The organism is Rhizobium sp. WW_1, assembly GCF_003610155.1.
GTDB lineage: Bacteria > Pseudomonadota > Alphaproteobacteria > Rhizobiales > Rhizobiaceae > Rhizobium > Rhizobium tropici_A.
Map to the genome: position 1 here is coordinate 1 of NZ_RAIN01000019.1, position 56,461 is coordinate 56,461.

General features: G+C 61.6%; 53 protein-coding genes, 1 tRNA gene and 1 pseudogene. 24 read left to right on the top strand and 31 right to left on the bottom strand.

Translation table 11 applies throughout. The annotated features are described in order from the left end of the window. Window positions 1-645 precede the first annotated feature (645 nt). The 4 genes from BJ928_RS32245 (at window position 646) to blaOXA (ending at window position 3,584) form a co-directional block, all read left to right on the top strand. The gene (locus BJ928_RS32245; RefSeq protein ID WP_047635814.1) at window positions 646-1,542 is read left to right on the top strand and encodes a sterol desaturase family protein; all 897 of its coding nucleotides are present in this window, start codon (window positions 646-648) and stop codon (window positions 1,540-1,542) included. An 81-nt stretch (window positions 1,543-1,623) separates the two neighbouring features. Next, entirely contained in the window at window positions 1,624-2,010 is a 387-nt protein-coding gene (locus BJ928_RS32250; RefSeq protein WP_047635813.1) for a hypothetical protein, read from the top strand. Between the two features lie 26 nt (window positions 2,011-2,036). After that, complete coding sequence (locus BJ928_RS32255) at window positions 2,037-2,774, top strand: SIMPL domain-containing protein (RefSeq protein WP_183079483.1); 738 nt, start codon at window positions 2,037-2,039, stop codon at window positions 2,772-2,774. A gap of 9 nt (window positions 2,775-2,783) precedes the next feature. Beyond that, window positions 2,784-3,584, top strand: a complete 801-nt coding sequence (blaOXA, locus tag BJ928_RS32260; RefSeq protein WP_052227935.1) for a class D beta-lactamase — start codon at window positions 2,784-2,786, stop codon at window positions 3,582-3,584. A 32-nt stretch (window positions 3,585-3,616) separates the two neighbouring features. On the opposite strand, the gene BJ928_RS32265 is transcribed toward blaOXA, so the two are convergent. From BJ928_RS32265 to BJ928_RS32305, 9 genes are all read right to left on the bottom strand, one after another. Further along, a complete protein-coding gene (locus BJ928_RS32265; protein WP_047635811.1) occupies window positions 3,617-3,889 on the bottom strand; it encodes a hypothetical protein in 273 nt (90 codons plus the stop codon). Next, a complete protein-coding gene (locus BJ928_RS32270; protein WP_047635810.1) occupies window positions 3,886-7,014 on the bottom strand; it encodes an efflux RND transporter permease subunit in 3,129 nt (1,042 codons plus the stop codon). The genes BJ928_RS32265 and BJ928_RS32270 overlap by 4 nt, the downstream gene beginning before the upstream one ends. Window positions 7,015-7,023: 9 nt before the next feature. Next, a complete protein-coding gene (locus tag BJ928_RS32275; RefSeq protein WP_047635809.1) occupies window positions 7,024-8,166 on the bottom strand; it encodes an efflux RND transporter periplasmic adaptor subunit in 1,143 nt (380 codons plus the stop codon). 137 nt (window positions 8,167-8,303) lie between these two features. Then, window positions 8,304-8,933, bottom strand: a complete 630-nt coding sequence (locus tag BJ928_RS32280; protein WP_047635808.1) for an outer membrane beta-barrel protein — start codon at window positions 8,931-8,933, stop codon at window positions 8,304-8,306. Window positions 8,934-9,209: 276 nt separating this feature from the next. Further along, a complete protein-coding gene (locus tag BJ928_RS32285) occupies window positions 9,210-10,547 on the bottom strand; it encodes a HAMP domain-containing sensor histidine kinase (RefSeq protein ID WP_047635807.1) in 1,338 nt (445 codons plus the stop codon). Continuing rightward, window positions 10,544-11,218, bottom strand: coding sequence for a response regulator transcription factor (locus BJ928_RS32290; RefSeq protein ID WP_047635806.1), 675 nt, complete (start codon window positions 11,216-11,218; stop codon window positions 10,544-10,546). Before BJ928_RS32290 ends, BJ928_RS32285 begins: the two co-directional genes overlap by 4 nt. 112 nt (window positions 11,219-11,330) lie before the next feature. Next, window positions 11,331-12,533, bottom strand: coding sequence for a hypothetical protein (locus tag BJ928_RS32295; protein ID WP_047635805.1), 1,203 nt, complete (start codon window positions 12,531-12,533; stop codon window positions 11,331-11,333). 125 nt (window positions 12,534-12,658) lie between these two features. Then, the gene (locus BJ928_RS32300) at window positions 12,659-14,038 is read right to left on the bottom strand and encodes a HAMP domain-containing sensor histidine kinase (protein WP_052227934.1); all 1,380 of its coding nucleotides are present in this window, start codon (window positions 14,036-14,038) and stop codon (window positions 12,659-12,661) included. Further along, complete coding sequence (locus BJ928_RS32305) at window positions 14,035-14,709, bottom strand: response regulator transcription factor (protein WP_047635804.1); 675 nt, start codon at window positions 14,707-14,709, stop codon at window positions 14,035-14,037. Before BJ928_RS32305 ends, BJ928_RS32300 begins: the two co-directional genes overlap by 4 nt. Before the next feature lie 236 nt (window positions 14,710-14,945). Between BJ928_RS32305 and BJ928_RS32310 the strand changes: the two genes are divergently transcribed. Then, window positions 14,946-15,491, top strand: a complete 546-nt coding sequence (locus BJ928_RS32310; RefSeq protein WP_245432652.1) for a methyltransferase domain-containing protein — start codon at window positions 14,946-14,948, stop codon at window positions 15,489-15,491. A 25-nt stretch (window positions 15,492-15,516) separates the two neighbouring features. On the opposite strand, the gene BJ928_RS32315 is transcribed toward BJ928_RS32310, so the two are convergent. The 6 genes from BJ928_RS32315 to BJ928_RS32340 all read right to left on the bottom strand — a co-directional run bounded on the left by BJ928_RS32315 (window position 15,517) and on the right by BJ928_RS32340 (window position 21,567). After that, a complete protein-coding gene (locus BJ928_RS32315) occupies window positions 15,517-16,581 on the bottom strand; it encodes an ABC transporter ATP-binding protein (protein WP_047635803.1) in 1,065 nt (354 codons plus the stop codon). Next, a complete protein-coding gene (locus tag BJ928_RS32320; protein ID WP_047635802.1) occupies window positions 16,578-17,507 on the bottom strand; it encodes a PfkB family carbohydrate kinase in 930 nt (309 codons plus the stop codon). Before BJ928_RS32320 ends, BJ928_RS32315 begins: the two co-directional genes overlap by 4 nt. Beyond that, on the bottom strand, window positions 17,508-18,530 hold the full coding sequence (locus BJ928_RS32325; RefSeq protein WP_047635801.1) for an SIS domain-containing protein: 1,023 nt from the start codon (window positions 18,528-18,530) through the stop codon (window positions 17,508-17,510). It abuts the gene before it with no gap. Beyond that, window positions 18,527-19,372, bottom strand: coding sequence for a carbohydrate ABC transporter permease (locus BJ928_RS32330; protein WP_047635800.1), 846 nt, complete (start codon window positions 19,370-19,372; stop codon window positions 18,527-18,529). The genes BJ928_RS32325 and BJ928_RS32330 overlap by 4 nt, the downstream gene beginning before the upstream one ends. Next, entirely contained in the window at window positions 19,372-20,256 is an 885-nt protein-coding gene (locus tag BJ928_RS32335; protein WP_047635799.1) for a sugar ABC transporter permease, read from the bottom strand. Before BJ928_RS32335 ends, BJ928_RS32330 begins: the two co-directional genes overlap by 1 nt. A 72-nt stretch (window positions 20,257-20,328) precedes the next feature. Further along, entirely contained in the window at window positions 20,329-21,567 is a 1,239-nt protein-coding gene (locus BJ928_RS32340; RefSeq protein WP_047635798.1) for an extracellular solute-binding protein, read from the bottom strand. Window positions 21,568-21,796: 229 nt separating this feature from the next. Between BJ928_RS32340 and BJ928_RS32345 the strand changes: the two genes are divergently transcribed. After that, window positions 21,797-22,999, top strand: coding sequence for an ROK family transcriptional regulator (locus BJ928_RS32345; RefSeq protein WP_047635797.1), 1,203 nt, complete (start codon window positions 21,797-21,799; stop codon window positions 22,997-22,999). Here the strand turns inward: BJ928_RS32345 and BJ928_RS32350 are convergent. Beyond that, entirely contained in the window at window positions 22,996-23,337 is a 342-nt protein-coding gene (locus BJ928_RS32350) for a DUF6665 family protein (protein ID WP_047635796.1), read from the bottom strand. The genes BJ928_RS32345 and BJ928_RS32350 overlap by 4 nt on opposite strands. 256 nt (window positions 23,338-23,593) lie before the next feature. On the opposite strand from BJ928_RS32350, the gene BJ928_RS32355 reads away from it, so the two are divergent. Beyond that, the gene (locus BJ928_RS32355) at window positions 23,594-24,127 is read left to right on the top strand and encodes a methylated-DNA--[protein]-cysteine S-methyltransferase (RefSeq protein ID WP_047635795.1); all 534 of its coding nucleotides are present in this window, start codon (window positions 23,594-23,596) and stop codon (window positions 24,125-24,127) included. Window positions 24,128-24,221: 94 nt separating this feature from the next. Here the strand turns inward: BJ928_RS32355 and BJ928_RS32360 are convergent, their stop codons facing one another. From BJ928_RS32360 to BJ928_RS32380, 5 genes are all read right to left on the bottom strand, one after another. Beyond that, window positions 24,222-26,225, bottom strand: coding sequence for an aldo/keto reductase (locus BJ928_RS32360; protein WP_047635794.1), 2,004 nt, complete (start codon window positions 26,223-26,225; stop codon window positions 24,222-24,224). A gap of 55 nt (window positions 26,226-26,280) precedes the next feature. Continuing rightward, window positions 26,281-27,369, bottom strand: a complete 1,089-nt coding sequence (gene ugpC, locus BJ928_RS32365; RefSeq protein WP_047635793.1) for a sn-glycerol-3-phosphate ABC transporter ATP-binding protein UgpC — start codon at window positions 27,367-27,369, stop codon at window positions 26,281-26,283. A gap of 15 nt (window positions 27,370-27,384) precedes the next feature. After that, window positions 27,385-28,221, bottom strand: coding sequence for a carbohydrate ABC transporter permease (locus BJ928_RS32370; RefSeq protein ID WP_047635792.1), 837 nt, complete (start codon window positions 28,219-28,221; stop codon window positions 27,385-27,387). Then, entirely contained in the window at window positions 28,218-29,078 is an 861-nt protein-coding gene (locus BJ928_RS32375; protein ID WP_047635791.1) for a sugar ABC transporter permease, read from the bottom strand. The genes BJ928_RS32370 and BJ928_RS32375 overlap by 4 nt, the downstream gene beginning before the upstream one ends. Window positions 29,079-29,253: 175 nt before the next feature. Further along, window positions 29,254-30,528, bottom strand: coding sequence for a sugar ABC transporter substrate-binding protein (locus BJ928_RS32380; RefSeq protein ID WP_047635790.1), 1,275 nt, complete (start codon window positions 30,526-30,528; stop codon window positions 29,254-29,256). An 86-nt stretch (window positions 30,529-30,614) separates the two neighbouring features. Here BJ928_RS32380 and BJ928_RS32385 point away from each other — a divergent pair, with 86 nt between their 5' ends. Both BJ928_RS32385 and BJ928_RS32390 read left to right on the top strand, forming a co-directional pair. Next, the gene (locus BJ928_RS32385; RefSeq protein WP_052227932.1) at window positions 30,615-31,565 is read left to right on the top strand and encodes a helix-turn-helix domain-containing protein; all 951 of its coding nucleotides are present in this window, start codon (window positions 30,615-30,617) and stop codon (window positions 31,563-31,565) included. Between the two features lie 63 nt (window positions 31,566-31,628). Beyond that, entirely contained in the window at window positions 31,629-32,399 is a 771-nt protein-coding gene (locus BJ928_RS32390; RefSeq protein WP_047635788.1) for a TIM barrel protein, read from the top strand. Between the two features lie 120 nt (window positions 32,400-32,519). On the opposite strand, the gene copD is transcribed toward BJ928_RS32390, so the two are convergent. Next, complete coding sequence (copD, locus tag BJ928_RS32395) at window positions 32,520-33,404, bottom strand: copper homeostasis membrane protein CopD (protein WP_047635787.1); 885 nt, start codon at window positions 33,402-33,404, stop codon at window positions 32,520-32,522. A 418-nt stretch (window positions 33,405-33,822) separates the two neighbouring features. Between copD and BJ928_RS32400 the strand changes: the two genes are divergently transcribed. Further along, window positions 33,823-34,569 carry a metallophosphoesterase gene (locus BJ928_RS32400; protein ID WP_052227931.1) on the top strand — a complete coding sequence of 249 codons (747 nt, stop codon included), beginning with the start codon at window positions 33,823-33,825 and terminating at the stop codon, window positions 34,567-34,569. A 7-nt stretch (window positions 34,570-34,576) separates the two neighbouring features. On the opposite strand, the gene BJ928_RS32405 is transcribed toward BJ928_RS32400, so the two are convergent. Beyond that, complete coding sequence (locus BJ928_RS32405; RefSeq protein ID WP_047635785.1) at window positions 34,577-36,058, bottom strand: NAD-dependent succinate-semialdehyde dehydrogenase; 1,482 nt, start codon at window positions 36,056-36,058, stop codon at window positions 34,577-34,579. A 73-nt stretch (window positions 36,059-36,131) separates the two neighbouring features. Beyond that, the gene (locus tag BJ928_RS32410) at window positions 36,132-37,403 is read right to left on the bottom strand and encodes a 4-aminobutyrate--2-oxoglutarate transaminase (protein ID WP_047635784.1); all 1,272 of its coding nucleotides are present in this window, start codon (window positions 37,401-37,403) and stop codon (window positions 36,132-36,134) included. 225 nt (window positions 37,404-37,628) lie between these two features. Between BJ928_RS32410 and BJ928_RS32415 the strand changes: the two genes are divergently transcribed. The 3 genes from BJ928_RS32415 to BJ928_RS32425 all read left to right on the top strand — a co-directional run bounded on the left by BJ928_RS32415 (window position 37,629) and on the right by BJ928_RS32425 (window position 41,079). Continuing rightward, window positions 37,629-38,459 (top strand): MerR family transcriptional regulator, encoded by an 831-nt coding sequence (locus BJ928_RS32415; protein WP_047635783.1) that lies wholly within the window; start codon window positions 37,629-37,631, stop codon window positions 38,457-38,459. Between the two features lie 81 nt (window positions 38,460-38,540). Beyond that, the gene (locus BJ928_RS32420) at window positions 38,541-39,167 is read left to right on the top strand and encodes a ribonuclease D (RefSeq protein ID WP_047635782.1); all 627 of its coding nucleotides are present in this window, start codon (window positions 38,541-38,543) and stop codon (window positions 39,165-39,167) included. Between the two features lie 238 nt (window positions 39,168-39,405). After that, on the top strand, window positions 39,406-41,079 hold the full coding sequence (locus tag BJ928_RS32425; protein WP_047635781.1) for a hypothetical protein: 1,674 nt from the start codon (window positions 39,406-39,408) through the stop codon (window positions 41,077-41,079). Window positions 41,080-41,183: 104 nt separating this feature from the next. On the opposite strand, the gene rpsA is transcribed toward BJ928_RS32425, so the two are convergent. The 4 genes and pseudogenes from rpsA to aroA all read right to left on the bottom strand — a co-directional run bounded on the left by rpsA (window position 41,184) and on the right by aroA (window position 45,790). Continuing rightward, window positions 41,184-42,887 carry a 30S ribosomal protein S1 gene (rpsA, locus tag BJ928_RS32430; protein ID WP_004127690.1) on the bottom strand — a complete coding sequence of 568 codons (1,704 nt, stop codon included), beginning with the start codon at window positions 42,885-42,887 and terminating at the stop codon, window positions 41,184-41,186. Between the two features lie 181 nt (window positions 42,888-43,068). Next, a complete protein-coding gene (cmk, locus tag BJ928_RS32435) occupies window positions 43,069-43,701 on the bottom strand; it encodes a (d)CMP kinase (RefSeq protein ID WP_047635780.1) in 633 nt (210 codons plus the stop codon). 28 nt (window positions 43,702-43,729) lie between these two features. Continuing rightward, window positions 43,730-44,365, bottom strand: coding sequence for an FMN-binding negative transcriptional regulator (locus tag BJ928_RS32440; protein ID WP_047635779.1), 636 nt, complete (start codon window positions 44,363-44,365; stop codon window positions 43,730-43,732). A gap of 76 nt (window positions 44,366-44,441) precedes the next feature. After that, a pseudogene (aroA, locus tag BJ928_RS32445) lies at window positions 44,442-45,790 on the bottom strand (3-phosphoshikimate 1-carboxyvinyltransferase). A 274-nt stretch (window positions 45,791-46,064) separates the two neighbouring features. Here aroA and BJ928_RS32450 point away from each other — a divergent pair. The 5 genes from BJ928_RS32450 to BJ928_RS32470 all read left to right on the top strand — a co-directional run bounded on the left by BJ928_RS32450 (window position 46,065) and on the right by BJ928_RS32470 (window position 48,915). Beyond that, window positions 46,065-46,445 carry a TIGR02300 family protein gene (locus BJ928_RS32450; RefSeq protein ID WP_047635824.1) on the top strand — a complete coding sequence of 127 codons (381 nt, stop codon included), beginning with the start codon at window positions 46,065-46,067 and terminating at the stop codon, window positions 46,443-46,445. A 152-nt stretch (window positions 46,446-46,597) separates the two neighbouring features. Continuing rightward, a tRNA-Ala gene (locus BJ928_RS32455) sits at window positions 46,598-46,673 on the top strand. Between the two features lie 313 nt (window positions 46,674-46,986). Beyond that, a complete protein-coding gene (locus tag BJ928_RS32460) occupies window positions 46,987-47,226 on the top strand; it encodes a GIY-YIG nuclease family protein (protein ID WP_047635823.1) in 240 nt (79 codons plus the stop codon). Between the two features lie 103 nt (window positions 47,227-47,329). After that, window positions 47,330-48,052 carry a YoaK family protein gene (locus BJ928_RS32465; protein ID WP_047635778.1) on the top strand — a complete coding sequence of 241 codons (723 nt, stop codon included), beginning with the start codon at window positions 47,330-47,332 and terminating at the stop codon, window positions 48,050-48,052. 71 nt (window positions 48,053-48,123) lie between these two features. Further along, window positions 48,124-48,915, top strand: coding sequence for a YdcF family protein (locus BJ928_RS32470; RefSeq protein ID WP_047635777.1), 792 nt, complete (start codon window positions 48,124-48,126; stop codon window positions 48,913-48,915). A 79-nt stretch (window positions 48,916-48,994) separates the two neighbouring features. On the opposite strand, the gene BJ928_RS32475 is transcribed toward BJ928_RS32470, so the two are convergent. Beyond that, entirely contained in the window at window positions 48,995-49,474 is a 480-nt protein-coding gene (locus BJ928_RS32475; protein WP_047635776.1) for a hypothetical protein, read from the bottom strand. A gap of 138 nt (window positions 49,475-49,612) precedes the next feature. Here BJ928_RS32475 and BJ928_RS32480 point away from each other — a divergent pair, with 138 nt between their 5' ends. Beyond that, window positions 49,613-50,248 carry a trimeric intracellular cation channel family protein gene (locus BJ928_RS32480; protein ID WP_047635775.1) on the top strand — a complete coding sequence of 212 codons (636 nt, stop codon included), beginning with the start codon at window positions 49,613-49,615 and terminating at the stop codon, window positions 50,246-50,248. Between the two features lie 59 nt (window positions 50,249-50,307). Here the strand turns inward: BJ928_RS32480 and irrA are convergent, their stop codons facing one another. After that, complete coding sequence (gene irrA, locus BJ928_RS32485; protein WP_047635774.1) at window positions 50,308-50,727, bottom strand: iron response transcriptional regulator IrrA; 420 nt, start codon at window positions 50,725-50,727, stop codon at window positions 50,308-50,310. A gap of 297 nt (window positions 50,728-51,024) precedes the next feature. On the opposite strand from irrA, the gene fabA reads away from it, so the two are divergent. The 4 genes from fabA to BJ928_RS32505 all read left to right on the top strand — a co-directional run bounded on the left by fabA (window position 51,025) and on the right by BJ928_RS32505 (window position 54,280). Beyond that, complete coding sequence (gene fabA / locus BJ928_RS32490; RefSeq protein WP_047635773.1) at window positions 51,025-51,540, top strand: 3-hydroxyacyl-[acyl-carrier-protein] dehydratase FabA; 516 nt, start codon at window positions 51,025-51,027, stop codon at window positions 51,538-51,540. Window positions 51,541-51,593: 53 nt separating this feature from the next. Then, window positions 51,594-52,817 carry a beta-ketoacyl-ACP synthase I gene (gene fabB / locus BJ928_RS32495; protein WP_047635772.1) on the top strand — a complete coding sequence of 408 codons (1,224 nt, stop codon included), beginning with the start codon at window positions 51,594-51,596 and terminating at the stop codon, window positions 52,815-52,817. A gap of 4 nt (window positions 52,818-52,821) precedes the next feature. Continuing rightward, entirely contained in the window at window positions 52,822-53,628 is an 807-nt protein-coding gene (gene fabI, locus BJ928_RS32500) for an enoyl-ACP reductase FabI (RefSeq protein WP_047635771.1), read from the top strand. Window positions 53,629-53,704: 76 nt separating this feature from the next. Then, window positions 53,705-54,280, top strand: coding sequence for a GNAT family N-acetyltransferase (locus BJ928_RS32505; protein WP_047635770.1), 576 nt, complete (start codon window positions 53,705-53,707; stop codon window positions 54,278-54,280). A 28-nt stretch (window positions 54,281-54,308) separates the two neighbouring features. On the opposite strand, the gene BJ928_RS32510 is transcribed toward BJ928_RS32505, so the two are convergent. Beyond that, a complete protein-coding gene (locus tag BJ928_RS32510; protein ID WP_047635769.1) occupies window positions 54,309-54,935 on the bottom strand; it encodes a DUF1287 domain-containing protein in 627 nt (208 codons plus the stop codon). A gap of 275 nt (window positions 54,936-55,210) precedes the next feature. Here BJ928_RS32510 and BJ928_RS32515 point away from each other — a divergent pair, with 275 nt between their 5' ends. Continuing rightward, window positions 55,211-56,437 carry an acyltransferase gene (locus tag BJ928_RS32515; RefSeq protein ID WP_052227930.1) on the top strand — a complete coding sequence of 409 codons (1,227 nt, stop codon included), beginning with the start codon at window positions 55,211-55,213 and terminating at the stop codon, window positions 56,435-56,437. Window positions 56,438-56,461 lie beyond the last annotated feature (24 nt).

Consider the following 56,461-nt stretch of genomic DNA (forward strand, 5'->3'; position numbering starts at 1 on the left):
GGTTCAAATCCTGCCCCCGCAACCAAGTCTACCTCCCATAAATACAGCCTGATCGCCCGCGCGAAAACTTCATCCTCGATCGCGATGATAGCTCAATAATCCCAAAGCCCAAGACTCCCGCCTATGGACAACCATCCATGGTAACAAAACACCCATCCGAGCCGCAGCTTACGTGTGTTTGGTTCGGAGACTTTGGCGTTTCCTGCCCCGCGGTCATCGTGGGCTGTCCGCATCACGCGCTTCCCTGAAATAACGCAATGCTCCCGCAATCCACTCTGTCGACCATCCGGGCCATCTCGGAAACCAAAGGCGGATGGTTATGCAGTTTTCCTTTCTCGTGGCCTGCATCATGGCGGCCGGCGGCGCTTGTCTTTCCACGGCCGAACTCGGCCCGGAGCGGGACAATCGGCACGCCATTCTTGTTCAAGACAGATATGACCCATGCACCGACGGTCGCGTCAGTGATGGCCGCCCGCGAAGTTGCGAGGAACTGCGGCGAGCCTTGCGGCATGATCGCTGGCGCGGCTGGCCGAATGAGGAATACAGCCACGCCCGGCGACCCTCTATCAATCCGTGCACGGACGGTCGTTTCAGCGATGGCCGGCCTCGGTCTTGCCGGGAGCTCTTGGACTGGCTGGACTCGCAATGAAGACGATCCTCTCGCTGTCGTCCTGGCCTCTTATATTCTTCTCGGGCCTGCTTCTCACTTGCTTCGCCTTCGCGAGCGAACGGCCCATGCTCGGCTTCGCGCTCGTCTATGCTGGCGAGGTGTTGCTGCTGTTGCTGCTCGAGCGCCATATTCCCTATGAGCGGCGCTGGCTGCTCCCCGATGGCGAGACGGCAAACAGTATCGCCCATACGCTGCTGACCAAGGGGCTGGTGCAGCTGCTTGCGCTGCTCGGAGCGATTTTCCCGATGCTGGCGGCGATGGTGCTGCAGCCGCTTGCCGGCGCCCGGTTCGATCTGTGGCCGGCGGCATTGCCCATGTTCTTGCAGGTGGCGATGGCCGTGGTCATCGCGGAACTCGGTCTCTACTGGTCGCACCGGATCGCGCACGAGCGGCTGTTCTTCTGGCGCTTCCACGCGCTGCATCACAGCGTCGTCAGGCTCTGGGTCATCAACACGGGCCGGTTCCATATTGCCGATTCGCTGTTCAAGGTGGCACTCAGCCAGATCCCGCTTTATCTCATGGGCGCGCCACTACAGGTTTTCTGGTGGCTTGGCGCCGTCACGGCATTCATGGGCATCCTCACCCATTGCAACGTCGATATGCGAACCGGCGTCTTCGACTACATCTTCAGCACGCCGCGCCTGCATCGCTGGCATCACTCCAAGGATATTCGCGAGGGCAATACGAACTACGGCGAGAACGTCGTGGTCTTCGACCTGCTATTCGGCACCTACTTCAATCCAGACCGGCCGTCCTCGACCGATATCGGCATTCGCGGTGAGATCGCCAAGGGGTTTCTCGGGCAGTTGGCGCAGCCTTTCAGCAAGGAAGGCGTCCGCCAAATCCTTGGCCGTTCAACAAAAAATGGCTGATGCCGCAAAGCGCAATGCTGCCGTAATCCATGAAACGTACCTCTGCCTGCGATCTTCCTCCAGTTGCAAAGGACGCGCCTGATGTCAGCCACCCGCATGAAGCGGCTCCCTGTCGGGATTGCCGTGCTCACAGTCCTGTTGATCCTGTCGGCCTGCGCCTCGCAGATCATGAAGAGCTATATTGGAGCGCCGATCAGCAGCGTGATGCTCGATTACGGTCCGCCTGATAATGTCTATGACCTGCGCCCGGGCGAGCGCGCCTATCAATGGCGCAAGCAGAAAACGCAAGTTGTGCCTGGCCAATCCAGCGGCGAGATCAAGGAAACGCGCCGCGGCAAGCGCTACGAGGTCACGGAGACGCCCGGCTATGTCGAACACACGGAATGCTTCTACACCTTCTATACCAGAAGCTCCGGTTCCGATTGGTTCGTGACCAGCTTCCGCCAGCCCTCGCTCGAATGCGAATGATCTCTCCAATTGTGGGATTCCAGCCGATGAAACGCAGTCTAATGATGATGATTGCAGCCGCAGGCCTGTCTTTCGCGGCGGCCATTCCCTCGCATGCCCAGGAGAAATTGGGCCAGGGCGCCGGCCTTATTCGTGTCGTTGGCGAGGGACAGACCATCCGCAGCCCGGATCTTGCCGTTGTGCGTCTGACTGTATTGCGTCAGGCAGCCGAGGCGAGCCCGGCGGTTTCGGCCTCCACCGAGGCGACCCGCAAGCTTATCGATGCGTTGGTTGCCATGGGGATCGACAGAGACGACATGCAAAGCGCGGATTTCCAGATTTCGCCCCGTTTCGACTACACGGCCAAGCCGGATGGCACGCCGCCATCCTCCACCATTATCGGCTATGATGCCCGGAACACGCTGATGGTGCGTGTCCGCAAGGTCGCCGAGGTCGGCAAGGTCCTCGACGTCGCCTTGAAGAATGGCGTCAACGAGGGCGGCTCCGTCGATTTCCTGGTGGAAGATGTTGCAGGTGCGGTCGATGAGGCGCGCAGGAATGCCATTGCGGCGGCGATGAAAAGCGCAAGCGCGGTTGCCGAAGCCTCCGGCCTGAAGCTTGGATCGATCGTCGCGGTCGAAGATCAGCCGGCGGCGACCGTCTTTCCCTATGCATCGACCGAGGCGAGATTGCGCGCTGCAAGTTCGGACGGCGGCGTGCCGATCGTGTCAGGCAAGAATGTCATCACGGCACGCGTTGCAGTGTCCTATCTGACCGTAAGATGAGGGGGAATCATGAGAAAGGCGAGCTTGCTTGCTGTTGCGGTCTTCGTTGCTGCTCCGGCTGCTGCGAATGCGGAGACGATCTGCACGATCGTGGAAGATGTAGAAAGCGGCAAGGCGCTCGTGAGGGAGGGCGATTGCGACCGCACGCTTTCTCCCGCCTCGACGTTCAAGCTCGCTCTCAGCCTCATGGGCTATGACGCGCACATACTGACCGATGAGGCCAAACCTGTCTGGCCCTATGTCAAAGGCTATTCGGATTGGTCGACGACATGGGAACATGAGGCGACGCCACGCCTCTGGATGGAGAAATCCATCGTCTGGTATTCCCAGCGTCTGACGGAAGCGCTCGGAGCCCAGAAATTTCAGGCCTATGTCCGGAAATTCGACTATGGCAATCGCGATGTGTCGGGCAATCCCGGCAAGCATGATGGCCTGACGCATGCCTGGCTCGGTTCGTCGTTAAAGATTTCGCCGGTCGAACAGCTCGTATTTCTCCGCAAGCTGGTCCGCCACGAGCTTGGCGTCAGCGCGCAGGCCTATGAGATGACGGCAAAGATAGCCGACTATGGAGCGCAGCCCTCGGGCTGGCATGTCTTCGGCAAGACCGGCGCCATGCCGGCGTCCAAAGCCGGAGCGCGACCAGACCGCAACCGAATGTATGGCTGGTTCGTCGGCTGGGCCGTCAAGGGAGATCGCAGGGTCGTTTTTGCGCGTCTCACCGGTGAAGAGCGGAGGATACCGGGCTCAGCCGGCGGAAGGACGCGCGACACCGTTTTCACGCATCTGTTTTCCAGACCGGGCAGTCTCTGATCGGTAGGGATACCTGGGCAGAAGCCCGAAGATCAATCCTCATCCCCGTCCTTGAACTCGCCCCATCGCCACCGCCATGGGGCGTTGCTTTTCCACCGGGCGACGAAAATCAGCACTGCGGTCGGGACGGCGATCGCCGCCACATAGGCAGCCGGATAGCTCCTTGCATAGGGCGTGGCAACGGAAATGGCGGCAGCCAGCACGAGCGCATAGATCGCGATCGCCACCCATCCCTGCCAGCGACATGGCAGGCCTGCGCCATAGCCATAGGCCTTCACGCGGAACCAGGGTATTTTCGTTCTCATTCGGCCGCATCCTTCATCCGCTCGGCTTCCGATCGACCCGCTTTCCTGTTCAACATTGTCCGGCAATTCTCGATCAGCGACAAGGCCACGGGCACGAAGATGAGCGTCAGCGCCGTCGATGAGACGAGGCCGCCGATCACGGCATGAGCCATCGACGCGCGCTCCTGGCCACCCTCGCCGAAGCCGAGCGCGAGCGGCATCATGCCGATGATCATCGCCGACGTGGTCATGATGATCGGCCGGAAGCGGACAATGCCGGCATCGATCAGGCTTTGCCGCATGCTCGCGCCGTCTCGCCGCCGCTTGTTGGCATGATCCACAAGCAGGATGGCATTTTTGGTGACGAGGCCCATCAGCATGATGAAGCCGATGACCGAGAAGATGTTGATCGTCGATCCCGTCACGAGAAGACCGACAAGCACGCCGCTGATGGAAAGCGGCAGGCTGGTCATGATCGCGACAGGCTGCACGAAGGAGCCGAATTGCGAGGCGAGGATGAGGTAGATGAACACGATCGCCAGTATCAGCGCCTGCAGCGCATAGCCGAAGCTTTCGGCCATGTCGTCGGCCTCGCCGCCGATTGTCATGCGATAGCCCGGCGGCACGGCCTCTGCGGCAATCAAGGTCCGGATATCGCTTACGACCTGGCCGAGAGGACGGCCGCTCAGGTTTGCGGAGAGACGAACCTCGCGGTCTCCGTCACGCCGGGTAATCGTCTTAGGCGCCAGGGTCTCCGTGATATCGGCCACCTGGGACAGCGGCACGGTGGCCGCGGGGCCGGTTGCGCCCTTGCGATCGACGGGGATCGGAATTTGCGCGAGGTCTTCGATCGTCCGGCGTCCGGTTTCCGGCAGCCGGATGGCGACGTAGCGCGATTCGTCGCCGCCATGGGCCCAGCTGGTCAGCTTCTCGCCGGCGACAAGCGGCCTGAGGTTGCGCTCGATGGTCGCCGTCGAGATGCCAAGGTCGGCCGCCTCGTCCGCACGCAATCGCACCATCAGCATCGGCCTCTTCTTGTCGGCGGAGGATTCGAGGTCGATGATCCCCGCGACCTTGCCGAGCTTGGCCATCATGTCGCGCGATATTTCCTCCAGCACGTTCAGATCCCCGCCGAGGATCGATATCTGGATTGTCTTGGCCTGAGCCCCGGAACCTTCGCCGGGCTGGCCGACCTCGATCCTTGTGCCGGCGACGGGGCTCAGCGCCTCCCGCAGCTTCGGCGCGATCGTCACCGAGCTCATCGTTCTCCGGTCTGCCGGCACCATCGAAGCGGCAATTCTCGCCTCGTTGGTGTTGGCGCTGTCGCCGCTGTTTACCGTGGAATAGAGATCCTCGATATCGGGATATTGCCGCAGGATTGTCTCGGCCTGCCGGATCTTGGCGGCGGTGTAGTCGACTGACGATCCTTCCGGCAGGGTGAGACCGACCGCAATCATGCCCTGATCGGACTTCGGCACGAATTCCATGCCGATCCGCGGAATGAGGCAGAGGCTCCCGATAAACAGGGCGACGACGCAGAAGGATGTTATGGCGCGATGACCAAGGCACCAGCCGACTAGGCTGCCATAGCGATGCGCGACCCGCTCGAAAGCCCTGTCGAACCGGTCGAGCAGGACTTGCAGCCGCCCCTTGCGTCGCTGGGTCGGCCGATCCGCCCAGACGCTCGAAAGCATCGGATCGAGCGTGAAGGATACGAAGAGCGAAATCAGGACGGCAACGGAGACGGTCACGCCGAACTGCAGGAAGAACCGGCCGATCACACCACCCATGAAGGCGACGGGAAGGAAGACCGCGACGATGGAAAAGGTAGTTGCCAGCACCGCAAGCCCGATTTCCGTGGTGCCATCAAGTGCGGCCTGCCGGCGATCCTTCCCCATGGCCGCGTGACGGCTGATGTTTTCGCGCACGACAATGGCGTCGTCGATCAGGATACCGATGCAGATCGACAGCGCCAGCATGGTCATCAGATTGAGGCTGAAGCCGAGGACGGCGATTGCGGCGAAAGTGCCGATCACTGCCACGGGCAGGGTCAGCGCCGTGATGATGGTCGAGCGCCAGGAATTGAGAAACAGCAGGACAATGACGATCGTCAGCGCGCCGCCTTCGACAATGGTGCGTTGCACATCGCCGATCTGGCCGACGATCGTGCGGGAACTGTCCTGTGAAACGACGATGCCGATATCCCGCAGCGCATCATCCTGCCGGAGCTTAGCCAGCTCTCGTTCGACGCCTTTGGCGACCTCGACCGTATTGGCGCCTTCCAGCTTGTTGATGTCGAGGCCGAGCGCAGGCTTGCCGTTGAACCATGCCCGGCTTTTCGGATCGGCGCCCGCTTGCGTCACATCGGCGACTTCCGAGAGGCGGATGGCGCGTCCGGCGCTATCCTGGGCGATGACGATGTCGGCGAATTCCCTGACGCTGCCCGGCTGAACGCTGACGGTGATGCTGCGCTCACGTGTCGGGGAGACGACGGAGCCGATGGCGCTGTCACGCGTTGCCCGTTGGATGGCCTCGATCAGGGTCGGTATCGGGATGCCGAAGGATTGCAGCTTCACCGGGTCGGGCTGGATGCGCACCTGTTCTTCGCTGTCGCCGACCAGCGTCACCTGCCCGACGCCGGGTACACGCCGCAGCCGCGGCACGATCGTCGTATCTGCAATCTGCGTCATCCGGCTGATGGAGATGTCGGCGGAGAAGGCGGCCAGTGACATGATCGGCGCGTCCTGCGGATTGAAGCGCGTCACCAGCGGCCGGTCCGCGCCATCGGGAAGCGCGTCCTGCAACCGCGAGATACGGTCGCGCACCTCGTCTGCTGCCGCTCTCGATGGAGTTTCGAGGGTAAACTCGGCTATGACGAGTGAATTTCCCGTCGAGGATTGCGAGGAGATCTTCTTGATGCCGGAGATCGCGCCGATGCTTTCCTCGATCGGGCGGCTGACCTGCTGCTCGACGGCGAGCGCCGAGGCGCCGTCGTAATTGGTCGAGACGACGACGGTCGGCAGATCCACCGAGGGCAGAAGGTCGACGGGCAGCCGCGACCAGGAAACGATTCCAAGCACGACGATTGCCACCATCATCATGGTGGCGAAAACTGGTTGCTGAATGGAAATGCGGGCAAGAAACATGTGGAACCCTCAGCGCCCGGCTATCTTGACCGGAGTGCCGGTTGCAACCTCCTTGAGGGGGACGGTGATGATGAGGTCGCCGTCGTTCAAGCCGCTGCGCACCTCGACGAGATCCTCTCCGATCCTGGCATTGCCGAGCACGATGGGCTGCCGGCGCACCGCGCCATCCGTGATGGTGCGGATGAAGCTGTCCTCGCCCTCCTTGCTGATGGCGGCCGTAGGAACGGCAAGGATGTTTTCGTGGTTTTCGATCTGGAGCGTGCCGTGGCCGAACATACCGCCGCGAAGGCCTGCTGCGGTCTGCTCGAGCCGCAGATAGACCTGCAGCGAGCGCGAGCCGTCTATGGTCGCGGGGCTGATCCGGTCGAGCCGGGCGGTGAAGGACTTTGCCGGCAGGCCCTCGATCTCGATATTGGCCACCTGTCCGATCGAGAGCCCGGCGCTCTCCTGCGGGGGCAGAAGGGTGACAAGATCCAGCCTGGATATATCGACGATCTCGAACAGTTCCGTGTTGATCGAGACGGCTTGGCCGGGATTGATCTTGCGGCTGTTGACGATGCCGTCGAACGGCGCAGTGACGACCGCGTCGTCGAGCGCGCGCTGTGCTTCGGCTTCCTGCGCCTGCAGCGCACGCAACTCCGCCTTCTGCACCGCAACGTCGGTCTCGACTTCGGTCAGCTTTGCCTGCGCGACCCCTCCGCTCGCCGCAAGGCTGCGCGTGCGCTCCAGATCCTTTTGCGCCCGCAGAAGCGTTGCGGCCTTGGCTTCGGTGGTTGCCACCAGCCTGTTGAGGGTCAGCGTCAGCGTTTCCGTATCGAAGCGCGCGATGACGTCGCCCGCGCGCACGGCGATCCCGACATCGGTCTCGACGGAGGCAACCGTCCCGGACAGTCTCGCGGTGAGGGTCACGCGTCGAGCCGGCTGGATGAAACCGTTGATGCGAATCTCCCGGCTGTAGCTGCGGCGGCGGACCGTCATCACCTCCAGAGGGGCGACTTCGACCGTCTTGATGCTGGCGGTCTGCCCAAGGGCGACCGGCGCATCGCGCGCGTCGTTGCGTGCATCGTTTCTGGCCGGAGCGATCACGACGCCTGCAACTCCCAGCGCGGCGAGCGCCAGGGCAATGGTTATTTTCGTGACAAAGCTCATCATGGCACCGGATATCAGCGTTCATTTCATGATAGAGAGCGACGAAAGGACTGGTTCGGGGTTGGATCAGCCATCCTCCGCCGCTCTCCTTCAGGCACGCCTTGGCTTGAACGGCGTGCCCGATCTGTGCAAATCGGCAATCAGAAGCGGTAGTTCAGGCCGGCCTTGATGACGTGGTCACGCAGATCGGTCTTTGACTTGCCGCTCGACGATGTCGTCGATACGTCGTTGGTCATGACGTAGTTGTATTCGATCTTGGCCGACAGCCCGCCGCCGAAGCCCTGTTCGACACCGCCGCCGACGAGATAGCCCTGCTTCCAGCCGCCCGAAGTGGAAACCCCCTTGCCGCCTTCGAACTTCGTCATCGTCAGACCCGCCGTGCCGTAGACGAGCGTACGGTCGAAGGTCAGGCCGGCCTTCGCCTTGGCGGCGCCGCGGAAGCGTTCTTCCACCTTGCCGTTCGGCACGCTGATCTCGTTGTTGCCGAGATAGGAACCTTCCAGTTCGGCACCGACGATGCCAGGCCCCACCTGGAAATTGTAGCCGGCTTGCACACCGCCGGTCAGACCCTTGCCGCTGGCGAAGGGGTTGAACTTCGGCGAGGCGATACCGCCATGGGCACCGAAATAGGCGCCGCTCCACTGAAAGGCCCGCGGGCTGTCATAAGCGGCATCCGGGGCCTGATAGGTCGTGAGGTCGGCGGCAGAGGCATTGGTCGCGGCCGTCATGGCCAGAGCCGCGAACAGGAAAGATTTTGCGCTGAGCGACATTGCTAACTCCATACGAAACCCATGCGCCATCCCTCGGCGCTCGCAAGGTCTCTGTTTGCGTTGGAGAACCGGACATCGGTTCCTGCTGCTCTCCGATGCCGTCCGTCTTGGGGAACGGATCGTCTTCAGGAGATGAGGTTATTTTGCCGGTGAGAATTGCGGGTACATTGCAGGATTTGAAAATATTGAAAAATTATCAAGTATTTTTATACAGTTGAGCGGAATTTTTTAACTATTTTTTAAGGATGGAGCGGCTGCCAGTCTTTGGGTTGGCAGTCAGCCCGGAAAGCACAAGCGGAAACACGCGCCGCCCTGCGGGTTGTCGGAGACGACGACGTGGCCGCCGTGCCTCTGCATGATCTCCTTCACGAGATTGAGCCCGAGGCCGGCTCCATGCTCGTGCGGATGAAGGCGATGGAAGGGTTCGAAGATCCGGTCGCGTTCGGCAGCCGGTATGCCCGGCCCTTCGTCCGTCACCTCGATAACGGCGCTTCGATCGATCCTGATCGTGATGTTTCCCTTGCCGCCCGCATGCTCGATCGCGTTCTGCACGATGTTGAAGACGACGCGCTGCAGTGCGCCAGCGTCTCCCTGTATGACCAGGTGATCGAGCCCTGTCTCCAAAGAGAGTTCATAACCCTGCGCGATCGCCAGTGGCGCCATGTCCGCGGCGACGTTGCGGCAGATTTCGACGAGATCGATGGATGCAAAGTGCGTATTGCCGACATCAAGGCGCTGCAGGTCGAGTAGTTGTTCGGCAAGCGCCGCGATGCGGCCCGCATCGGAGAGAAGACGGTTGCGGATCGGCCCATCCACAATCGTTTCGACGCGCGTCTGCAGGATGGCGACGGGGGTGCGCAGCTCGTGCGCCGCGTCGAGGATGAATCGCTGATGGCGTTCATGCCCTTCATCGAGGCGCTGCAGGGCACCGTTGATCGCGTTGACGAGTGGCATGACTTCTCGGGGAATGCCGACCTCCGGCAACCTGTAGCCGCGCCGATCGATATCGATGGCTTCCGCTTCCTTCGCGATCGTGGAGAGGCGGGAAAATGCTCTGCTGACGATCCATGGAATGACGATGATCGTGACGATGACCAAGAGGACAAGGATCGGCACCATCAACAGGTTCGAGAGAAGCAGGATGGCATATGTCATGCTGAATACGTCGCCCTTGCCAAGCACGACGAAATCGCCGGCGGGACCGGACGCACGACGAATGACGGCAAGATAGGTGAAGGGTGCCTGCGTATCCCGGATATCGGCATAGGTCAGCCGATCAAGGTACTGCCCCATATCCGCATAGACTGGAGGAACATTGCCGGTCTGAACGATCTCGCCCTTGTCGCTACGGGCGATGAACCAGAAGTCGGCGGAACGTTGCCTGAGTTTGGCGAGTTCATCCGTCTCGTCGAGAACGAGGTGGCCATCCGCCTTGCGCTCGATCGCACGCGCCGCGACATCCGCGAATTCTGGATCGGAAAGAACGATGCCGTCCCCCGCCTGTATCAGATAGGCAACGAAGGCGACGCTGAACAGGAAGAGAATGCCAACCTGGAAGAGTAGAAGCTGGGCAATCAGCCGGCGCTTCAGCGAACGGGATTTGAGACTTTTCATGCGATCGGCCTCAGGAGATAGCCAACGCCGCGAATGCCATGGATTTCGATACCGGCCCGAGCGTCGGCCAATTTCTTGCGAAGCCGCGATACGTGCGAATCGAGCGCATTGGACTGGATCTCGTCGTCGAAGGCGTAGACCGCTTCTTCCAGCGCCGCCCGCAGAACGGTTCTGCCCTGGCGGCGGATCAGCGTTTCCAGCACCAGGAGTTCGCGTCGCGGCAGATCGAGCACCTTGCCATCGACCCGCGCTTCCCTGTCGTCGAGGTTGAATTCCAGCCTGCCGAGCTTCGCAATCATCGAGGCAACGGTTGCCGGCCGGCGCATCAGCGCGCGGATGCGCGCCAGAAGCTCTTCCAGCGCGAATGGCTTGGCGAGATAGTCGTCGGCGCCGAAATCCAGCCCCTTGACGCGATCGGCAACGGAGCCGCGGGCGGTGAGCACGATGACGGGCGTCGTCGCGCCGATCGCGCGCAAATCGCGGATAAGCTCCAGCCCGTCGCCATCTGGCAGCTGTCGGTCGAGCACGATCATGTCATGCACTTGGTCGGCGATCGCGCCTCTCGCAAAGTCGAGGTTCCGGGCGTGATCGACGATGATGTCGTATTGATGCAGGGCGGTCGCAAGCACATCGGCCATCTGCGGCTCGTCCTCTACAAGCAAGAGGCGCATTTTCACCCTCCATGAAGCGAAATAGTGTTGTCCAGACATAGCGATGAACATTACGGCATCATTGCGCGTAATCAGGCGCATGCCGCATCATCGGCCTCTCGTGCGTTTTCGGTCAGTCGGTCCGGATGCATTCGAGCCAGGCCGCACTGACGGCTGCCGCCAGCGACAACAGGAAGATCAGCAGGATGCAAGTCGTCCGGAACGAGGTCAGACCGATCGCGGCGCCCGTCAGTATATATTCGATCGGCAGAAACAGCAGTACGACCGAATAGGAAAGACCCATCACAAAGGGCCGGCTGTCGCGCGGAGCCTTCATCTGCAGGATCGCGACAAAGGCGGGCGAGAGCCAGCCATTCGCCAATCCGGCGACGAGGCCGGCAATCATCATCGTCAGCGGCGAAATCTGCATCCACAAGATGCACATCGAGAGCGCCAGGCCAAGAAGGGCTCTGGAAACGATGATCGCCGGCGCTGGCATGGCGTGGCGGGACGCCAGGTGCAGGTTCATCATGACGGTACCTGTCGCGGACGCCGCAATGAAGAGCCCGAGCCACGCCACCGAAGCACCCTCGAGCCGCAAGGCGACCGGCACGAGGAAGACCTGCAGCACGATGAAGAAACCGAGTGCTGCGCTTGCCCAAAGCGTGAATGACAGCGACACGGCGGCAGCGCGGAGCCGCGCGCCGGCGTCGACGATATCGCCAAGTCTCGGCGCCGGACCCAGACGAAACCGCGGCAGGCTGAAAGACAGGAGTATCATTGCGGCGAAGTTGCCGACGACGATCCACCAGGCCGCGTCCTTCGGGCCTATGACGGCGATGATGAAGGCGCTGGCCGCCGATGCCGTCAGCAGCACAATCCCGTCGATTGCGTCATCGATGGAATTGGCCGCGGTCGAGGACAGTCTTGAAAGGCGGGCGATTTCCGGGGTCTTCGCTTCAGTGGCAACGGTCGCCGGCCCATCGAGGATGGAGCCGATGAAGCCGAGAAGGAGAAAGGTGCCCGGGCGCAGGAAATCCGCCATGTAAAGCACCGCAATCAGCAACGACGTCAGCATCCCGATCTTCGCGGAGATGAGCGCGGTGTAGCGTGTGCCGAGCATCTCGGCCACGTAGCCGCCGAAGATCATGCCGATCAAAATCACGATACCGTTGACGAAGGCCATCAGTGCCATGCAAATGACGCTGCCGGTGAGATCGTACATGATCCAGGGATAAAGCACAGTCGCGAAGGCATGGCTGCAGTTCAGGGCGAAATTGCTCAGTTGAAGGCCGACGAAAGGCCAGCGCGTGCTGCGTTGAAGATGTTGAAACACGGTTCTTTCCCGACGATCGTTTGTGTCGTCAGGTTCAGCGCTCTGCCTTGCGGTAACATTACGGGATCGAAAATTTCTGCAGGCGCCAGAGGCGGGAGCTTCATCAAGGCTGGGGACCAGCGTGGTCAAACTGCTTTGGCGACCGCAGCCAGTGAAGTATCCGTACGAAGATCTATGGTCAGGCGCGCGCCTCCCGTGCTGCCGGCATCGGCAGTTATGCGACCGCCATGCAGTTCCACGATCTGCCGGACGAGGTGCAGGCCGAGGCCTGTCCCGCGCGAACGCGGCCGCAGCCGGTAGAATGGCTCGAAGATCCGCTCGCGCTCTTCGGGTGGTATCCCCGGCCCCTCGTCGCTTATCTCCACCAGCCCCGGTGATATGCGGACACCGATCGTTCCCCGCCCGCCGCCGTGATCGATGGCGTTCTGGATGAGGCTCGTCACGGCGCGCTCCAGCGCCGCTTCATCGCCCTGAACGGGAATGTCGGGACCGGAATGGGTCAGATCGAGCTCGTAGCCGGCCGGAAAGGCAAGCGGCGCCATATCGCTGACAACGCGCCGGGCAAGCGTCAGCAGCGAGACCGGGCGGAACTCGACCTTGTCTCGTTGAAGCCGCTCTATATCCAGCAACTGTTCGGTCAGCGTCGTCAACCGCGCGACGTCGGCCACCAGCTGCACGCGTTCCGGCGTATGCGGCAGGGCGGCGACGCGGGTGCCGAGAATGGCGATGGGCGTCCTGAGTTCATGGGCGGCATCCGCCAGGAAACGCTGATGCCGCTCGTAGCCGTCGTCAAGCCGGCGAAGGGCTTCGTTGACGGCGCGAATGAGCGAGGCGATCTCGGGTGGCGTGCCCGCGGTTTCCAGTCGCACGCCCCGCTGGCCGATATCGATCAGGGCCGCCTGTTTTTCCGCCTTGGCAATGCCGGCGACCGCGCCGCGCACCACCAGCGGCGTTGCGAGCAGAATGCCCAGAGCGATGACGATCATGATCGGCAGCCCGACCTTGAGGAAGACCAGCAGCAATCCCAGCGCGACGATTGCCGGCGGCGCCCTGCTTTCGGTGCCTGTCATGACCTGCATTTCGCCCGCTGGTGTATAGACCGTGCGCATGCGCGCTTCCGGCCGATCCATCGCCAGGCCGTCGACCGTCGAGCCGAAGCGGGCCTGCCCGATGCCGAAAAGCGTCTCGCTGATACGGGTGAAGATCGCCGGCACCGGACCTTCCGAAATCTGCAATCCCTTGATATCGCGAATGATGAACCAGAGGCCTGGTTCGGCCGCTCGCAGCGATGTCAGCTCCGGCGTATCGCGCAGCTGCAATTGGCCGGTCGCGTCGCGCTGGATGGCATGCTGCAGCGCTTCGATGGTCCGATCCGTCGAGCGGAAGGCGAAGAGGTCGCCCTTGATAAACAAGATGCCGAGAACGAGGAGGAGTATCAGGCTCTGAAGGACGAGCAGCCGACGAATCAACTGCCATTTGAGTGAACGGCCGGCCGGCTCCTTCATACCCGCTCCATCAGCATGTAGCCGACCCCGCGCACGCCATTGATGGTGACGCCGGCATCCGCTTCGGCGAGCTTGCGGCGCAGTCTCGAGATATGGCTGTCGAGTGTGTTGGACTGAACCTCGTCGCTCATTGCGAAGACCGCTTCCATGAGGATTTCGCGCGGCACCATCCGGCCGGCGCGGCGCATCAGCGCCTCCAGTACCAACAGCTCGCGCCGCGGCAGATCGAAACGCATGCCCTCCACCCTCGCTTCGCGGTGATCGAGATCGAGCGTCATGCGGCCGAGCCGTACGGTCAACGGGCTCAAGTGATCGGGTCGCCGCATGACGGCGCGCAGACGCGCCAGAAGTTCCTCGAAGGCGAAGGGCTTCGCCAGGTAATCATCGGCGCCGCCATCCAGGCCGGCGACACGCTCGGCAAGCCGTCCGCGCGCCGTCAGCACGATCACCGGTATGCTCGATTTGTGCCGGCGTATCTGCGGAATGAGCGTGAGCCCGTCGCCCTCCGGAAGCCCGCGATCGAGGATGATCGCATCGTAGGTGCCCGCCACGATCATCTCCATGGCCGCCGCCATGCCATCGGCATGATCGGCGATCATGTCGTGCCGTCGCAGAGCCGACTGCAAGGCCAGCGCCATCTCCGGCTCGTCCTCTATTACCAGGAGCCGCATCGCTCGTTCCCCGTCATCCGTTGCCGACTGTCTCGTGCGCGCGCCACATTGCGGCAACATGACGTTTCCTGGCAATGCTGACGTCAAGCCATCCGATCAAACCCTTGCGGGAAACAAACAACCAAAAAGGGTAGATCGATACGATGAGAGACAGCCTGCTTTTTCTGCGCCATTGGGCAACCGCACCGCTTCGCACCGCAGCCCTTACGCCTTCTGGCGCGGCGCTGGCGAGGATCATGACGCAAGATATTACGCCGGCGACCGGCGCGGTCATCGAGCTTGGCCCCGGCACGGGAGTCTTCACCCACGCCCTGCGCAACCGTGGTGTCGCGGAGCCCGATATCACGCTGGTCGAGCTCAATCCGGATTTTGCGGCCCTGCTCAAGCGGCGATTTCCGCAGGCGCGCGTGTTGCAGATGAGCGCGGCCGATATTCCGGAGGTGCCGATGCTGCGCGAAGGGAGCGTCGGCGCGGTGCTGAGCGGACTTGGCCTTCCGTCGATGCCGACGCGGCGTGTGGTGAAGATCATGCAAGGCGCGTTTCGCTGTCTGGTACCGGAAGGCGGTTTCTACCAGTTCACCTACGGGCCGCGCTGCCCCGTGCCGGATGATGTCCTGAATTTTCTCGGCCTGCAGGCGGAGAGAATAGGCGGGACCGTTTTCAACCTGCCGCCGGCCTCCGTCTACCGGATCACCCGCGCACCCGTCTGGCCGAACGATATACTGGAGCGAAGGATGACTGGCGGCGCCGCGCGCCGCGTGTCCGGTGTTGTCAACGATTGATCCGGTGCTCCGGCCGTGCTGAAGCCTATTCGCAGCGCTTGCCGCTAGTACGATCGAAGAGGTGCAGCGCACTGGCGTCGAAACCGAGCTTCAAGGTCTGCCCCTCGGCGATCACGGTGCGCGGCGGCAGGCAGGCCATCAGCCGCTGCGAGCCAGCCTGTGCCGTCACGATCAGTTCGGGACCGGTCAGTTCCGCGACTTCGCAGACGGCCTCGAGCTTGCCGTCTTCATCGAGACGCAGCGTTTCAGGCCGGATGCCGACAACCAGCTCCTGTCCCTGTTTGATCTCGGTTTTCGTCGCCGGCATCGGCAGCGTGATCGATGTTCCATCGATGCGCAGCGAACCCTGATCGGCGGTTGCGTTCAGCAGGTTCATCGGCGGCGCGCCGACGAAGGTCGCGACATAGAGCGTTGCCGGATGATTGTAGATTTCGTCCGGCGTGCCGAGCTGCTCGATACGGCCGTCCCGCATCACGGCGATGCGGGTTGCGAGTGTCATCGCTTCGATCTGGTCATGCGTCACATAGACGACCGTGGTCTTAAGCATCTGGTGCAGGCGCTTCAGCTCGGTGCGCATCTCCATGCGCAGCTTGGCGTCGAGGTTGGAGAGCGGCTCGTCGAACAGGAAGACTTCCGGCTTGCGCACCAGGGCACGGCCGATCGCCACGCGCTGACGCTGGCCGCCGGAGAGCTGGCTCGGCTTGCGTTCCAGCAGCGGCTCGATCTGCAAAAGCTTTGCCGCCTCGCGTACCGCCTTGTCGCGCTCGGCGGCGGGCACCTTGCGCATTTCCAGGCCGAAGCCGATGTTGCGGTGGACCGACAGATTTGGATAGAGCGCATAGGACTGGAACACCATGGCGATGTCCCGGTCCTTCGGATGCACGCCAAGCACGGAGCGATCGCCAATACGGATATCCCCGCTCGTCGCCTCGGCAAGCCCGGCGATGATGTTCAGAAGCGTGGACTTGCCGCAGCCCGAGGAGCCGAGCAGCACCAGGAATTCGCCGCTTTCAAGGGAAATATCGATGCCTTTCAGCGTCTCTACTTCGCCGTAGCTCTTGCGGATGTTCTGGATTTCGAGCGCGCTCATTGAACGGCCTCCTCGGATGCTTGGGCCGGGCCGTAGCTGCGCGGCAGAGTGGAAATGGCGCGGGAGGCGACCGCGGTCCCCGCCGAAAGGCAGGCCACAGGCGGCTCGCCGCGGGCAAGGGCGGCCAGGAAGCCGGCATTGAAGACATCGCCAGCGCCGATCGTATCGACGACCGTGACACGCGGCGCCGCGGCCGAAACGAGATTGCCGTCGGCATCGATGGCAATCGCGCCGTCCGGGCCGCGTTTGACGACGAAGATGGCACCCTTTGGCATCAGCGCATGGAGCGCGCGTGCAGCCTCGGCCGGATCATCCATGCCGGCAAGCGTCGTGGTTTCGACCTCGTTCATCAGCGCCACGCCGCAGCGGGAAAGCCAGCCGCGGGTAGCGTAGCAGTTCGCGTCCGTCCAGCCATCGAGGGGCCAGCCGGTGTCGAGGGCAACCGTGATCCGGTGCTTCTCGGCCCAGTCGAACAGGGCGTCGTAGTCGCGGGCGAGATCTTCGGTCAGGAAGGCGCCGCAAAGGAGCGTGTAGCCACCGGCAAGCCTGTCACCGTCGAGAACCGTAAGCACGTCGTCGAGATTGAAACGCGGCAGGTGGCCGCGCGTCGTGAAGAAGGTTCGTTCGCCATCGGGATGGGTGATGCCGACCGAGAGCGTCGTGCCCTCCGGCCGTACGGGCCATTTGCTGCTGCGCGCGCCGAAGGCTTCACTGAGCCAACGCCCGAACTGGTCGTTGCCGACATTGGCCGAAATCTCGTACTCGACGCCGAGGCCTTCCCAGGCGAGCGCGCTATTGCCCGCCTGGCCGCCGACGCGCAGCTCGTCGTGATCGACGATGATCTCAGTGCCGGCCTTCGGCCATGGTGCTGCCGGCCCGAGGATCAGGTCGATATTGACGTTGCCGATGACTGCAAGCGGCTTCATTCACTCGCTCCGGGTGATCTTGGTGGTGCGCACCGGCGTGCCCGCATTCTCCACCCGCTCGTCGGCAAAGGCGATCATCAGCAACTGCGCCACGGGCAGCATCTGGAAAATGGCGGCAATGCCGGTTTCCGGCTTGAAGCGGAGCGTGACGCATCCAGGTACCGGCTCTTGCTCGGAGCCGTCGAAGACGATGACGGGCGCACCCGTCTCGACGGCGGAAACGGCCATGGCCGTTACCAGGCTCGCCGTCGCGTCGTTGCCACGGAATAGCACGACGCCGATCGAGGGCCCGAGCATTTCCATCGGGCCGTGGCGCAGTTGACCGCCTTCGAGCGAAAAGCAGGGACGGCGGGAAAGTTCGGTGAGACCGAGCGCGAGCGCCTCGGCGACACCCTGCAGGCGGCGGCCCGAAGTGACGACCGTCGCGACATTGGCGAGAGCCGAGAGCGCCGGCTTGATATCGGGCGCCTCAGGCGCCTGCAGCACGGCCAGAGCACGCGTCGGATCTTGCCCGAGGGCTGCGAAGATCGCCAGATGCAGCGCAAAGCTGACGGTGAGGCTGCGGGTTGCCGCAAAGGCAAGTTCGGTGCCGCCGGCACCGACGAGGGAAGGCGCGGTCTTCGCGAGGAAGGAAGTGCCCTCCAGCGTCAGGCCGAAGGTCTCGGCAGTGCCGCCCGTCTCGTTGAACCAGCGCACGACCTCGGCGCTTTCGCCGGATTGCGAGGTCATGAAGATCGTACGTCCATCCAGCGGCAGCGGCTGGCCGAGCTGTTCGGAGAGCGGCAATGCGATCGCATCGATGCCGGCTGCGCGATAGAGAGGCTCGACGGCGCGGTTGACGGCATGCGAGCCGCCCATGCCGAGCAGCAGCAGCCTGCCGGTACGCTTCAGCGAGGCGGCGGCCTTGGTGGCCATATCGGCTGATGCTTCGAAGGAGGCAAGCGCATCGCTATGCTGGCGAGCCATTTCGCGGTCGATGGCGGCAAGGCCTTCGGGGCGTGTTTTCTCTGTGGTCATGGTCATCCCTTGACGCCGCCATTGGTCAGGCCCGAGATCAGGGCGCGTTGCATGACAAGGCCGATCAGCACCGGGGGCAGGGCGGCCAGCACGCCGGCAGTCGCGATCAGTCCGTAATCCGAGACACGGCCGCCGGCGAGATCCGCGATGGCGACGGTGAGAGTCTTGGCGCGCTGGTCCGAGGTGAAAAGCAGCGCATAGAAGAATTCATCCCAGGCAAGCAGGAAGGCGAAGAGCGCCGAGGTCGCCATGACAGGCATGGCCAGCGGCAGCGTAATGATCTTCAAGGTCTGGAACAGCCCGGCGCCGTCGATCATCGCCGCGGCCTCGATCTCTTTCGGAATGGAATCGAAGCCGGATTTCATCAGCCAGGTCGTGAACGGTGCCAGGATTGTCAGATAGACGAGCGCCAGGCCGAAGACGTTGTTGAGCAGGCCGAGATAGGCAAGGCCCATATAGAGCGGCACGGCGAGCGCGACGGGCGGCAGCATGTAGGTGGCGATGACCATGGAGAGCGACCATCCGACAGACGGCGTCCGCGATACGGCCCAGCCGGCGGGAATGGCGAGCGCGATAGCGGCAATGGTCGCCATCCCAGCCACTTCGATGCTGTTGCGCAGCGATGAGGTGAAGGCGGCGCCCTCGCTGTTTTCCAGCGTGGACAGCAGAACCCTGTAGCGCGAGAAATCTGGTGTCTGCGGCCACCAGCGCAGCGGCTTGGCGGCGAGATCGGCAGCCGGCGAAATGCTCATGATGAAGAGCCACGCGATCGGCGCCAGGATGACGACGGCGAGCAGGATGGCGCAGACATAGATGAAGCAGGTAAAGAGCGGGCTCTTGCGTTCCATCAGGTGGCACTCCCTGCGGTTTTGCGGACAAGGGCGGCATAGGCGGCGGCAAGCACCGTCACCAGCAGTGTCACGATGAGGGCGAGCGACGCGCCCGACCCTGCCCGTTGGAAGGAGAAGGCCTCCTGATAGACAAGGATCGACAGCGTGCGCGTGCTGTTTGCCGGGCCGCCGCGCGTCATCACCCAGATGATATCGAAGACCTTGAAGGCTTCGATGGTGCGCAGCACCAGCGCCACCATCAGCGGCCCGACAAGATAGGGCATGATGACGAAGCGGAAGCGTTTGAAGGGTCCGGCGCCATCGACCAGCGAGGCGGCGGTGATGTCTCGCGGCACGGCCTGCAGGGCAGCGAGCGCAATCAGCGCCACCAGCGGGAAATTCTTCCAGCAGTCGGCAACGATAAGCGCCGTCAGCGCCGTGCCCGGTTCGCCGAGCCAGGAGCGGTAGGCATCGAGCAGGCCGAGTTGGGTAAGGGCCGCGTTCAACGCGCCGTATTCGGGATTGTAGATCAGGCGCCACAGCGTCGCGTTGACGACTGTTGGTAGCGCCCAGGGCAGGATCATCAGTGCGCGCAGCACGCCCCGGCCCTTGAAATCCTGGTTCAGCAGCAGCGCGGCCAGCACGCCGATCACCATTTCGGCGGCGACGGAGATGATCGCGAACCAAGCGGTGGTGATCAGCGTGCGCTGGAAATTGGAGTTCGCCAGCATCTTCGCGTAGTTGTCGATGCCGACGAAATTGCCGCCGGTTCCTACAAGCTTCGCATCGGTGAAAGAAAGGCCGACCGTGTCGACGAGAGGCCAGCCGATGACCGCGATCATCACCACAAGCAGCGGCAGCATCAAGAGCCAGGCGCGAGTTGTCATAGAGGTGCCGGACATGACGGGCCCCTTCTTTCATTCTTCATGGAGGATAGGAGGCGGGCGGCGCTTTAGCGCCGCCCGGTAAGACTATCAGAGACCGCTATTCTGGGCAGCAGACTTCAGCGCGTCTTCCGGAGAAGACTGGCCGAGCAGCGATTCCTGGATCGCTTGCTGAAGTGCCGTCGACAGTTCCTGATACTTCGGCGTCGTCGGACGCGGATACATGGCAGCGAGGCCGACCTTTGCTGCCGCGATCAGTTCTTCCTGGCCCTTGGTCACGGCCGGATCGCTATAGGACGATGCCCAGATCGGCAGGCTGAGCTTGGCATACTGGTTCTGCGTCGCCTGCGAGGTCATGAAGGTGATGTATTTCCAGGCTTCGTCCTGATGCTTGCTGGCAGAGGTGATGCCGAGGCCCATCGAGCCGTTGACGGCCGAAGCCTCGCTCTTGCCGGCAACGCCCGGTGCCGGAACGACGCCGACCTTGCCCGCGACCTTGCTGTCCTTCGGGTCGTTGGCCATGTTGTACATGTAGGTCCAGTTCAGCGCGAAGGCGGCATCACCGTTTTCGAAGACCTTGCGGACATCCTCTTCGAGGAATTCCTTGGAGTTCGGGTTGGTGAGGCCGGACTTGTAGCTGGTGACCATGTACTTCAGGGCATCGAGGCCACCGCCGGTCTGGAAGTCCGGCTTGCCGTCCTTGATGAAGTCGCCCTTATAGGCGCTGACGAGCGTGGCGTAATCGCAGATCGCGGCTTCGGCCTGCGACCAGCTCCAGGCGATCGGAGTGGCGAGAAGACCCTTGTCCTTGATGATCTTCGCCTGTTCGTTCAGCTCGTCCCAGGTCTTCGGCGGCGTCTTGATGCCGGCCTTTTCCAGGATTTCCTTGTTGTAGAACAGGTACTTGGTATCGAGAATCCAGGGCATGCCATAGTATTTGCCGTCATACTGGACCGTCGTCCAGGCGCCCGGCAGGACGCTCTTCTTCGTGTCGTCGGAGATGCGCGAGGATACGTCGACCAGAACCTTGTTGGTCGCGTATTCGGCGGGCCAGATCACGTCGAAGAGCACGACGTCGTAGCCGCCGCCGGACCCTTGAGCGAGCACGGTCTTGTCGTGCAGGCCCTCGTAGGGAACGAATTCGAGATTGACCTTGATGTCCGGATTGGCCTTGGAGAAGGCATCCGTCATGGCGCGCACATCGGCTTCGCTATAGGCGGCCTGCGCCATGAAAAGGGCATTGATCGTCGTTTCGGCAAAGGCATGCGAGGCGAAGGACGCGCTGATCAGCGCTGCGCCGAGCAATGTCTTGTTCAATGATTTCAACATTCCATCCTCCAGTTTTTGACAGTCACGCGATTTTTCCGACGGCGGCTGACGTCGCCATCGGTTGTCGAGCAGGCAATTGGCCGGGTCGGCTGCCGAACATCGATCGGCGCGTCTCTGGAGCCCGAGGGCTCGCTCAAGTTCCCTGATGAAACTCTGTGGTTTCTTTTAAGTCAATTGTCTTGACTAATTTGTTCTTCAATATTCTATTGGTGTCAAGAGGCAAAAACAGATGAACGAGAATCGCCCGATCAGGGCTACGAGCGGAACGAACCACGAAGGCACCAGCGCCCATAACCGGCGGGTGATCATCGATGCCCTCAGGCTGAACGGCGCGCTCTCCCGCGCCGATCTTGCGCGCGCCACACGCCTGACGAAGCAGACGGTCTCCAACATCATGGAGGAGCTGGAAAGCGACGGGCTCGTCACGTCCCAGGAAACGGTGCGCCGCGGCCGCGGGCAACCGTCGACCCCCTATGGCCTCGTGCCGGAGGGCGCTTTCGCCATCGGCCTGCAGATCGATCGTCACATCACCCGCGCTATCGCCGTCGATCTCGTCGGCAATGTGCTGATCCGCAAGGAAGCGAACCTGCCGGCCGGCGGCCCGACGACAGGCACGCCCGTCGTCCTGCAATTGGTGGAAGACGTACGCAACGAACTGAAACAGCGCGTGGCACAGGCGGAAAAGCGCCTTGTCGGTCTCGGCGCAGCGATGCCGGGACCCTTCGGCATCGAACAGGATGATACAGACAATCCCTGGATGATGGGCCCCTGGCAGCGCTTCCCGCTGCTGGAGACCCTATCGGCCGGCACCGGCCTCAATGTCACCCTGCAGAACGACGCCGCCGCCTGCGCGACCGCCGAACGCATGGTCGGCGCCGCCCATGGCCTCGATCATGCAGTCTGTCTTTATGTCGGTTACGGTATCGGCGCGGGGCTCATCCTCGGAGGCGAGCTTTATAGCGGCGCTCATGGCAACGCCGGCGAAATCGGTATGGCGCTGCTGACGGCGGGCGGACGGCTCACGCAGCTGGAGCATCGTGCGTCGCTGGCTTCGCTCTATGATCATCTCGGTGTCGATCCGATGGCGCCGGACCTCTATTCGCTGATAGACAAGCGCGCTGCGGCAGACGATCCGGATATTCTCGCCTGGATCGAAAGAGCGGCGATCGACCTGCGTTGGAGCGTGCAGCTCATCGAAACCATCTTCGATCCGCAGACGGTGATTCTGTGCGGCGGTGCGCCGGCTGCGCTGGCGACGCGGCTGATCGCCGCCATGCAGCCGCTCTTGCCTTCCAATGCCGATCGTCCCGACCGGTTGCTGCCCCGCCTGCAGCTCGGCATGACCGATCCCTGGGCCGTGGCGCGGGGCGCGGCGGCAGAGCCGATCGGCCACGCCTTCGATCCGCGCTTCCAGGCGATCCTGAAATCTTAAATCGAGGGATGCCGCGGGCTGGCGCCGAGCCGCGCAAGCACCTTGTTCGGAATGCCGTAGCGCTGGATGACGTCGCGGCCATTGCGCAGGCCGCAGATCTCGCGGTGGATGAACATTCCCCAGACGGCCTCGGCGGCGATATCGACCAGCCGCTCGTGCTCGACGCCTTCCTTGCCCTTAGTTTCACCTTCCTGCAACGCAGCGAGCGCCGCCTCGACCTTCATGCCGTGATGGCCGAGCGTGCTGGCCCGTTCCGACATGACCTCATATTCGAGGATGCCGAGGCCGGTCTCGCTCATATGCGATGGATTGAAATTGCGCGGCGGGCGAACTGACATATCGGGCTCCGCATGCTCTCATGATTTGCCTCTCTTCGCTTTTTACACAATCCCGACCCATTTCCCAAGCGCGACCGGGCCGGCTGCGTCATCTTGAGGCTGCCCGTGTGAATCCGGAAATGTTGGGATTTCGCCGCCTGTCGTCTCTTTTCGGGTGGTTGGGAATCGTCATTTGAGGTCCAATGCGGACATCAGCGCTTCATCAGAGGCAATCTCGCCCGATGTCATGAGCGCAATCCAAAGAAAGGATATCGGCATGACCAAACTTCCGAAAAATGCACAGAAGCAATATGTCTATCGGATCGTGAATTCGCCCGTTGGCGCCTTGAAGCTCGTCGGCAGCGATGATGGGCTTGCCGCGATCCTCTGGGACAATGATCGGCCGGGCCGCGTGCCCTTGCTCATCGTGGCGGAAGATGAGAGCCATCCCGTGCTTTTGGAAACCGAGCGGCAGCTCCGCGAATATTTCGCCGGCGAACGACAGGCTTTCGATCTGCCGCTCGATTTTGCCGGAACGGAATTCCAGCAGAAGGTCTGGCAGGCTCTGCTTGCCATCCCCTTCGGCGAAACGCGCAGCTACCGCCAGATCGCAACGGAAATCGGCTCGGCCAAGGCGATCCGCGCCGTTGGCGCCGCCAATGGCCGCAACCCGATCTCGATCATTGCCCCCTGCCACCGCGTGGTGGGATCGGCCGGCGATCTCCGTGGATTTGCCGGCGGCCTCGAGCGCAAGGCCTATCTGCTGCGGCTCGAAGGGGCGGATACGAAGACATTCGATTTCGCCGCCTGACGTCTCGGCGTTCATTCACGCGCATGAGAAAGCCCATCCGGGAAACCGGATGGGCTTCTTGTTTCGATGCCACCTCTCAAGGTGGGCGCCTATCTTAGCCTTCGAGCCACTTCACCTGTTCCGGTGTCAGCTTGATGTCGAGCGCCGAAAGGCTGTCTTCCAGCTCGGCGATCGTGCGCGGGCCGATCAGCGGTATTACAGGGAAGGGCTGGGCGACCACATAGGCGAGCGCGATATGGATCGGGCTGCGACCGAGCTTCTGCGCCAGCTCGATCGCCCTGTCGCGGCGGCCGAAGTTGCGGTCGGAATACCAGACGCGAACCAATTCCTCGTCGTCGCGCTTGTCGCGGCCGGCGCGGTCGGTGAAGAAGCCGCGGCCCTGGCTCGACCAGGCGAAGTTCGGGATCTGCTTCGCATTCAGCCAGGCTTTCCATTCGTCGTCCGAGGCGGCGATGCAGCCGGCCCAGATCGGATCGAGCATTTCCGCCAAAGAGAAGTTGTTGGAAAGCGCAGCCGGTGCCGTCTTGCCGTTCTTCTCGGCATAGGCGATCGCCTCGTCGAAGCGGGCGCGCGTCCAGTTCGAGCCACCGAAGATGCCGCGAATGCGGCCGGCCTTCACCTCGGCATCCATGGCATCGACGAACTCGCCGACCGGAACGTCGGTGTTGTCGCGGTGCATGAAATAGATGTCGACATAGTCGGTCTTCAGGCGGTTGAGGGACTGGTCGAGTTGCTTGGCGATCATGTCGGGGTAGCAAAGTGGCGAATGGGCGCCCTTGCCGATGAGCACGATCTCCTCGCGCGGAACGTTGCGGCTGGTGTGCCAGTCGCCAAAAATGCTTTCCGTCTTGCCGCCGCCATAGACATAGGCCGTGTCGAAGGCATTGCCGCCGGCTTCATAGAAGGCGTCGAGCGTCAGTGAGGCGGCCGCGAAATTCGGGAAGAATTCGAAGCCGAGCGTGACGAGCGATGCGGGCTTGGAGATGCCGGGAATGTTGCGCTTCGGAATGCTGTTGCCCTTGGTGACAACAGCACCAGCAATGTTCTTCGTCCGCTTTGTTGCCTTCTCGACGCTGTACTCGAGACCGATCGAGGCGCGCCACTGGTCGAGAACCCGGAGATTGCCGATCGAATCCGCCCAGCCGATGCCGGGATAGGCGAATTCCTTTTGTCCGGCGCGGATGGCATCGCCAGCCGCATCGACTTCGAAGGAATAGAGCCAGCGGTCTTCCTTGACTTCGATCGTCTGGGTCTCGCCGCCCTTGATGACGTCGATCTTGCCGACGCCGCCCTTGTGGCCGGAGGCGAACCAGAAGTCGGCCACTTCGATACGGCCTTCGGAGCCGATGATGCGCAACGTGTTGTCCTGATTTGCCATGATCGAGCAGGACGCTTCGGCGATGACGTTGTTCGGGAACTTCAGGACGGCGGAAGCCCATTCGTCGACGCCGGTCTGGCCGAGATGGCCGACGCCCGAGACCTTGTCGGGATCGAGGAACGGCTTGCCATCGACTGCGCCGGCGATCAGGCGCGCCATCGAAACCGGATAGCCGCCGACGTCGAGAATGCCGCCGCCGGCCATATCATTGGCAAACAACCGGTGTTCCGGATTGACCTTGCCCATGTTGAAGCCGAAGGAGGTGCGGATGATACGCAGATCGCCGATCACGCCGCTCTTGATAAGCTCGATCAGCTTCGCCGTCTGTGGGTGGACGCGATACATGAAGGCTTCGCCGGCAAAAACGCCCGCCTTCCTGGCTTCGTAATAGATGGCTTCTGCATCGAAGGCGGAAAGCGCGATCGGCTTTTCGACGAGCACATGCTTGCCGGCACGGATGGCCTTGATCGCCCATTCGGCATGGCCGGTGTGCGGCGTGGCGATATAGACAGCGTCGATGTCCTTGTCGGCGAGCAGGGTCTCATAGCCATTGACGATGCGTGCGCCGGGGAACTGGTCGCCGAGACCCGGCTTGTCCGGGTTGCGGCTGGCAATCGCCACCAGCTTGCCGCTGCGCGAATGGGCGACGCCATCGGCAAAAGTCTGTGCGATCCGGCCGGGGCCGATGATGCCCCAGCGGATTGGTGTCTCAGTAGTCATGGAACGATCCTTTCCTAAATCTGCATGCTGTCTTGGGAGGGATGAAGGGCAGCGCCTACCGCAATCGGTTGCCGGCGCTGTCGAACAGGAATGTCTTGGCCGCCGATAGCGCCACGGTGAGCTTGTCGCGATTGCCCGTGCTGCGGGATTCCTCGCGCTCGATGACGATCTGCTCGCCGCTTTCGATATTGGCGTAGATGTAGCTGGTATTGCCGAGATGCTCTGCGACATCGACGTCGACGGTCATATCTACGTCGCCGCGGCCGGCATCGAGGAAATGTTCCGGACGGATGCTGACTGTCACCGGCTGGCCGACCTCTACCTTGGCCGAGGTGATGGGCAATGTCAGGCGCACATTGCGCTGGCCCTTCAGCACGACGGCGACGCGGCCTTGCTGGTTGTCCGTAACCTCGGCCTGCAGGAAATTCATCTTCGGCGAACCGACGAATCCGGCTACGAACTGGTTTGCCGGGTCGTCATAAAGGTCGAGCGGCGCACCGACCTGCTCGATATTGCCGCTGCGCAACACCACGATCTTGTCGGCCAGCGTCATCGCTTCCGTCTGGTCGTGCGTGACATAGATCATCGTCGTGCCGAGCTTCTTGTGAAGTCGGGAGATTTCGACGCGCATCTGCACGCGCAGCTCAGCGTCGAGGTTGGAGAGCGGCTCGTCGAACAGGAAGATCTGCGGCTCGCGCACGATGGCGCGGCCGATAGCGACACGCTGGCGCTGTCCGCCGGAGAGCTGCTTCGGCCGGCGCTGCATCAGCTCGGTGATTTGCAGGATCTCGGCCGCCTGCTTGACACGGCGATCGGTGTCGGCCTTCGGATTGCCGTTCATGCGCAGCCCGAAATTGAGGTTCTGTTCGACGGTCAGGTGCGGGTAGAGGGCGTAGGACTGGAAGACCATGGCGATGCCGCGATCGGCCGGTTCCATATCGTTGACCAGCCGGCCGCCGATTTTCAGTTCACCGCCGGAAATATCCTCCAGCCCGGCGATCATGCGCAAGAGCGTGGACTTGCCGCATCCCGAGGGGCCGACGAAGACGACGAATTCGCCGTCCTTCACGTCGAGATTGGCGCCGTGGATGATTTCCAGTGCACCGTAGCGCTTGACGATATTGGTAAGAGACAGTTCAGCCATGCATGGTCCCCGGAATTATTTGACTGCGCCGGCGGCGATGCCGGCGATGAAGTGGCGCTGCAGCAGAACGAAGATGACGAGGATCGGTGCCGTCAGCATGACCGCACCGGCCATGATGCCGCCCCAAGAGACCCTGGTGAGGCCGATCAGCGTTCCGAGCGCCACAGGCGCGGTCATCATTCCCGGTCGGGAGTTGATAAGCAGCGGCCAGAGGTAGTTGTTCCAGGAGGCCAGGAACAGGATGATGGCGAGCGCCGCCATGGTCGGCCGCGCCAGCGGCAGGGCGATGCGCAGGAAGATCTGCCATTCCTTGACGCCTTCGACGCGGGCGGCGTCAAAGAGCTCGCCCGGCATCATCGAGAAGGCCTGGCGCATGAAAAGTACGCCGAGCGAATTGAAGAGCGGCGGTACGATCAGCGCAACCCATGTGTTGGCTAGCCCGAAATCGCGAGCCACCATGATGAATTGCGGGATAATGACGACGGAGTAGGGCAGCGTGATCGTGCCGAGGATGATGCCGATGACACCGGATCGTCCGGCGAACCGGTAGCGCGCCAGCGCCCATCCGGCCATCGAGGTCAGCATGACCGAAAGGAAGGTGTAGACGACGGCGACGACGATGGAGATCGTCATGGCGCCGATGAAGTTGGTGTCTGCCTGCAGGTTCCGAACGTTGTCCATGAAACCTGTCGACGGCGCCAGGATGATGCCGGGGCTGAAAATGCCGTAGTCGGGCATGGTCGAGAAGACGAACATCATCCAGAGCGGAAACAGCCAGATGATGGCGAGCGGGATCAGCAGGCCGTGCAAGGCGAGGGAGCGGATCAGATTGGATTTGGACTTCGATTTCATTTCGGTTCGCGCCCCACCCAGAGATTGAGAAGAGAAATGGCTACCGCAAGCGCCGCCATCGTGTAGGCGATCGCCGAGGCATAGCCGAAGTTGGTCGACTGGAAGGCCTGGCGATAGAGCAGCAGGCCGAGCGTCTCCGTTCCACCGCCGGGGCCACCTCTGTTGGTGATCAGATATGGTTCGGTGAAGAGCTGCATGGTGCCGATGACGGAAAGGACCACACAGAACAGAATGATCGGCTTCAGGAGAGGCAACGTAATGTGAATGAACTGCTGGAAGCGGCTGACGCGGTCGAGGGTCGCAGCCTCATAGACATCCTCGGGGATCGATTGCAGCCCGGACAGGATGATGATGGCGTTATAACCCGCCCAGCGCCAGGTAACGGCGATGATGATGAGCACCATTGCGGCATGCGATTCTGCAAACCACGACACTGGTGCAAAGCCGATCGTGCCGAGCAGCTTGTTGATGATGCCGAAATCGACGTTGAACATCAGGCGGAAGACGGCGGCATAGGCGACCTCTCCGACGACGACGGGTGCGAAGAACGCGAAGCGAAAGATGCCGCGGGCCTTCAACAGCGGTGAATTCAGCAGCACCGCCATGACCGTCGCGAGCGTGATCATGACGGGCACCTGGACGATCAGGATGATCAGCGTGTTTTGAAGCGCGTTGTAGAAGGCCGGGTCGCCGAACAGGCGCCCCCAATTCAGCGACAGATTGAAGGTCCACGGATTAACCCGGGTGTTCTGGAACGAAATCAGGAACGAATCGATGATCGGCCAGACCCAGAAAGCGGCGAACACCAGAAGATAGGGTGCAAGGAACGCATAGGCGCTCCGGTTTCGCAACCGCATGAAAGCCTTCTCCTTTATGCGCAGGGAAATGATGCGTGACGTCGCATCCCCGCCGCCCTAGAGCGTGACGCCGAAAAGTGTAGGCAGTTTTCGGACGACGTCACGCTCTACTTCTTTGATTCTAGAGCGGCGGAGATGCCGGGCGCGGCTTGGGAAGCACGCCCGGCAGTATCACTCATTTCGCAAGCGGCAGACCCGTCGCGGACGCGATCTGCTGGGCTGCATCGTCGAGCGCAGCCTTGCCGTTTGGATAGCCGCCGGCGAGGTATTTCGTCTGCACCGCCTTGATGATCTCGTCGGCATCGCTGAAATACTGGGTGCCGGGGTTCGGGCGGATCTTCGGCAGGGTGGCGAGGATATCGGTCCAGATTTTCTGGCCGCCCCAATAAGGCTGCGGCTGGTTGACGAAGGGATCCTGAACTGCGGTCAGCAGCGACGGCACGAGCCCGAACGACTTCAGCATCGTCACCTGGCCCTCATTGGTGCCAAGTGTGTATTCGAGGAATTTCCAGGCGGCTTCCTTGTTCTTGGAGCCGTTGGCGATTGCCAGAGACGAACCGCCGAGATTGGCTGCATGCGGGCCGTCGGCCGTCATGCTCGGCATCGGATAGACGCCCCATTTGCCGGCCAGATCCGGCGAGGTGGAGCGGACGGTGCCTTCATACCAGCCGCCATAGAGCTGCGATGCTACCTTGCTGGCGGTGTTTGCCTGGATTTTCTCGTTCCAGTTCGCCGCGCTCATCAAGCCCGCATCCTTGATCTCCTTCACCTTGTCCAGCGCCTTGACGCAGGCCGGCTGGTTGACGGTGATGCTCTGGCTGTCATACGAGAAATAGCCGCAGCCCTGTTCATTGGCGAGCATACGGAACCACTCGGTATCGCCGTTGAGATCGGCCTGTGTCATGATCACGCCGGGATTGGCGGCGGAGATCTTCTTGCCGGCGGCGATGAAATCGTCCCAGGTCTTGATCGTTGCCGGATCGACGCCTGCCTTTTCATACATGTCGCGACGGTAGAACATGGTGACCGGGCCGGAATCCCAAGGCATCGCGTAGGCGGCATCGCCGACTTCAAGCTCGGCGCGCTTGAAATCCGGGAACTGCTTCTTCAGGTCGTCTTTGTAGCCGAGCTTCGTCAGATCGGTCAGGCAGTCCGGAAAGCGGTTCCAGAAGATCGAGGCTTTGTGGTTTTCGATCGACATGACGTCGGGCAGACCGTCGCCGCCGGCGGCGCAGGCGGCCAGCATCTTGTCGAAGACCTGTGGGTTGCCGATGTCCTGCACATCGACCTTGATATCCGGATATTTCTTATTGAACCCCTCGAGCGTGGATTTCAACGCCGACGCGGCGATGTTCCAGCTCCAGACTGTGATGGTGGTTTGCTCTGCAAAGGCAGAACCGGAAGCGAGCAGGACAGCAAGTGCCGTCGCTCCAGCAAGTTTTAAACGCATTGAAAATCCTCCCTTTTCAATTGCCGTCCTCAAGAGAACACGCTTAAACTAGCTGTCGGTACGCTTCTGTCTCCTAAAAAAGGAACATCGACTTGGCGAAAAGTAAGGTAGGTCAACGGGCGGTTTATCAGCCGGGTGCGAGCAGCGTCGAAGGGCTCCCGAATGTCCTGCAGATGTTCCATAACCACCCGCTGCCGATGGCGAAGCCGCATTGGCACGCGCAGGTGGAAGTCAATTACATCGTCCGCGGCACCGTGCATTACCGCATAGGCGATCACGAGCTTACTTTGAGAGCGGGCGAGATCTGCCTTTTCTGGGGCGGCCAGCCGCATCTGTTGGATGAGCTGTCGGAGGATGCGATCTATGCGGGCGCGCATCTGCCGTTGGTGCATTTCTTCCGCCTGCGGCTGCCGCTCGATATCTCAGGCCGCCTCATTCGCGGGCAGACCCTGATAAGCTCGGCGACCGATGCCGCAGACGACGAGAATTTCGCCCGATGGCACCGTTACGTCATGTCCGACGACGGCGCCAAGGCGGAACATGCCGTTGCGGAGCTTCTTCTGCGCCTGGAACGCATCGCCTTCGAGCCCTATCGCATGGTGCCGGAAAAGCAGGAGAGCCTGGCCAACGACCAGGCGCATCCGCAGTCGTCGCGCAGCCTGGCGCGCATGTGCGATTTCATCGCCGAGAACTTCCTGCACGACATCGATACGGTCGATATCGCCAAGGCGGCACATCTCCATCCGAAATACGCGATGAACCTCTTCAAGAAATCCACCGGCATGACGCTGGCGAAATATGTGAGCCTGCTGCGCCTTTCGCGCGCCCAGGCGATGCTGATGCGCGACGGCGCCAACGTGCTGCAGGTGGCGATGGACAGCGGCTTCGGCTCGATCAGCGCCTTCAACAAATCCTTCCGCCATATCGCCGGCATGACGCCCTCCGATTTCCGTCGCGACATGCGCGTCCTTTCCGCGATGAACGTCGAGGCCATCAAGCCCTCGATGCCGCGCCTGCCCCAGCAATATCATCGCTAGGGAGACTTGCAGTTACGGGCGATCTCGCGCATTGCTCCTCACCGGTTGAGGGAGGAGAATCTCATGCGGCAGTTTTCGGCTTGTATCGAATGGTTGTTTGCGCGCGACGGCGACGTCTTCGCCGATCGTATCCGGCTGGCGCACGAGGCGGGGCTGGATGCGGTCGAGTTCTGGCACTGGACGGACAAGGATCTCGATGCGATCGCCGCCGCCGTTGCGGAGACCGGCATTGCGGTTTCCGGCATGGTCGCGGAACCGATGATCGCGCTGACGAATCCGGCAAACAGGGAGGCATGGCTGCGGGGTCTGCGAGAGTCCGTCGCCGTGGCGAAACGCCTCGGCGCTACGGTCCTGATCGCGCAGGCTGGCGACGACCTGCCGGAGTTTTCACGTGGCGAGCAGCGGTCAGCCATCGTCGCTGCTCTCAGCGCGGGTGCCGAGATTCTTGCAGGTTCCGGTGTCCGGCTCGGCCTCGAGCCGTTGAACACGACGATCGATCATGTCGGCTATTATCTGTCTTCGACGGTGGAAGGCCTCGATATCGTCGACGAAGTCGGCCGTCCGGAAATCGGCATCGTCTACGATGTCTATCACTCCGCCGTCATGGGTGAGGACACGCGTGCGGTGGTCGGCGATCGGATCGACCGGATCGTGCATCTCCATGTCGCCGATCATCCCGGCCGCAATGATCCCGGCACTGGCCATGTCGATCTGAAGGAACGGCTCGATTGGCTCTTCGCCCAAGGCTATCGCGGCAGGGTCGGCCTGGAATACAAGCCTGCGACAGGCGATGCCGCCGCCGTTCGCGCGGTCGTGAAGTCGCTCGGCGGCTAAGGATGCCTTGGAGCATACAGCGAGAGCGGTTCAATTTTCCGCGGAATCTCTGAACCGTTCCATCCCTTTATCTCCTCGCAATTCCCGACGGAAAGTCGCCGTGCGCTTTCATGAAATTGTTCAGACCGGCTCCATCATCCCGAAGAAGGCGACGAGCCCGATGACGACAATGCCGATGACGATCTCGGCGATGCTTCCGAGCCGAAGGGCCAGCAGCGCGCGGGCCGGCTTGCGGCCGATCCAGGGAACGAAGACATAGCGATTGACGATGGCCAGCACGGCCATGATGGCGACGAGCGCGATCTTGATGGCAAGCAGCATCTGATAGGGCGAAGACCAGTCGGTCGGCAGGCGCTTCAGGATCAGCAGCGTATTGATGACGCCGGAGAGAATGACGAGCGCGACTGCAACGTGTCCGGCATTGGAGAAGCGGCGCAGGGCGATCTGCGCTTCCGCCCTGTATTCCGGTCGGCCGAGAAGCCTGAGAATCGGAAGCAGCGGCACCAGCGCCCCCAGCCAGCCGCCGCCGGTCAGGACGTGCAGGATATCGTTGGCCCGATGGGCCTGCTTGAGCCAGCCTTCCAGCATCGAGGCGTGTCCGGTCAATGAAAGGGAGGCGAGCCCGAGGCCGGCACCCAGGGCCAGGCCATGGCGCCGCCAGCTCTCCGGCAGCAGCAAGGCGCCGATCATCACCAGCGCCGCCAGAGCCTGTGCCTGCCAGGCGGTACCGACAGTCGTCTCGAAAAGCACGTCGTGGACCATCCCGGCATCGAGTGCATCGCTCCATCCGTTGCCGATACTTGCGGTTGTTACCGGCAGCGCAGCCAGCATCGTCAGGACGGCAATTGCGGTAATCAGGAAGAACGATCTTGCAATCATGCGCCAGACGGCGTCGGCGAGCGTCTTTGGCACGAACATAGAAAGATAGGCACAGGCGCCCCATAGAAGCATGAGGGATGAATCATGCAGGAAGCGGCAGAGTTGGAGCGCTGTCGTTGTATCCATCAGGACTTCACGATAAATTTACAGGCAGCATGGATGTAACGTTCCAGTTTGGGGCGCTGTCGGTTTGGCCGGCAATCCGGCGGCCGCCACGCCGAAACAGCCCGGCATCGCGCTTTGCCGGGATATTGCGTATTGCCGGGTGGCGGGAGTTTCTCGCGCCAGCTTGGCTAGCGCGATATGATTGCGGATACGCACTGTCAACTTTCTCCATGCATAAAGGCGCCGTTCGGGACGCTTTGCCGCAAGGCGAGCCGGTGCCGCAGGCCTAGACCCTCTGCCGGAACCGTCACCGGCGATGATTTCCGCCTCTCTGGCAAAGAATCGTCGTTTTTGAGTCCTTTTTGCAGACACGGTTAAGGCGTTCAGGGGTGTGCGCTCGAAAGGCAGTTTCATGGCGGCATCTAGGATACGCGAAAAAATGGCCAATGGCTTCGGCCATCGTCGGCGCCGGGAGCGCCTCGAACGTCTCGACATGCCGACCTATGTCATCGGCGATGTTCATGGCCGCTACGATCTCCTAAGCGCGCTGGAACGCAAGATCGTTGCCGACGCGGCGGGGCTTCCCGGCCGCAAGCTCATCATCATGCTGGGAGACTACATCGATCGCGGCCCCGCCTCGGCGCAAGTCATCGGTCGGTTGATGGCGCCGCCACCGAACGGTTTCGATCGCATCTGCCTGACGGGGAATCATGAAATGGAGATGCTGGCCTATCTCGATGGCGGCATATCGCTGGATGACTGGGTGACGCTCGGAGGCGACGCCACGCTTGCGTCCTATGGCGCGGATATCCAGACGCTGCGTCAGCAATATCCCAGCCAGAAAAAGCTCGATACCTTCCTGCGAACCTGGCTTCCGGACGATCACATCAATTTCCTGCGCCGCTTGCCAATCCTGCTGGATACACCACAGGCCCTATTCGTTCATGCGGGCATCGATCCCGACCGATCGATTGCGGATCAGCAGGATCACGACCTCGTCTTCATCCGCTCGCATTTTTATGACAGCGCACAGCCGCTGCCGAAGCTGATCGTTCACGGTCACACGCCGATCCGGCAGGCCGAAGTCAATGGTCTCAGGCTCAATCTCGATACCGGCGCCTTTCATACTGGCCGGTTGAGCGCGGCCCGGCTATGGCGGGGCCGCGTTCACATTACGTCAACCTGATAGTCGGCTATACATTGCCGATGCAGAGATACTTCATTTCCAGATAGTCGTCGGCACCGTGGCGCGAGCCCTCGCGGCCGAGGCCGGATTGCTTGATGCCGCCGAAGGGCGCCGTCTCCGACGACATGATGCCGGTATTGATGCCGACCATGCCATATTCCAGTGCTTCCGCCACCCGCCAGACTTTCTTCAAGTCACCGGCGAAGAAATAGGCGGCAAGGCCGAATTCCGTGTCGTTCGCCTGGGCAATGACGTCCTCGACGGTTTCGAAGCGGAAGAGCGGCGCCACCGGGCCGAAGGTCTCCTCGCGCGCGACCTTCATACTCCGGTCGACGCCGGTCAGGATGGTCGGCGCGAAGAAGGTGCCGGCACCTTCGATGCGCTGGCCGCCAAGCGCAACCCTGGCGCCCTTTGCGACGGCATCCCGTACATGGTCCTCGGCCTTGGCAACGCCCTGTTCGTCGATCAGCGGGCCGACAGTCACGCCTGGCTTGAAACCGTCTCCGACCGAAAGCGCCGAGACCTTGGCCGCAAGCTTGGCTGCAAAGGCATCATAGACATTCGACTGGACATAGATGCGGTTGGCACAGACGCAGGTCTGGCCGGCATTGCGGTATTTCGAAGCCATGGCGCCTTCGACGGCGGCATCGAGGTCGGCGTCGTCGAAAACGATGAAGGGCGCGTTGCCGCCGAGTTCGAGGCTGACCTTCTTGATCTGGTCGGCGCACTGGCGCATCAGGATGCGGCCGACTTCGGTCGAGCCGGTGAAGCTGATCTTGCGCACCTTCGCATTGCCGCAAAGCTCGCGGCCGATCGCCGGGCCATCCGTGCCGACGATGACGTTGAGCACGCCGGCTGGAATGCCTGCCTCCTCGGCAAGCACGGCAAGCGCGATCGCCGTCAGCGGCGTCTGCTCCGCAGGCTTCGAGACGACCGTGCAGCCGACGGCAAGCGCCGGTGCGATCTTGCGGGCGATCATCGCGGCGGGGAAGTTCCAGGGCGTGATCGTGCCGACGACGCCGACCGGCTGCTTGATGACGACCATGCGCTTGTCGTTGGAGGGTGCGGGGATGGTTTCGCCGTAGATGCGCTTGGCCTCTTCCGCATACCATTCGACATAGGAGGCAGCGTAGAGGATCTCGCCTCTTGCTTCCGGCAGCGGCTTGCCCATTTCAGCGGTCAGGATCGCCGCCAACTCATCGGCATTGGCGACCATGAGATCGAACCATTTGCGTAAGGTTGCGGCACGCTCCTTTGCCGGGCGGGCGGCCCAGGCGGGCTGTGCGGCATAGGCTGCGTCGATGGCAGCCGTCGTCTCGGCAACTCCCATTTCGGGCAGCGACGCAAGCACTTCGCCGGTGGCGGGGTTGATGACATCAAACGTCTTCGTAGCACCACCCGCCGTCCAGGCGCCGTTGATATAGCCGGCGGCGCGCAGGAAACGCGAGGAGAAGGGAACATGCTTGGTCATGGCTGTTGTAAAGGACATGCTATGCACTCCGGCAGGTTTTCGCCCGGCAGCTTGCGCGGGCGGATAATGGGAAAATCGTCAATGGCGCGCGTCAATGGGAGGCGCTTGCGTCCAGCAGCGACGCCTCGAGAATGTCGAGCGCCTCGCTGAACACGCCGTCCTGAATGGTGATAGGCGACAGGAAGCGGATGACGTTGCCATGGACGCCGCAGGTCAAAAGGATCAGCCCCTTGTCGAGTGCGGTCAGCCGAACCTTGTTGGCAAAATCCGCACTCGGCAGCTTGGTGGTGGCATCGTTGAACTCGACAGCATTCATGAAGCCGGGGCCGCGGATGTCGGCGATCTCGGGCACTTTGTCGCGCAGCGATTCCAGTCGCTGCTTCAGGCGTGCGCCGAGTTGGTTGGCGCGGTCGCAAAGCCCCTCGTCGGCGATGACGTCGAGAACCGCATGGGCAGCGGCGATCCCAAGCGGATTGCCGCCATAGGTGCCGCCGAGGCCGCCCGGTCCTGGCGCATCCATGATTTCGGCGCGGCCGGTGACGGCGGCGAGCGGGAAGCCGCCGGCAAGGCTCTTCGCCATGGTGACGAGATCGGCCGCCACCTCATGGTGATCCATCGCAAACATCTTGCCGGTGCGCGCAAAGCCGGTCTGCACCTCGTCGGCAATCAGGAGAATGCCGTGCTGGTCGCAGATCTCGCGCAGAGCCTTCATGAAGGCCGCAGGCGCGGGGTAGAAGCCGCCTTCGCCCTGCACGGGTTCCAGAATGATGGCAGCGACGCGCTGCGGATCGACATCGGCGGCAAAGAGTTTCTTCAGCGTGGCCAGCGACTGCTCGACGCTGACGCCATGCAGCGGCACGGGGAAGGGCGCATGGAAGACATCGCCCGGCATGGGGCCGAAGCCGATCTTGTAGGGCGCGACCTTGCCAGTCAGCGCCATGCCCATGAAGGTGCGGCCGTGGAAGCCGCCGCCGAAGGCGATGATGGCGGAGCGGCCCGTGGCGGCCCGCGCGATCTTGACGGCATTTTCGACGGCTTCGGCGCCGGTCGTCACGAAGATCGTCTTCTTGGCGAAGTCGCCGGGAACGATCGCGTTCAGCCGTTCGGCCAGATGCACATAGCTCTCATAGGGCACGACCTGGTGGCAGGTATGGGTGAAACGGTCGAGCTGCTCCTTGACGGCGGCAATGACGCGGGGATGGCGGTGGCCGGTATTCACCACGGCGATGCCGGAGGCAAAATCGATATAACGATGCCCTTCCTTGTCCCAGATCTCGGAATTTTCCGCGCGATCGGCATAGATCTGCGTCGTCATTCCGACGCCGCGGGAAATCGCGGCATTCTTCCGCTCGGTCAGGGTCATGGCAGTGGCTCCCAGAAAGTCGTTTGGAATTATCTTGCAGAAGTTCTGCAAGTTATTTATGAAAACTCCTACATTTTTCCTGCAAGATTTCAAGCGAGATTTTGTGAGGGTGACAAGAATGCGTTGGGGGCTCCGTGCGAGGGCGGCGTGCGGTGTTTAAGGCGCGCTAAGTCGCTTCATCCATGCTAAACGGTTCAAAAGACAAAAGATCAGGGATATTGGCAAATGAGCAGCATCGAACCGGAGCGCTACCCTGTGCGCTACAAGGTGGCGGAAGCGGCGCGTCTTGCCGGCGTATCGGCCTCGACGCTTCGCCTGTGGGAAAGCCAGGGGCTTGTCGTTCCCTCCCGCTCTGAGACCGGACACCGTCAATACAGTGCCGAGGACGTGGCGCGGCTGAAGCGTATCTCCTGGTTTCGGGCCGAGCGCGGCCTCAATCCGGCGGCGATTCGCGAAGCGCTTGAGACGGAGGAGGGGAGTACTGCCGGCACGGAGAATGGCGAACAATCGATATTCTCCGACATCGGCCGCAGACTCCGCTCGCTGCGCCATGCCGCCGGCAAGACGCTGGAACAGGTTGCCGCCGACATGGGCATGACGTCCTCGACGCTGTCCACCCTGGAGCGAACCTCTCAAGGTGTCAGCTTCAAGACCCTTCACGACATCGCGGATTACTATGGCACGACCGTTTCGCGCTTGTCCGGCGAGGAGAGGGAGGACGTGCCCGCCCTCATCCGATCCGGCGAATGGCGCGCCTGGCCGGCAACGACGCCTGGCGTCACTGTCCAGCTTCTCGCCGAAGGGCAGACGATGATGGACTGCCATCGCTTCGTTCTCGCGCCCGGTGCCGAGAGCGAGGGCGCCTACCGTCATGAAGGCGAGGAGTTCATTCATGTTCTTGCCGGGCGACTGGAGCTGGTGCTCGACAGCGATCAGTTCTTCGATCTCCTGCCCGGCGATTCCCTTTACTTCGAGAGCCGCCGCTATCATTCCTGGCGCAACCGGCACGATGGCGAGACCATATTGCTCTGGATCAACACGCCGCCGACATTTTGAACGGCGGCGGTATGGTTCTCAGCCCGTCTGTTCTATAGAACGGACGAAAAGCGAATTCTGAAGACAGGCCGGGAGAATCTCATGGCTGCCACCATCCGTTATCACGAAGGCGATATTTCCACTGAGGATGCCGCCCGCTATACCGGCGCCATAGCCATCGACACCGAAACCCTTGGTCTCGTTCCGCGCCGCGACCGGCTTTGCCTGGTGCAGCTTTCGCCGGGCGATGGCAGCGCCGACGTCATCCGCATTGCCGCCGGTCAGAAGCAGGCGCCCAATCTCGTCGCCATGCTCGCCGACCCCACGCACCAGAAGATCTTTCATTACGGCCGTTTCGATATCGCGGTTCTCTTCCATACCTTCGGCGTCACCACGACGCCTGTTTTCTGCACCAAGATAGCGTCGCGCCTCTGCCGCACCTATACCGACCGCCACGGCCTGAAGGACAATCTCAAGGAGATGCTCGAGGTCGATATTTCCAAAGCCCAGCAATCGTCCGACTGGGCTGCGGAAAAATTGTCGCCCGCGCAGCTCGAATATGCTGCCTCTGACGTCCTTTATCTGCATGCGCTGCGCGAAAAGCTGACCGAGCGTCTCCTGCGCGACGGCCGCATGGATTATGCGGATGATTGCTTCGCTTTCCTGCCGACCCGCGCCAAGCTCGATCTTCTCGGTTGGGAAGAGGCGGATATTTTCGCGCATAGCTGAGGGTTTTGCCGCAGGAGCCAAATCGAAGGGCCGGTGTCGCGAAAATGGCGCCGGCCTTTTCATTTAGGGATCTGTTAAGGACTAGACTGTTATTTTGCGGATGATTTCCAGTTGCGCGCATTCGTGCCTCGCCACGTCGGCCATCCGGCGCTAGGAAATCCACCGGCCGCATGAGCGGACCTGGATTGAACCTGCCCTCCCGCTTCCATCGTCGCCTTGCCAGACAAAGGAGCATGTCATGTTGCTTCCCGTTGGTGCCGTGTCCGCTGTGGGTGTGTCCATAGATAAGCCGATTGCCGCAACCGCTGAAACCTCCGGGCTTCAGACGACGGCAACGCCGATTGCCGTTCTGTCCAGCGCCGTCAACACCAGTGTCGAAGGCAAACTGAACATGCTGCTGGTTGCAGCCCGCGAGCGCATGCTGGACAGCCTGCTCTCCGCCATCGATGCCGCCAGCAAGGCAGTGAATGTCTCCCGCGAACCGGGCGAGAGCAATACCGCCTATGCGCAGCGTGTCGCCGCCGCAATCCGCAGCCTGCCGCCGCCGCAGCTTGCCGCCGCGCAGCAGCAGATGGATGCGCAGATGACGACGCGGGTGCCGTTGCCGCTTCTCGCTGCGGCATTGGAGAATCCGGAAAGCCCTCAGGCGATTCAGCTCGCTCTCAGTCTTGAGCAGGCGTCGGCTGGCGAGCCGGATGCTGCGCTGAAGGCGGTTGTCAATTCCTATGGACAGAATGCCGGCAATTTGGAAACGCCGGCCCGGCAGGCGTCGGCGTCGGCCACGCTGCAAAAAGCTGCCGATATGGCCGCGCTGGCAACGACACTTGCCGCTGCCGCAGAGGAGCCGGCGCCCGCCATGCCCGCGCCCGCGACGACCACGCCAGCGACGGCTCAGCCCGCTGCACAACCCACGCCCGCAGGACAGCAGACCCCGCAGCCGGGGATGCCCGCTCAACCCGCGTCGGCTGCCGGCCAGACAACCCAAGCGCAGACAGCCGCACAAAACGGAACCGCCGTACCCCCGCAAGCCGCGTCTGCCGGCAACGTTGCCGCCGTGGCCTCCCCGGTTTCGCCTTCCGTGCTCGCGTCTCTCGTCGATGATCTGACTGCGGGTGTGCTGCTGACGGCGATCGCCGCCGAAGCCAAACTCCCGACCGAGGTCGCATTGATCCGGTCGCCATTGACGCCGCCGCCCGTGCCGCGGGATATCCAGCAGATCGAAGCCGATATCAAACAGGGCCTGCAGATTGTCATCAGCCCGCCCATCATGGCGACCGATGCCGATCTTCTTCAGATTATCAACAATCCCTCTTCCTCTGTTGAGAAGATCATCGCGCAGGCACTGACCGGCAATGCGGCGACGCAGGCCCAATCCGCAACGCCGCCGACCGTCAATGAAGGCCCCAAGAGCGTGGTTCCGGCAACGGCCATGCCGGTGACATTGATGGAGGAACCTGAAGCGCCCGTCGCCGCTGCGCTCTCTGCCGGCAAGACACCGCCGCAAATGTCGTCTGCGGCGCCGATGGCGATGTATGAGGCTGCGGAGCAGGCGGGAATGTCGGCGCCTCTGCCGCTCGGCGTTCCCTTCGTCGTCGCGAACTATCTGCCGGCCGATGCGCCCGTCAAAAATGACAAATCGAAGCTGCTCGATCGAGTCGATCCCGTTGGCGATGAGGAGGGCGGGCAAGCTCAGGACGAAGAGACCCCGCAGGATCAGGATGAGAACGAAGCGCATGCCGAAGAGCGGCCAGCACAGGCGATAGAAGAGGCATCCGACGAAGCCGAGGAAGGATTGGCCTCACGGCGGGGCGATAGCATCAAGCCGGAACTCGCTGCCTTGCCGCAGCCTCTGCGTGATCCCCTGCACGATCACGCCTTCGATTTCTATCGGCGCATGGTGGCCTGGGAATAGGCGGCCTCGCAACGGATGGGCGGCAGGATCGCTGCAATACAAACATAAGAAAAACCCGCCGGAGCGATCCGGCGGGTCTTTTGTTTCCAGGCTTCTACCGAAGATTATTCGGCGTTGCGGTTCTTCAGAGCCGCACCCAGGATGTCGCCGAGCGAAGCGCCCGAGTCGGACGAACCGAACTGAGCAACGGCTTCCTTCTCTTCTGCGATTTCCAGAGCCTTGATCGACAGCATGATCTTGCGGTCCTTCTTGGAGAAGTTGGTGACGCGAGCGTCGACAACCTGACCAACCGAGAAACGCTCCGGACGCTGTTCGTCACGGTCACGCGACAGATCGGCGCGGCGGATGAACGAGGTGATGTCTTCGTGGTTGACGAGCTTCACTTCGATGCCGCCGTCGTTGACTGCGATGACTTCGCAGGAAACGACTGCATTCTTGCGCAGGTCGCCGGAAGCTGCTGCTTCGCCGACTGCGTCTTTGCCGAGCTGCTTGATGCCGAGCGAGATGCGTTCCTTCTCGACGTCGACGTCGAGAACGACAGCCTTGACGACGTCACCCTTGTTGTACTCTTCGATGACCTGCTCGCCCGGACGGTTCCAGTCGAGGTCGGAGAGGTGAACCATGCCGTCCACATCGCCGTCGAGGCCGATGAACAGGCCGAACTCGGTCTTGTTCTTGACTTCGCCTTCGACTTCGGTGCCAGCCGGATGGTTGCGGGCGAATGCTGCCCACGGGTTTTCGAGAGTCTGCTTCAGGCCGAGCGAGATACGACGCTTGGTCGGATCGACTTCGAGAACGACGACTTCGACTTCCTGGCTCGTGGACAGGATCTTGCCGGGGTGAACGTTCTTCTTGGTCCAGGACATTTCCGAGATGTGGATCAGGCCTTCGATGCCCGGCTCCAGCTCGACGAACGCACCGTAGTCGGTGATGTTCGTAACGGTACCGGAAATCTTTTTGCCTTCCGGATACTTGGCCTGGATGCCATCCCACGGATCGCTCTCGAGCTGCTTCATGCCGAGCGAGATACGGTGGGTTTCCTGGTTGATGCGGATGATCTGTACCTTGACCTGCTGGCCGATGGACAGGATTTCCGACGGATGGTTCACACGGCGCCATGCCATGTCCGTGACGTGCAGCAGGCCGTCGATGCCGCCGAGGTCAACGAACGCACCGTAATCGGTGATGTTCTTGACGACGCCGTCAACAACCTGGCCTTCTTCGAGGTTCTGAACGATTTCAGAACGCTGCTCGGCACGGGACTCTTCGAGAACCGTACGACGCGAAACGACGATGTTGCCGCGGCGCTTGTCCATCTTGAGGATTTCGAAGGGCTGCGGGTTGTGCATCAGCGGGGTAACGTCGCGGATCGGACGGATGTCGACCTGCGAACGCGGCAGGAAGGCGATAGCGCCGTCGAGATCGACGGTGAAGCCACCCTTGACCTGGTTGAAGATGACGCCTTCAACGCGCTCGCCAGCTTCGAACTTGGCTTCGAGCTTGATCCAGCTTTCCTCGCGGCGAGCCTTTTCGCGCGACAGAACGGCTTCGCCGAGTGCGTTTTCGATGCGCTCGACGTAGACTTCGACTTCATCGCCAACCTTGAGCGTGCCGTCCTTGGCGCGTGCACCGAATTCCTTCAGCGCGATGCGGCCTTCGACCTTGAGACCGACGTCGACAACGGCAACGTCCTTCTCGATGGCAGTGACGATACCCTTGGTGACATAGCCTTCAGCCAGGTCGTTCTTGGCAAAGGATTCTTCGAGAAGAGCTGCGAAATCTTCGCGAGAGGGGGAAGTTACAGACATAAAATCTCCTGGCGTGTCCCGATCATGCGATCTGGACACTGACGCGCCGGTGGTTCGCGTTAAACGGGCCTGACCCCAGTCCGCCTCCCTTTCGGGAAACTATCCGGCGCTTGGACGGAATGTCAGGCTATTTTGAAATCGGCGGTTTCCGGCGCGGGGCGCGCGAAAGCCGCTCATATTTTCAGGCATTTCGGCTCAGAGCGGCATCGACGATCGATTTAGCCTTCTGAAACGCCGCTTCTATACTCATTTCTGAGGTATCTAGCAAGTATGCGTCTTCAGCTGGTTTCAAAGGGCTGTCGGTGCGGCCCATGTCGCGCTCGTCGCGCCGTTTTACATCCTCGAAAATGGCGTCGTAATCGGCGCTGCCGCCGGCTTCGATGATTTCATCGTAACGCCGCTTCGCCCGGACCTCGGCCGAGGCCGTCACGTAGAATTTCACCGGTGCTTCCGGGCAGACGACGGTGCCGATATCACGACCGTCAAGCACTGCGCCCGGCTCCCTGCGCGCGAATTCTTGCTGCATTTCGCGCAATGCCGAGCGCACGGACGGCATGACGGCGATTTTCGATGCGGCTTCGCCGATTTCATGCCGGGACAGAACGGTCCTGTCGAGCCCGGCCAGATCGACCTTGCGCGCCATCGCTTCGGCGATGGCTTCGTTGTCGAGCGGCAATCCGGCATCGAGCAGGGCTTTCGCGGTAGCGCGGTAGGTGAGGCCGGTATCGAGATGATGATAGCCATAGGTTTCGGCGATCCGGCGTGCCAGAGTTCCCTTGCCGGCAGCCGCTGGTCCGTCGATGGCGATGATCATGTCTTGTCTGTCCCTGCCCGGTCTTTCGTTATTTGCTGTAGCGACGCACCAGATCGGCCATTTCCGCTGCCTCCGTGCGATCGATCGCCGAAAGGCCTTCGGCGACGCCCTGTCGGTCAGCCAGCGGCCGGTTCTGGCTTACCTTCCATTTGCCGTCAATCGTCTCGATGTCGATTTCGATGCCGATGATGCCTTTCATCTGGGCGGCGATGAATTCCGGCGGTGCATCCTCTACTGTCCAGGGCTGCGCGCGGTCGCTCTCGTTTTCGCCCGTCAGCGCGCCGATCTGCGTGCGGAGCCATAAAGGGTCCTCGATGGTCCGGGCCGGGCCGCGCACCTGCACGATCGCATAGTTCCAGGTCGGCACCACCTTGCCGGTTTCCCGCTTCGTCGCATACCAGGAGGGCGTGATGTAGGTATCGGCGCCCTGGAAGACGACGAGAACAGGCGCACCGGCCGCAATTTCCTTCCACTGGCCGTTTGCCCTCGCCAGATGGGCCTGCAGCGTACCCTTCGGCGACAGTTCCGTATTCAAATGAAACGGCAGGGCATTGGCGATCAGCCCGCCATCACCAGCCGTAATGAGCAGTCCCAGCGGATGGGCGCGGATCAGCTGGTGCTGCGTGGCAAGATCGTCTTCGCGATGATGGGGAGGCTGATACATGGCTTCGATCCGTTTGCTGCGCCATTTCCAGGAATCCCCGCAAGGCAAGGCTCCGAATGGCCAATGGCGCGGTCTATCAGTCTCTGGCTTCGATCGTCGCGCCCAATCTTGTCATCATAGCAAAAAATTCCGGAAAACTGGTGGCGATCATGGCGGAATCGTCGACCGTGACAGGGTGCTCGCTGGCAAGCCCCATGACAAGGAAACTCATGGCGATGCGGTGATCGAGGTGGGTCTTGACCTCCCCGCCGCCGGCATTGCCCAGACCCTTGCCGTCCGGCCTACCGCGGACCGCCAGCGTATCCTGGCCCTCTGCGCAGTCGACGCCGTTGAGCTTCAATCCCTCGGCGACGGCGGAGAGCCTGTCGGATTCCTTCACCCGCAGCTCCTCCAGCCGACGGTCGTACCTTCGGCAAGGGCGGCGGCGACCGCGAGCACGGGATATTCGTCGATCATCGACGGCGCGCGCTCGGCCGGCACGGTCACGCCTTTCAGCGTCGAGGACCGCACATGTAAATCCGCGACATCCTCGCCGCCCGTGACGCGCCGGTCGAGGATCTCGATATCCGCGCCCATTTCCTGCAGCGTCAGGATCAGGCCGGTGCGCGTCGGGTTCATCAGCACGTTGCGGATGGTGATGTCGGAGCCGGGCACGATCAGGGCCGCCACAATCGGGAAGGCGGCGGACGAGGGGTCGCCCGGAACGTCGATCATCTGGCCTGTGAGCTTGCCTTGACCCTCGAGGCGGATGGTGCGAGCGCCCGCGGCATCGGTCTCGACTGAAAGTGCCGCGCCGAAGCCGGCGAGCATTCTTTCCGTGTGATCGCGCGTTATGACGGGTTCGATGACCGTCGTTATGCCGGGCGCGTTAAGACCGGCGAGCAGCACCGCAGACTTGACCTGCGCCGAGGCCATCGGCACGCGATAGGTGAGCGGGCTTGCCACATGAGGTCCATGCAGCGTGACGGGCAGCCGGTCGCCATCGGCGGCGCGGACCTGCGTTCCCATCCGGCGCAGCGGATCGAGGATGCGCCCCATCGGCCGCTTCGAAAGCGAGCCGTCGCCGATGAGCGTAGTTTCGAAAGCGTAGGAGCCGACCAGGCCCATGGTCAGGCGGGAGCCCGTGCCGGCATTGCCGAAGTCGAGCGGTGCCGCAGGCGCCAGCAGCGCGCCATTGCCGGTGCCGCTGACGATCCATGCGTCGCCATCCCTGCGGATCGCAGCGCCCAGGGCCTGCATGGCTTTGCCTGTATTCAGCACATCCTCGCCTTCGAGCAGGCCCGTGATGCGGGTCTCGCCCGCAGCAAGGCCGCCGAACATCAGGGAACGATGGGAGATGGATTTGTCGCCGGGAATGCGGATCGTGCCGGAAAGGCCGGCCGAGCGGTGTGCCACGGCTGGTTTGGGAAAAGCAGTGTGCGGCATGGGCAATATCCTTTGCGATGCCGGTATTTCCGCCGCATTCTGTGCTGGCTGCTCTCGTCCTTGGCCAGATGTTCTGCGGTTCACACGGGCTGGTTAGCACAGGCCCGCTGCCCAGTCATCCCGCAACGCGCGAAAACCGGGTGCAAAGCGGCATGAAGTTTAGCTTTGACAGATACGGCCGCAACGATTAAGGGGACCGGCTGATATTTCCCTTAAAACGCCGGCTTCCCCGGCATTGCCGAATTTTCATTCGGCCATTCATGAGGCTTTGACAGTGGCGAAAGCGGAACTTGGAACAAAACGTACCGACCCCGATACCGGCAAGAAGTTCTATGACTTGAACCGGGACCCGGTGGTCTCGCCCTATACCGGCAAGTCCTGGCCCTTGTCCTTCTTCGAGGAAACCTCCGCTTCCAAGGAAGCTCCGGAAGAAGACGAAGTGGCTGAAGTCGATACCGAGAACACGGAAGTCGAACTGGTCTCGCTCGAGGATGCCGATGACGCTGCAAGCGGCGACGACATTCCGGACATGGGCGATGACGATGTCGAAATCGGCGACGATGACGACGACACCTTCCTCGAAGCCGATGAAGATGAAGATGATGACGACATGAGCGACATCATCGGCGTCACCGGCGACGAAGACGACGTCTGATCTGAAAGACAATCGGCTCGGGAACCAAGAAAATTTTCCCGGGCCGAATTTTTCGGCTTGCTATCTGTGAAAACCACAAGTAATAAGCCGCCACCCCGACGGGCGAAGCGCTCGGAAGGGACCCAGGGCCGGTAAAACGGCACCATCTTGATGGGGCTATAGCTCAGCTGGGAGAGCGCTTGCATGGCATGCAAGAGGTCAGCGGTTCGATCCCGCTTAGCTCCACCAGCCTTCGCTCTCCGAGCTTCGGTTCGGCAAGCCAGCAGACGAAGGCTGTCCCGCTGAAGTTGCGTAGCAACGAAAGCGGACTTTCTCTACTCGGTACAGATTAATCTTTCACGATCTCGCTTTTGTGTGCGGACTATTTGATCGAGCTTCCGCTTGGCAGGCGCTAAGGCCGGATGAGCTGAAGACTGTTCCGCAGTGATGGAAACGGACCTCTCCGAATCCCCGTCGGCAATTTCGTCTCGAAGTCATTGCTTGTACAGCTGGAAATAGCGCTCTGGTTGTGCTTTTGCGGCCGTACGCTATCATCTTGTGTATGAAATATGTTTATATCCTTCAAAGCTGTGAGTTTCCTGATCGTCACTATGTTGGTGTGACTGGAGATCTAAAAGCCCGCCTGGCGAAGCACAATGCCGGAGAAGTGCCTCACACATCGAAATATGCGCCGTGGTTGGTCAAAACCTACATCGGCTTTTCCGATGAGGCGCAGGCACAAGCGTTCGAAAAATATCTCAAATCCGGATCAGGACGCGCCTTTGCCAAGAAGAGATTATAAGCGCGCTTCGGCAAGATTCTTTGTGTCGAGCGAACGCCGCATCCTCCGCACCCCCAACTCCGTGCTAGCCTCCCATCCTCCTTAACCACACCCCGAATCGCCCATGACCAGACAGCGCCGCCGTCGTCTCATCAGAACCCGCCGCACCGTGACGGGGCTTTCGCTTGTTGCCTCGATCGCCTTTCTGGCCGGGATGACCGATGCCGTCGGGCTGATGCTGACGGGGAATTTCGTGTCCTTCATGACGGGCAATACGACGCGGGCGGCGATTGCTTTGGGAACGGGGGATTTCGGTCATGCGGCGGTGCTGTTTTCCGCCATTCTGACCTTCATTGCCGGCAATGCGCTTGGGATCGTCGTTGCCCATGCGGCGGATCGGCGGGCTTTCGTGGTGCTTGCCTGCGTCAGCATCCTTCTCGCGATGGCCGCCGGCTTTGGCGAGCCGTCGCTGGTTCTCGTGCAGTTCTATCTCGTCGTGCTCGCAATGGGGATGGTCAATGCCACGGTCGAGCATATCGAAGGCTTGCCGATCGGCCTGACCTATGTGACCGGCGCGCTCTCGCGCTTCGGTCGCGGCATCGGCCGCTTTCTGCTGGGCGATCGGGATTTTGCCTGGCGGGTGCAGATCGTACCTTGGAGCGGCATGATATCGGGCGCCATCATTGGCGCGCTTCTCGCCAATAGTCTCGGCGCCCGGGCGCTCTGGCTGGTTTCGATGGTCGCGCTCGCGCTGGCGTTATCGACGCTTTTCATTCCGCGCCGGCTGCAGCGCCGTTTCAACCAGCGGCTGATAATGGCGGCTCCCGCAGCGCCACGGGCGAAATAGCCACATTGCAGCGCACAAAATCTGCTAGGGAGGAAGTCGAATCGTTTTGCCGACAAGCGTAAGGATATGCCGTGTTCGTTTTTTCGAAACTTGTCTGGATCTTTGGTCAGCCGCTGTCGCTGGCCTTTCTCTTCGTCCTTCTGGCCTTTATCGCCGTTCTCTTGCGCTGGCGTGCCACCGCAATTGTCTCCTCGCTGCTGTCGGTGCTGATCCTGTTCGTCTCGCTCTATACGACGGCCGGCGCTTATGTCGTTCAGGGGCTGGAAGAGCGCTTTCCGCATCCCGCTGCCGATCCGGCCGATCTGAAGTGCATGATCGTGCTTGGCGGCGCGACGCAGAACGAGGTGACGACGGCGCGTGGCGGCTACGAGCTCGATTCGGCCGGCGACCGCCTCATCGAGGCACTGCGCCTGGCGCAAAGATACCCGCAGGCGCGCATCGTGATTTCGGGCGGTGATGGCTCGATCGGCGGGACGTATGAGGGCGATGCCGTCATTTCCGAGCGTTTCTTCACCGCGCTCGGCATCCCGACAAGCCGCATGGTCGAGGACAAGACCTCGCGCACTACCTTCGAGAATGCGGTCAACACCAAGGAGCTGCTCGCCCAGAACGGGCTTTCGGATTGCCTTTTGATTACCTCCGGCTTCCATATGCCGCGCTCGATGGGCATCTTCCGCAAGCAGGGCATTCCCGTCGTGCCGTGGCCGGTCGATTATCGCAGCACCGGCAAGGAAAGGCTCGGCTTCGATTTCACCCAGCCCTCGCGCAATGCGCAGCTGCTGGCGACGGGCCTGCGCGAATGGGTCGGCCTCGTCGGCTATTATTTCGTAGGTCGCACTTCGGCGCTTTATCCCGGACCGTGACGACGTGTCCCGGACCGTGACGACGTGTCCCGGACCGTAGCCACGTGTCCGGGCCGCAAGACGGTCCGCGCTGTAAATCCTATTTCTGGGAAATGGTGACGAACTTGGTGCCGCGGACCCGGACCGTGATTTCGCAGACGGCCTCGCCTTCCTTGCGGTCGCAGAAACGCGGATGCATCTTCATGACCAGCACCATGTTGCCGAAGCGCTGTATGAAATCATAGCCATAGATCTGCGCCGTGGCGATCAGCAGGTAGCCGCCCTCGGCCACCTGGACGTAGAAATTGTAAGGGCAACCCTCGTCGGTGCAGTAGGCCTGCTTTTCGCCCTTGCAGGTGATCTCGCCCTCGTTGATGACGATATCCATCAGCTTGTCGTTGTTGATGTCCTGCTGGGTGGCGAAATGATCGCCGAAGCTCACCTGGCCGTCGCAGCTCTTGGTGAAGTGATCCTTCTCGTAGGCCACGGGGTCCTGCAGGATCGATTGCTGCGCCTCGGCCACGACGGGCATGATCACGAGTGCGACGAGGTTGAGGATTACGATCAGCAGGGATTTCACGGGGGATTCCTTTCGAAGCGCCGTCGCGGCCGCGACAACAGCCGCAACCGCTGCGGCATCTTTGCATGTGCCTGCTTGCGCGGCCCTTGCCGTCGTGATTCATTTCGGAAAATCGCGGGCGTTCCGCTGGAGTTTTCGATGTCGCTTCTCTCGTTTCTTGATTATGTCGGCGTCGCCCTTTTTGCCGCAACCGGCGCGCTCGCGGCCTCGCGCAAGCAGCTCGACCTGATCGGCTTCATGTTCCTGGCGGCGGTTACCGGCATCGGCGGCGGCACGTTGCGTGATATCGTCCTTGGCCGGGTGCCGGTCTTCTGGGTGCTGAACCCGACCTATATCATCATCTGCGCGGTGGTCGGGGTGCTGTTCTTCTTCACCGCCCACCTGTTCGAATCGCGCTACCGGCTGCTTCTCTGGCTCGATGCCGTCGGCCTATCGGCCTATTGCGTGATGGGCGCGGCCAAGGGCATGGCGGCGACGGGCTCTCCCACCGTCGCGATCGTCACCGGCGCGCTGACGGCGACCTTCGGCGGCATCCTGCGCGATCTCTTGGCGAATGAACCCTCGGTTCTGCTGCGGCCGGAGATCTACGTGACGGCCGCCCTCGTCGGTGCTGGTGTCTTCACCGCCGCCAACGCGACGATGCTGCCGCTCTATGCGTCGGCCGGGCTAGGAGTTGCCGCGGCTTTCGCCGTGCGCGGCGGCGCGCTCTGGTTCGGCTGGACCTTCCCGACCTACCACCATAAGCCGGGCCGGCATCCGGACGATGTGATGTAATTCGCGAATAATGGGCGGCTTTGTTGGGAGCCGTGAGACAGTCCAGCCGTCGTTGTCTTTTACCGCTGCTTGCGGCGCAAGCGGATCACCACGTCGACATGGGCGATTTCCATGCCTTTCGGCGGCTCCGGCAGGTTGCCGATCGTCAGGTTGCTGATCGGAATATCCAGCACCTCGTTATGCCCTTCCACGAAGAAGTGATGGTGATCGGAGACGTTGGTGTCGAAATAGGTCTTGGCGCTCTCGACGGCGAGCACCCGGATCAGGCCGGCTTCGGTGAACTGATGCAGCGTATTATAGACCGTGGCCAGGGAGACGGGCACGCCGGCGGCAACGGCTTCCTCGTGAAGCTCTTCCACGGTCAGATGGCGGTTTCCCTTGGCGAAAAGAAGATCCCCCAGCGCGATCCGCTGCCTGGTCGGCCTGAGGCCTACGTTGCGCAGCCTGCTCTCGATCGCGATTTCGGCTTCTTCCGCCATTCAGGGACTCCGGATTCCTGATCTCTATAATTCTTTACTAAGCCATATAACTTTTGCCTTGATTGCTTTCAATAGTTTCAATGGGGTGGGAAGGTGCTCAAAAGCCGGAAAAATCGGGCTTTTGCCGCATTTGGCACTGGTAGCGGCTCTGGCGTTCCTGTATGCGACCACCACATAAGGGCTAGTGCGTTCGATCGGATAGGCGAATGAGAGTGTGATGGTTGCGCTTCATTTTCTGTCGATCTTGCACTAAAGCTTCACATCCATCGGCATTCATGCGGGGGAAACGGAATTTTTATGACGACGAGACAATCCAGCTTCAATTACGAGGAAATTCTGTCCTGCGGCCGCGGCGAGCTGTTCGGCCCGGGCAATGCACAGCTTCCCTTGCCGCCGATGCTGATGGTCCACCGCATTACTGAAATTTCCGAGACCGGCGGTGCCTTCGACAAGGGCTTCATCCGCGCCGAATATGACGTGCGTCCCGACGATTGGTATTTCCCGTGCCATTTTGCCGGCAATCCGATCATGCCGGGCTGCCTCGGCCTCGACGGCATGTGGCAGTTGACCGGCTTCTTCCTCGGCTGGCTCGGCGAGCCCGGTCGCGGCATGGCGCTTTCCACGGGCGAAGTGAAGTTCAAGGGCATGGTTCGCCCGGATACGAAGCTTCTCGAATATGGCATCGACTTCAAGCGCGTCATGCGCGGCCGTCTCGTCCTCGGCACCGCCGATGGCTGGCTGAAGGCCGATGGCGAAACCATCTATCAGGCGACGGACCTGCGTGTGGGCCTGTCGAAAGACAAGGTCGCCTGAACCGCGGCGCCGCCGCCTCCACAAAGACAGATGTTTTAGAAAAGGTCATCGACATGAGACGGGTAGTAGTTACGGGTCTGGGTATTGTCTCTTCGATTGGAAACAACGCTCAAGAAGTGACCGCCTCGCTGCGCGACGCCAAATCCGGCATTTCCTTCTCCCCCGATTTCGCCGAGCACGGCTTCAAGTGCCAGGTTTGGGGCGCGCCGAACATCGACACGACCGAACTGGTGGATCGCCGCGCCATGCGCTTCCTGTCGCAGGGCGGCGCCTGGAACCATGTGGCCATGAAGCAGGCGATCGCCGATAGCGGGCTTGAGGAAGGTGACATCACCAACGAGCGCACCGGCATCATCATGGGTTCCGGCGGCCCGTCGACCCGCACGCTGATCGAGGCGGCCGACATCACCCGCAAGAACAACAGCCCGAAGCGCATCGGCCCGTTTGCCGTGCCGAAGTCGATGTCGTCGACCGCCTCGGCAACGTTGGCTACCTGGTTCAAGATCCACGGCGTCAACTACTCCATCTCGTCCGCCTGCTCGACCTCGGCGCACTGCATCGGCAATGCCGCCGAAATGATCCAGTGGGGCAAGCAGGATGTGATGTTCGCCGGCGGCCACGAGGACCTCGACTGGACCATGTCGAACCTCTTCGACGCCATGGGCGCCATGTCCTCCGATTTCAACGAGAATCATCCGGAAACCGCTTCACGTGCCTATGACGCCAAGCGTGACGGTTTCGTCATCGCCGGCGGTGCCGGCGTGCTGGTTCTGGAAGAGCTTGAGCATGCCAAGGCACGCGGCGCCAAGATCTATGCCGAAATCGTCGGCTACGGCGCCACCTCGGACGGTTATGACATGGTCGCGCCGTCGGGCGAGGGTGCCGCGCGCTGCATGCGCCAGGCGCTCGCCACCGTGAAGGGCGATATCGACTACATCAATACCCACGGCACCTCGACGCCGGTGGGCGACAGCAAGGAAATCGGCGCGATCCGCGAAGTCTTTGGCGACAAGATCCCGCCGATCCAGTCGACCAAGTCGCTGACGGGCCATTCGCTCGGCGCAGCAGGCGTTCAGGAATCGATCTATTCGATCCTGATGATGCAGGAGCGTTTCATCGGGGAAAGCGCTCATATCACCGAACTCGATCCGGAATTCGAAGGCGTGCCGATCGTGCGCAAGCGCATCGACGATGCCAAGATCGACATCGCTCTTTCGAATTCTTTCGGCTTCGGCGGCACCAACGCCACGCTCGTATTCCAGCGCTACAACGGATAAGGCAATGACCGGAATCATGCAGGGTAAGCGCGGCCTCATCATGGGCGTCGCAAACAATCACTCGATTGCCTGGGGCATTTCAAAGGCGCTCGCGGCCGAAGGCGCCGAACTGGCTTTTACATTTCAGGGCGAAGCACTCGGCAAGCGCGTCAAGCCGCTCGCAGCCGAAGTCGGTTCGGATTTCCTGCTGCCTTGCGACGTCGAGGATCTGGCTTCGGTCGATTCCGTCTTCGACGCCATCAAGGAGCGCTGGGGCAAGCTGGACTTCATCGTCCACGCCATCGGCTTTTCCGACAAGAACGAGCTGAAGGGGCTCTATGCCAACACCACGCGGGAGAATTTCACCCGCACCATGGTGATATCCTGCTTCTCCTTCACCGAGATTGCCAAGCGCGCCGCCGACCTGATGACCGAAGGCGGCAGCATGCTGACGCTGACCTATAACGGCTCGACGCGCGTGATCCCGAACTACAACGTCATGGGCGTCGCCAAGGCCGCGCTCGAGGCGTCCGTTCGCTATCTCGCCGCCGATTACGGCCCGCGCGGCATTCGCGTCAACGCCGTCTCCGCCGGCCCGATCCGCACGCTGGCCGGCGCCGGCATTTCCGACGCCCGCGCCATCCTGTCGTGGAACCAGCGCAACGCGCCGCTGCGCAAGTCCGTCACGATCGACCAGGTCGGCTCGTCGTCGCTCTACCTCCTGTCGGATCTTTCGGCAGGCGTGACCGGCGAAATCCACTTCGTCGATGCCGGCTACAACATCACCTCGATGCCGACGCTGGAAACACTGTCGAGCGCGGATGCGGAATAAGCGCTGCGATTTGAATTATCCTTCCGGTCTTTGACCGGGAGGATCGAATTTCCGGATATCCTCCAAAGGATTCCCGATGACGTCCAGTGACGCAGAACCCTTTGCATCGACCGACCGTCTTATCCTTCGGGGATTTGTCCCGCAGGATTTCGAAGCCTACCGTGCCTATCGCTCCTTGCCGGAGATCTATCGCTATCTTTACAGCGACCCTCCATCGGAAGAGGAGCTCCGGGAGCGTTTCGACGCGAGTTTCAACACGCGTTTGTCTGATGATGGCGATATTCTCCGCTGCGCCGTTGTCCGACGTGAGGATGACGCCCTGCTCGGTCAGGTAAGCTTGAAGCTCACCAACAAGGCCGCTCTGCAGGCCGAGGTTGGCTATATCTTCAATCCGGCCTATGCCGGCAAGGGTTACGCCACCGAAGCAGTCGAAGCCGTCATCAGCCTTGGCTTCGAAAAATTCGGTTTTCATCGGATCTTTGCGCGGCTCGACGCGAAGAATGCCGGTTCCGTCGGCGTCGTCGAACGGCTCGGCCTGCGGCGTGAGGCGCATCTCGTCCAGAATGACCGTTTCAACGGTGTTTGGGGGGACGAATATGTTTATGCGGTTCTGCGCCAGGAGTGGTCCGAGAGAACCGCCAGATCGCGATAGGTGTTCGCTCGCCCTTGACGCGCTCGGGTCAGGCCGCTGAGGGCGCGAATCGATAATGCCCCGTCCGCTGATAGGCAAACAGCGTATCGTCCTCGCTTGCCCCGGCGCCGATGTTCTGGATGACCAGCGGACGTCCCGGCACTTCAGTCGATGTTTTTGATGAGACGATGACGATGTGGGTGAGATTGCCGGGAAGCATCTGTGTGACGAGGTCGCCGGGGCGATAGGCCGCGAAATCGTCTTGCAATGGCAATGCGGCCTTCCGCCTGACAAAATAGACGGCAAGATTAGGCACGCGGCGGTGATCGATATTGGGATCAGGCGCCTTCATGCCCCATGCCTTGGGGTAGGCGGAGAAATTGGCCTTCATGTCTTCGTGCAGCAGCTTTTGCAGATCGAGCCCGAAGGCGCGGCGATAGGCACGGATGACGACGTCGGTGCAAACGCCGCGATCTGGGGCCACATCGCCGCCCGGATAGGCCAGTTTGACATAGGTGGGGTCATAGCGCGTGGTCACGCCGATCTGCGCTCTTGCTGCTTCCACCAGAGATGACGGCCAGGTCGGAGCAACTGAGACTGCTCCGCTCACGGCCGGCAATGTTGAGGCAAGGGTCAGCAGGCCGCCTTGCAGCACCATGCGGCGCGTAACATCCATCGTCGGCTTCCCCCTCTTGCGAAAACCTTTGGCCATTCGAAAGAGGAACCTCTCTTCGAATAGAGGCGAATCTATGGATGGTTTCGCGCATGGGTGGAGCCTCGAATCGGCCCGTTAATATCCATTCGATAAGATTTTACGAAAATTTTAGGTTAATTCTATCTTGCCGGGGATGGCCCGTTACGGCTGGCCGGAATTCCGATACAAGGCAGGCAATCAACAGTATTTCCTGCATGTCCATCGGCGTTCATTGACCATTTACGGGAACCCCAGCCGTGAACACCATAACTGTTGCCAATTCCAAGCCGCTCGATCCGTTGGACGAGACGACGTCGCTAGAAACCGCTGCCACCTCGAGGGCATTGGGGCCGGATCTATTGCGGGCGGTCGCCATCCTGCTGGTCATGCTTGTGCATCTGCCCGCAGAGGCAACGCCGCTGCCGCTTGCCGGCATCCAGCCCTATGGCTGGATCGGCGTCGACATCTTCTTCGTGCTGAGTGGCTATCTCATCGGAAACCAGCTGATGGCAGAGGCCGCGCGCCGCAATGCCATCGATTTCAAGACCTTCTATATGCGCCGCGCGTTCCGCATATTGCCGGCCTTCCTGCTTGTGCTCGCAGTCTACACGCTCGTCCCGTCTCTCCGAGATGCGCCGACGATGCAATCCTTCTGGCGTTTCCTGACTTTCACGGTCAATTTCGGGCTCGATCCGCGCCTCGGCGGCGCGTTCACCGAGGCCTGGTCGCTGAGCGTCGAGGAGCATTTCTATCTTCTCCTGCCGCTTCTCGTCGTCTTGTTGAAGCGCCGCGCGACGATGGTCTCCGTCGCCCTTCTCGTTGCGACCATCGTTATTGCCGGCATGGGCTTGAGGCTAGCGCTATGGCAGAGCCAAGTCGGCCCGCTGGTTGAAATACAGGCTTACAGGGAGGCGCTCGCCGTCTATCTCAGGGATATCTATTACCCGACCTACAATCGGCTCGATGGGCTGACCTTCGGTGTCGTTCTCGCTGCGATCAGGCTGTTTAAGCCGCTGTTGTGGGCACGGTATATGCCGCCTTACATCGCGCTCGGCATCGGCGGCGTGGCAGTGACGGCGGCGCTCGTAATCTTTTCCGTTCGTGGCCCGTTTGCCGAAACCAGTCTGCCGCTGGTATTTCAGCCTCTGCTAGGCGCGGTCGTCGGCTTTCCGCTGCTCTCGGCGGGCACAGCGCTCATCCTTGGCGCATTACTGGACTTGCAGCGCAAGATCGGGCGCTGGCACCTGCCGGCCATATCAGGTATCGCAACGCTGTCCTACAGCCTCTATCTGACCCATAAGGGCATCTATCATATCGATCAGATGGTGTTCGGGCGGGACAATCTTCAGGGGCTGTCGGGCTTCATCATCTATCTCGCCACCTGCTTCCTTGCTGCCGCGACGCTCTGGTTTCTCGTTGAAAGAAACTTTCTGATCCTGCGGGATTACCTTGTGCCCCGGAAGCGTCGCGCCGAAGAGACCTGATCCATAAAGGAAAGGCGGCCGATC

Bases quoted from the DNA above. Each gene is read 5' to 3' on its own strand.
- BJ928_RS32285 (WP_047635807.1), bottom strand. From the start codon at position 10,547: ATGAAAAGTCTCAAATCCCGTTCGCTGAAGCGCCGGCTGATTGCCCAG.
- BJ928_RS32325 (WP_047635801.1), bottom strand. From the start codon at position 18,530: ATGACCATGACCACAGAGAAAACACGCCCCGAAGGCCTTGCCGCCATC.
- BJ928_RS32305 (WP_047635804.1), bottom strand. From the start codon at position 14,709: ATGCGGCTCCTGGTAATAGAGGACGAGCCGGAGATGGCGCTGGCCTTG.
- BJ928_RS32245 (WP_047635814.1), top strand. From the start codon at position 646: ATGAAGACGATCCTCTCGCTGTCGTCCTGGCCTCTTATATTCTTCTCG.
- BJ928_RS32280 (WP_047635808.1), bottom strand. From the start codon at position 8,933: ATGTCGCTCAGCGCAAAATCTTTCCTGTTCGCGGCTCTGGCCATGACG.
- BJ928_RS32375 (WP_047635791.1), bottom strand. From the start codon at position 29,078: ATGCGGTTGCGAAACCGGAGCGCCTATGCGTTCCTTGCACCCTATCTT.
- cmk (WP_047635780.1), bottom strand. From the start codon at position 43,701: ATGATCATCGCCATCGACGGACCAGCGGCTGCCGGCAAGGGAACTCTG.
- BJ928_RS32415 (WP_047635783.1), top strand. From the start codon at position 37,629: ATGAGCAGCATCGAACCGGAGCGCTACCCTGTGCGCTACAAGGTGGCG.
- BJ928_RS32310 (WP_245432652.1), top strand. From the start codon at position 14,946: ATGACGCAAGATATTACGCCGGCGACCGGCGCGGTCATCGAGCTTGGC.
- BJ928_RS32510 (WP_047635769.1), bottom strand. From the start codon at position 54,935: ATGGATGTTACGCGCCGCATGGTGCTGCAAGGCGGCCTGCTGACCCTT.
- BJ928_RS32330 (WP_047635800.1), bottom strand. From the start codon at position 19,372: ATGGAACGCAAGAGCCCGCTCTTTACCTGCTTCATCTATGTCTGCGCC.
- BJ928_RS32340 (WP_047635798.1), bottom strand. From the start codon at position 21,567: ATGTTGAAATCATTGAACAAGACATTGCTCGGCGCAGCGCTGATCAGC.
- BJ928_RS32355 (WP_047635795.1), top strand. From the start codon at position 23,594: ATGACCAAACTTCCGAAAAATGCACAGAAGCAATATGTCTATCGGATC.
- BJ928_RS32255 (WP_183079483.1), top strand. From the start codon at position 2,037: ATGAAACGCAGTCTAATGATGATGATTGCAGCCGCAGGCCTGTCTTTC.
- BJ928_RS32335 (WP_047635799.1), bottom strand. From the start codon at position 20,256: ATGTCCGGCACCTCTATGACAACTCGCGCCTGGCTCTTGATGCTGCCG.
- BJ928_RS32405 (WP_047635785.1), bottom strand. From the start codon at position 36,058: ATGTCCTTTACAACAGCCATGACCAAGCATGTTCCCTTCTCCTCGCGT.
- copD (WP_047635787.1), bottom strand. From the start codon at position 33,404: ATGGATACAACGACAGCGCTCCAACTCTGCCGCTTCCTGCATGATTCA.
- BJ928_RS32400 (WP_052227931.1), top strand. From the start codon at position 33,823: ATGGCCAATGGCTTCGGCCATCGTCGGCGCCGGGAGCGCCTCGAACGT.
- BJ928_RS32265 (WP_047635811.1), bottom strand. From the start codon at position 3,889: ATGAGAACGAAAATACCCTGGTTCCGCGTGAAGGCCTATGGCTATGGC.
- rpsA (WP_004127690.1), bottom strand. From the start codon at position 42,887: ATGTCTGTAACTTCCCCCTCTCGCGAAGATTTCGCAGCTCTTCTCGAA.
- BJ928_RS32350 (WP_047635796.1), bottom strand. From the start codon at position 23,337: ATGTCAGTTCGCCCGCCGCGCAATTTCAATCCATCGCATATGAGCGAG.
- BJ928_RS32275 (WP_047635809.1), bottom strand. From the start codon at position 8,166: ATGATGAGCTTTGTCACGAAAATAACCATTGCCCTGGCGCTCGCCGCG.
- BJ928_RS32370 (WP_047635792.1), bottom strand. From the start codon at position 28,221: ATGAAATCGAAGTCCAAATCCAATCTGATCCGCTCCCTCGCCTTGCAC.
- BJ928_RS32410 (WP_047635784.1), bottom strand. From the start codon at position 37,403: ATGACCCTGACCGAGCGGAAGAATGCCGCGATTTCCCGCGGCGTCGGA.
- BJ928_RS32315 (WP_047635803.1), bottom strand. From the start codon at position 16,581: ATGAGCGCGCTCGAAATCCAGAACATCCGCAAGAGCTACGGCGAAGTA.
- BJ928_RS32480 (WP_047635775.1), top strand. From the start codon at position 49,613: ATGTCGCTTCTCTCGTTTCTTGATTATGTCGGCGTCGCCCTTTTTGCC.
- ugpC (WP_047635793.1), bottom strand. From the start codon at position 27,369: ATGGCTGAACTGTCTCTTACCAATATCGTCAAGCGCTACGGTGCACTG.
- irrA (WP_047635774.1), bottom strand. From the start codon at position 50,727: ATGGCGGAAGAAGCCGAAATCGCGATCGAGAGCAGGCTGCGCAACGTA.
- fabB (WP_047635772.1), top strand. From the start codon at position 51,594: ATGAGACGGGTAGTAGTTACGGGTCTGGGTATTGTCTCTTCGATTGGA.
- BJ928_RS32320 (WP_047635802.1), bottom strand. From the start codon at position 17,507: ATGAAGCCGCTTGCAGTCATCGGCAACGTCAATATCGACCTGATCCTC.
- BJ928_RS32360 (WP_047635794.1), bottom strand. From the start codon at position 26,225: ATGACTACTGAGACACCAATCCGCTGGGGCATCATCGGCCCCGGCCGG.
- blaOXA (WP_052227935.1), top strand. From the start codon at position 2,784: ATGAGAAAGGCGAGCTTGCTTGCTGTTGCGGTCTTCGTTGCTGCTCCG.
- BJ928_RS32270 (WP_047635810.1), bottom strand. From the start codon at position 7,014: ATGTTTCTTGCCCGCATTTCCATTCAGCAACCAGTTTTCGCCACCATG.
- fabA (WP_047635773.1), top strand. From the start codon at position 51,025: ATGACGACGAGACAATCCAGCTTCAATTACGAGGAAATTCTGTCCTGC.
- BJ928_RS32300 (WP_052227934.1), bottom strand. From the start codon at position 14,038: ATGAAGGAGCCGGCCGGCCGTTCACTCAAATGGCAGTTGATTCGTCGG.
- BJ928_RS32420 (WP_047635782.1), top strand. From the start codon at position 38,541: ATGGCTGCCACCATCCGTTATCACGAAGGCGATATTTCCACTGAGGAT.
- BJ928_RS32250 (WP_047635813.1), top strand. From the start codon at position 1,624: ATGTCAGCCACCCGCATGAAGCGGCTCCCTGTCGGGATTGCCGTGCTC.
- BJ928_RS32290 (WP_047635806.1), bottom strand. From the start codon at position 11,218: ATGCGCCTCTTGCTTGTAGAGGACGAGCCGCAGATGGCCGATGTGCTT.
- BJ928_RS32390 (WP_047635788.1), top strand. From the start codon at position 31,629: ATGCGGCAGTTTTCGGCTTGTATCGAATGGTTGTTTGCGCGCGACGGC.
- fabI (WP_047635771.1), top strand. From the start codon at position 52,822: ATGACCGGAATCATGCAGGGTAAGCGCGGCCTCATCATGGGCGTCGCA.
- BJ928_RS32345 (WP_047635797.1), top strand. From the start codon at position 21,797: ATGAACGAGAATCGCCCGATCAGGGCTACGAGCGGAACGAACCACGAA.
- BJ928_RS32505 (WP_047635770.1), top strand. From the start codon at position 53,705: ATGACGTCCAGTGACGCAGAACCCTTTGCATCGACCGACCGTCTTATC.
- BJ928_RS32425 (WP_047635781.1), top strand. From the start codon at position 39,406: ATGTTGCTTCCCGTTGGTGCCGTGTCCGCTGTGGGTGTGTCCATAGAT.
- BJ928_RS32460 (WP_047635823.1), top strand. From the start codon at position 46,987: ATGAAATATGTTTATATCCTTCAAAGCTGTGAGTTTCCTGATCGTCAC.
- BJ928_RS32380 (WP_047635790.1), bottom strand. From the start codon at position 30,528: ATGCGTTTAAAACTTGCTGGAGCGACGGCACTTGCTGTCCTGCTCGCT.
- BJ928_RS32440 (WP_047635779.1), bottom strand. From the start codon at position 44,365: ATGTATCAGCCTCCCCATCATCGCGAAGACGATCTTGCCACGCAGCAC.
- BJ928_RS32465 (WP_047635778.1), top strand. From the start codon at position 47,330: ATGACCAGACAGCGCCGCCGTCGTCTCATCAGAACCCGCCGCACCGTG.